Annotated in this window: 50 protein-coding genes, 1 tRNA gene, 2 rRNA genes and 1 pseudogene (1 of these 54 running past the window's edge); 42 read left to right on the forward strand and 12 right to left on the reverse strand. The window is 37.2% G+C overall.

Going from position 1 to position 57,671, the window contains the following annotated elements; translation table 11 throughout:
* The 7 genes from GWI97_RS07835 to GWI97_RS07865 all read left to right on the forward strand — a co-directional run.
* Positions 1-1,676: ribosomal RNA gene (locus GWI97_RS07835) — 23S ribosomal RNA — on the forward strand; the annotation flags it as partial.
* 116 nt (positions 1,677-1,792) lie between these two features.
* A 5S ribosomal RNA gene (gene rrf / locus GWI97_RS07840) occupies positions 1,793-1,908 on the forward strand.
* Positions 1,909-1,959: 51 nt separating this feature from the next.
* Positions 1,960-2,036, forward strand: a tRNA-Asp gene (locus GWI97_RS07845).
* Positions 2,037-2,253: 217 nt separating this feature from the next.
* Entirely contained in the window at positions 2,254-3,039 is a 786-nt protein-coding gene (locus tag GWI97_RS07850; RefSeq protein ID WP_036934818.1) for an endonuclease/exonuclease/phosphatase family protein, read from the forward strand.
* A 184-nt stretch (positions 3,040-3,223) separates the two neighbouring features.
* Positions 3,224-4,417, forward strand: coding sequence for an NAD(P)/FAD-dependent oxidoreductase (locus tag GWI97_RS07855; RefSeq protein ID WP_036934816.1), 1,194 nt, complete (start codon positions 3,224-3,226; stop codon positions 4,415-4,417).
* An 11-nt stretch (positions 4,418-4,428) separates the two neighbouring features.
* Positions 4,429-4,827, forward strand: coding sequence for a hypothetical protein (locus GWI97_RS07860; protein WP_036934814.1), 399 nt, complete (start codon positions 4,429-4,431; stop codon positions 4,825-4,827).
* 19 nt (positions 4,828-4,846) lie between these two features.
* Positions 4,847-6,028: a methionine gamma-lyase gene (locus GWI97_RS07865; protein WP_036934812.1), complete on the forward strand. Its 1,182-nt coding sequence runs from the start codon at positions 4,847-4,849 to the stop codon at positions 6,026-6,028.
* A gap of 88 nt (positions 6,029-6,116) precedes the next feature.
* Here the strand turns inward: GWI97_RS07865 and GWI97_RS07870 are convergent, their stop codons facing one another.
* Positions 6,117-7,484, reverse strand: a complete 1,368-nt coding sequence (locus tag GWI97_RS07870) for an amino acid permease (protein WP_036934811.1) — start codon at positions 7,482-7,484, stop codon at positions 6,117-6,119.
* A gap of 166 nt (positions 7,485-7,650) precedes the next feature.
* On the opposite strand from GWI97_RS07870, the gene queE reads away from it, so the two are divergent.
* On the forward strand, positions 7,651-8,322 hold the full coding sequence (queE, locus tag GWI97_RS07875; RefSeq protein ID WP_036934809.1) for a 7-carboxy-7-deazaguanine synthase QueE: 672 nt from the start codon (positions 7,651-7,653) through the stop codon (positions 8,320-8,322).
* Between the two features lie 79 nt (positions 8,323-8,401).
* On the opposite strand, the gene queD is transcribed toward queE, so the two are convergent.
* On the reverse strand, positions 8,402-8,767 hold the full coding sequence (queD, locus tag GWI97_RS07880; RefSeq protein WP_087803050.1) for a 6-carboxytetrahydropterin synthase QueD: 366 nt from the start codon (positions 8,765-8,767) through the stop codon (positions 8,402-8,404).
* 298 nt (positions 8,768-9,065) lie between these two features.
* Between queD and cysJ the strand changes: the two genes are divergently transcribed.
* From cysJ to GWI97_RS07965, 17 genes and pseudogenes are all read left to right on the forward strand, one after another.
* Positions 9,066-10,877: an NADPH-dependent assimilatory sulfite reductase flavoprotein subunit gene (cysJ, locus tag GWI97_RS07885; RefSeq protein ID WP_036934805.1), complete on the forward strand. Its 1,812-nt coding sequence runs from the start codon at positions 9,066-9,068 to the stop codon at positions 10,875-10,877.
* Positions 10,878-12,608, forward strand: coding sequence for an assimilatory sulfite reductase (NADPH) hemoprotein subunit (gene cysI, locus GWI97_RS07890; protein ID WP_036934803.1), 1,731 nt, complete (start codon positions 10,878-10,880; stop codon positions 12,606-12,608). It abuts the gene before it with no gap.
* On the forward strand, positions 12,605-13,336 hold the full coding sequence (locus GWI97_RS07895) for a phosphoadenylyl-sulfate reductase (protein WP_123822370.1): 732 nt from the start codon (positions 12,605-12,607) through the stop codon (positions 13,334-13,336). The genes cysI and GWI97_RS07895 overlap by 4 nt, the downstream gene beginning before the upstream one ends.
* A gap of 205 nt (positions 13,337-13,541) precedes the next feature.
* Complete coding sequence (gene cysG, locus GWI97_RS07900; protein ID WP_036934799.1) at positions 13,542-14,966, forward strand: siroheme synthase CysG; 1,425 nt, start codon at positions 13,542-13,544, stop codon at positions 14,964-14,966.
* A gap of 11 nt (positions 14,967-14,977) precedes the next feature.
* Positions 14,978-15,886, forward strand: coding sequence for a sulfate adenylyltransferase subunit CysD (cysD, locus tag GWI97_RS07905; protein WP_036934798.1), 909 nt, complete (start codon positions 14,978-14,980; stop codon positions 15,884-15,886).
* An 11-nt stretch (positions 15,887-15,897) separates the two neighbouring features.
* Positions 15,898-17,349 carry a sulfate adenylyltransferase subunit CysN gene (cysN, locus tag GWI97_RS07910; protein ID WP_036934797.1) on the forward strand — a complete coding sequence of 484 codons (1,452 nt, stop codon included), beginning with the start codon at positions 15,898-15,900 and terminating at the stop codon, positions 17,347-17,349.
* 2 nt (positions 17,350-17,351) lie between these two features.
* Entirely contained in the window at positions 17,352-17,957 is a 606-nt protein-coding gene (gene cysC, locus GWI97_RS07915; protein ID WP_052038449.1) for an adenylyl-sulfate kinase, read from the forward strand.
* Between the two features lie 332 nt (positions 17,958-18,289).
* On the forward strand, positions 18,290-18,580 hold the full coding sequence (ftsB, locus tag GWI97_RS07920; protein ID WP_036934791.1) for a cell division protein FtsB: 291 nt from the start codon (positions 18,290-18,292) through the stop codon (positions 18,578-18,580).
* 39 nt (positions 18,581-18,619) lie between these two features.
* Positions 18,620-19,369, forward strand: coding sequence for a 2-C-methyl-D-erythritol 4-phosphate cytidylyltransferase (ispD, locus tag GWI97_RS07925; RefSeq protein ID WP_036934790.1), 750 nt, complete (start codon positions 18,620-18,622; stop codon positions 19,367-19,369).
* 1 nt (position 19,370) lies between these two features.
* Positions 19,371-19,856, forward strand: a complete 486-nt coding sequence (ispF, locus tag GWI97_RS07930; RefSeq protein WP_036934789.1) for a 2-C-methyl-D-erythritol 2,4-cyclodiphosphate synthase — start codon at positions 19,371-19,373, stop codon at positions 19,854-19,856.
* Positions 19,853-20,905: a tRNA pseudouridine(13) synthase TruD gene (gene truD / locus GWI97_RS07935; protein WP_036934788.1), complete on the forward strand. Its 1,053-nt coding sequence runs from the start codon at positions 19,853-19,855 to the stop codon at positions 20,903-20,905. The genes ispF and truD overlap by 4 nt, the downstream gene beginning before the upstream one ends.
* Positions 20,883-21,647, forward strand: coding sequence for a 5'/3'-nucleotidase SurE (gene surE / locus GWI97_RS07940; protein ID WP_036934786.1), 765 nt, complete (start codon positions 20,883-20,885; stop codon positions 21,645-21,647). The genes truD and surE overlap by 23 nt, the downstream gene beginning before the upstream one ends.
* On the forward strand, positions 21,641-22,267 hold the full coding sequence (locus GWI97_RS07945; RefSeq protein WP_036934784.1) for a protein-L-isoaspartate(D-aspartate) O-methyltransferase: 627 nt from the start codon (positions 21,641-21,643) through the stop codon (positions 22,265-22,267). Before surE ends, GWI97_RS07945 begins: the two co-directional genes overlap by 7 nt.
* Before the next feature lie 153 nt (positions 22,268-22,420).
* Positions 22,421-23,533 (forward strand): murein hydrolase activator NlpD, encoded by a 1,113-nt coding sequence (gene nlpD, locus GWI97_RS07950; protein WP_036934782.1) that lies wholly within the window; start codon positions 22,421-22,423, stop codon positions 23,531-23,533.
* Between the two features lie 684 nt (positions 23,534-24,217).
* Positions 24,218-25,201 (forward strand): annotated as a pseudogene (gene rpoS / locus GWI97_RS07955) (RNA polymerase sigma factor RpoS).
* Between the two features lie 170 nt (positions 25,202-25,371).
* Positions 25,372-26,631, forward strand: a complete 1,260-nt coding sequence (locus tag GWI97_RS07960) for a hypothetical protein (protein WP_036934779.1) — start codon at positions 25,372-25,374, stop codon at positions 26,629-26,631.
* On the forward strand, positions 26,628-27,782 hold the full coding sequence (locus GWI97_RS07965; RefSeq protein ID WP_036934778.1) for a hypothetical protein: 1,155 nt from the start codon (positions 26,628-26,630) through the stop codon (positions 27,780-27,782). The genes GWI97_RS07960 and GWI97_RS07965 overlap by 4 nt, the downstream gene beginning before the upstream one ends.
* 114 nt (positions 27,783-27,896) lie before the next feature.
* Here GWI97_RS07965 and mutS read toward each other — a convergent pair whose 3' ends face one another.
* Positions 27,897-30,461 (reverse strand): DNA mismatch repair protein MutS, encoded by a 2,565-nt coding sequence (mutS, locus tag GWI97_RS07970; protein WP_036934776.1) that lies wholly within the window; start codon positions 30,459-30,461, stop codon positions 27,897-27,899.
* Positions 30,462-31,186: 725 nt separating this feature from the next.
* Between mutS and GWI97_RS07975 the strand changes: the two genes are divergently transcribed.
* Positions 31,187-31,534 (forward strand): hypothetical protein, encoded by a 348-nt coding sequence (locus GWI97_RS07975; protein WP_036934775.1) that lies wholly within the window; start codon positions 31,187-31,189, stop codon positions 31,532-31,534.
* A gap of 103 nt (positions 31,535-31,637) precedes the next feature.
* On the opposite strand, the gene GWI97_RS07980 is transcribed toward GWI97_RS07975, so the two are convergent.
* From GWI97_RS07980 to GWI97_RS07995, 4 genes are all read right to left on the reverse strand, one after another.
* The gene (locus GWI97_RS07980) at positions 31,638-32,567 is read right to left on the reverse strand and encodes a Dyp-type peroxidase (RefSeq protein WP_036934774.1); all 930 of its coding nucleotides are present in this window, start codon (positions 32,565-32,567) and stop codon (positions 31,638-31,640) included.
* Between the two features lie 186 nt (positions 32,568-32,753).
* On the reverse strand, positions 32,754-33,335 hold the full coding sequence (locus GWI97_RS07985) for a YebB family permuted papain-like enzyme (protein WP_036938862.1): 582 nt from the start codon (positions 33,333-33,335) through the stop codon (positions 32,754-32,756).
* Positions 33,336-33,511: 176 nt separating this feature from the next.
* Positions 33,512-34,336, reverse strand: a complete 825-nt coding sequence (locus tag GWI97_RS07990; RefSeq protein WP_036934773.1) for a VanW family protein — start codon at positions 34,334-34,336, stop codon at positions 33,512-33,514.
* Positions 34,337-34,458: 122 nt separating this feature from the next.
* A complete protein-coding gene (locus GWI97_RS07995; protein WP_036934772.1) occupies positions 34,459-35,373 on the reverse strand; it encodes a LysR family transcriptional regulator in 915 nt (304 codons plus the stop codon).
* Positions 35,374-35,482: 109 nt separating this feature from the next.
* Here GWI97_RS07995 and GWI97_RS08000 point away from each other — a divergent pair, with 109 nt between their 5' ends.
* The 10 genes from GWI97_RS08000 to GWI97_RS08045 all read left to right on the forward strand — a co-directional run bounded on the left by GWI97_RS08000 (position 35,483) and on the right by GWI97_RS08045 (position 44,751).
* Positions 35,483-36,976, forward strand: coding sequence for an SLC13 family permease (locus GWI97_RS08000; protein WP_161751898.1), 1,494 nt, complete (start codon positions 35,483-35,485; stop codon positions 36,974-36,976).
* Positions 36,977-36,998: 22 nt separating this feature from the next.
* Complete coding sequence (locus tag GWI97_RS08005; RefSeq protein ID WP_036934771.1) at positions 36,999-37,604, forward strand: histidine phosphatase family protein; 606 nt, start codon at positions 36,999-37,001, stop codon at positions 37,602-37,604.
* Between the two features lie 639 nt (positions 37,605-38,243).
* Positions 38,244-38,774 (forward strand): fimbrial protein, encoded by a 531-nt coding sequence (locus GWI97_RS08010; protein ID WP_036934770.1) that lies wholly within the window; start codon positions 38,244-38,246, stop codon positions 38,772-38,774.
* A gap of 65 nt (positions 38,775-38,839) precedes the next feature.
* Positions 38,840-39,508 carry a fimbrial biogenesis chaperone gene (locus tag GWI97_RS08015; RefSeq protein WP_036934768.1) on the forward strand — a complete coding sequence of 223 codons (669 nt, stop codon included), beginning with the start codon at positions 38,840-38,842 and terminating at the stop codon, positions 39,506-39,508.
* A 24-nt stretch (positions 39,509-39,532) separates the two neighbouring features.
* Positions 39,533-42,043, forward strand: a complete 2,511-nt coding sequence (locus GWI97_RS08020) for a fimbria/pilus outer membrane usher protein (protein WP_036934766.1) — start codon at positions 39,533-39,535, stop codon at positions 42,041-42,043.
* An 87-nt stretch (positions 42,044-42,130) separates the two neighbouring features.
* Positions 42,131-42,646, forward strand: a complete 516-nt coding sequence (locus GWI97_RS08025) for a fimbrial protein (RefSeq protein ID WP_036934764.1) — start codon at positions 42,131-42,133, stop codon at positions 42,644-42,646.
* A 12-nt stretch (positions 42,647-42,658) separates the two neighbouring features.
* Positions 42,659-43,150 carry a fimbrial protein gene (locus tag GWI97_RS08030; protein WP_036934762.1) on the forward strand — a complete coding sequence of 164 codons (492 nt, stop codon included), beginning with the start codon at positions 42,659-42,661 and terminating at the stop codon, positions 43,148-43,150.
* 25 nt (positions 43,151-43,175) lie between these two features.
* Positions 43,176-43,442 (forward strand): helix-turn-helix domain-containing protein, encoded by a 267-nt coding sequence (locus GWI97_RS08035; RefSeq protein ID WP_179951909.1) that lies wholly within the window; start codon positions 43,176-43,178, stop codon positions 43,440-43,442.
* Positions 43,443-43,450: 8 nt separating this feature from the next.
* Positions 43,451-44,425 carry a fimbrial protein gene (locus GWI97_RS08040; protein WP_123822368.1) on the forward strand — a complete coding sequence of 325 codons (975 nt, stop codon included), beginning with the start codon at positions 43,451-43,453 and terminating at the stop codon, positions 44,423-44,425.
* A gap of 29 nt (positions 44,426-44,454) precedes the next feature.
* Positions 44,455-44,751, forward strand: a complete 297-nt coding sequence (locus tag GWI97_RS08045) for a helix-turn-helix domain-containing protein (RefSeq protein WP_036934759.1) — start codon at positions 44,455-44,457, stop codon at positions 44,749-44,751.
* A gap of 96 nt (positions 44,752-44,847) precedes the next feature.
* On the opposite strand, the gene GWI97_RS08050 is transcribed toward GWI97_RS08045, so the two are convergent.
* Positions 44,848-46,320: an anion permease gene (locus GWI97_RS08050; RefSeq protein WP_036934758.1), complete on the reverse strand. Its 1,473-nt coding sequence runs from the start codon at positions 46,318-46,320 to the stop codon at positions 44,848-44,850.
* A 273-nt stretch (positions 46,321-46,593) separates the two neighbouring features.
* On the opposite strand from GWI97_RS08050, the gene GWI97_RS08055 reads away from it, so the two are divergent.
* The 6 genes from GWI97_RS08055 to GWI97_RS08080 all read left to right on the forward strand — a co-directional run bounded on the left by GWI97_RS08055 (position 46,594) and on the right by GWI97_RS08080 (position 53,733).
* Positions 46,594-47,160: a YceI family protein gene (locus GWI97_RS08055; protein ID WP_161751899.1), complete on the forward strand. Its 567-nt coding sequence runs from the start codon at positions 46,594-46,596 to the stop codon at positions 47,158-47,160.
* A 534-nt stretch (positions 47,161-47,694) separates the two neighbouring features.
* On the forward strand, positions 47,695-49,362 hold the full coding sequence (locus GWI97_RS08060) for an acyl-CoA synthetase FdrA (protein WP_103004950.1): 1,668 nt from the start codon (positions 47,695-47,697) through the stop codon (positions 49,360-49,362).
* Between the two features lie 12 nt (positions 49,363-49,374).
* Positions 49,375-50,640: a DUF1116 domain-containing protein gene (locus tag GWI97_RS08065; RefSeq protein ID WP_036934755.1), complete on the forward strand. Its 1,266-nt coding sequence runs from the start codon at positions 49,375-49,377 to the stop codon at positions 50,638-50,640.
* Positions 50,641-50,682: 42 nt separating this feature from the next.
* Positions 50,683-51,510: a DUF2877 domain-containing protein gene (locus tag GWI97_RS08070; RefSeq protein WP_036934753.1), complete on the forward strand. Its 828-nt coding sequence runs from the start codon at positions 50,683-50,685 to the stop codon at positions 51,508-51,510.
* A 47-nt stretch (positions 51,511-51,557) separates the two neighbouring features.
* Positions 51,558-52,463 (forward strand): carbamate kinase, encoded by a 906-nt coding sequence (locus GWI97_RS08075; protein ID WP_036934752.1) that lies wholly within the window; start codon positions 51,558-51,560, stop codon positions 52,461-52,463.
* Positions 52,464-52,488: 25 nt separating this feature from the next.
* A complete protein-coding gene (locus tag GWI97_RS08080; RefSeq protein ID WP_036934750.1) occupies positions 52,489-53,733 on the forward strand; it encodes an MFS transporter in 1,245 nt (414 codons plus the stop codon).
* A gap of 57 nt (positions 53,734-53,790) precedes the next feature.
* On the opposite strand, the gene allS is transcribed toward GWI97_RS08080, so the two are convergent.
* The 4 genes from allS to GWI97_RS08100 all read right to left on the reverse strand — a co-directional run.
* Positions 53,791-54,705 (reverse strand): HTH-type transcriptional activator AllS, encoded by a 915-nt coding sequence (gene allS, locus GWI97_RS08085; RefSeq protein WP_036934748.1) that lies wholly within the window; start codon positions 54,703-54,705, stop codon positions 53,791-53,793.
* Positions 54,706-55,066: 361 nt separating this feature from the next.
* Complete coding sequence (locus tag GWI97_RS08090; RefSeq protein WP_036934746.1) at positions 55,067-55,888, reverse strand: CPBP family intramembrane glutamic endopeptidase; 822 nt, start codon at positions 55,886-55,888, stop codon at positions 55,067-55,069.
* Between the two features lie 318 nt (positions 55,889-56,206).
* Complete coding sequence (locus GWI97_RS08095; protein WP_036934745.1) at positions 56,207-57,142, reverse strand: phosphatidate cytidylyltransferase; 936 nt, start codon at positions 57,140-57,142, stop codon at positions 56,207-56,209.
* Positions 57,129-57,671, reverse strand: the 3' portion of a protein-coding gene (locus GWI97_RS08100) for a lysophospholipid acyltransferase family protein (RefSeq protein ID WP_036934744.1). It continues 180 nt past the right edge of the window; only the last 543 of its 723 coding nucleotides appear in the window; the start codon falls outside the window, past its right edge; the stop codon is at positions 57,129-57,131. Before GWI97_RS08100 ends, GWI97_RS08095 begins: the two co-directional genes overlap by 14 nt.

The raw sequence follows: 57,671 nt of genomic DNA on the forward strand, positions 1-57,671 counted from the left end.
ATGCTGGAGGTATCAGAAGTGCGAATGCTGACATAAGTAACGATAATGCGGGTGAAAAACCCGCACGCCGGAAGACCAAGGGTTCCTGTCCAACGTTAATCGGGGCAGGGTGAGTCGACCCCTAAGGCGAGGCTGAAAAGCGTAGTCGATGGGAAACGGGTTAATATTCCCGTACTGGTGGTAACTGCGATGGGGGAACGGAGAAGGCTAGGTTGTCCGGGCGACGGTCGTCCCGGTTCAAGCATGTAGGCAGAGTGATTAGGCAAATCCGGTCACTTAATGCTGAGGTGTGATGACGAGCCACTAAGGTGGTGAAGCAATTGATGCCCTGCTTCCAGGAAAAGCCTCTAAGCTTCAGGTTACCAACAATCGTACCCCAAACCGACACAGGTGGTCAGGTAGAGAATACTCAGGCGCTTGAGAGAACTCGGGTGAAGGAACTAGGCAAAATGGTGCCGTAACTTCGGGAGAAGGCACGCTGGCGGTAAGTGAAGTCCCTTGCGGACGGAGCCGAAGCCAGTCGAAGATACCAGCTGGCTGCAACTGTTTATTAAAAACACAGCACTGTGCAAACACGAAAGTGGACGTATACGGTGTGACGCCTGCCCGGTGCTGGAAGGTTAATTGATGGGGTTATCCTTAGGGAGAAGCTCTTGATCGAAGCCCCAGTAAACGGCGGCCGTAACTATAACGGTCCTAAGGTAGCGAAATTCCTTGTCGGGTAAGTTCCGACCTGCACGAATGGCGTAATGATGGCCAGGCTGTCTCCACCCGAGACTCAGTGAAATTGAACTCGCTGTGAAGATGCAGTGTACCCGCGGCAAGACGGAAAGACCCCGTGAACCTTTACTATAGCTTGACACTGAACATTGAGCCTTGATGTGTAGGATAGGTGGGAGACTATGAAGTGTGGACGCCAGTCTGCATGGAGTCAACCTTGAAATACCACCCTTTAACGTTTGATGTTCTAACCTAGGCCCGTAATCCGGGTCGGGGACCGTGTCTGGTGGGTAGTTTGACTGGGGCGGTCTCCTCCTAAAGAGTAACGGAGGAGCACGAAGGTTGGCTAAGCATGGTCGGACATCATGCGGTTAGTGCAAAGGCATAAGCCAGCTTGACTGTGAGAGTGACGGCTCGAGCAGGTACGAAAGTAGGTCTTAGTGATCCGGTGGTTCTGAATGGAAGGGCCATCGCTCAACGGATAAAAGGTACTCCGGGGATAACAGGCTGATACCGCCCAAGAGTTCATATCGACGGCGGTGTTTGGCACCTCGATGTCGGCTCATCACATCCTGGGGCTGAAGTAGGTCCCAAGGGTATGGCTGTTCGCCATTTAAAGTGGTACGCGAGCTGGGTTTAGAACGTCGTGAGACAGTTCGGTCCCTATCTGCCGTGGGCGTTGGAAGATTGAGAGGGGTTGCTCCTAGTACGAGAGGACCGGAGTGAACGCACCACTGGTGTTCGGGTTGTCATGCCAATGGCATTGCCCGGTAGCTAAGTGCGGAAGAGATAACCGCTGAAAGCATCTAAGCGGGAAACTTGCCTCGAGATGAGTCTTCCCTGTCACCTTGAGTGACCTAAAGGAACGTTTAAGACTAAGACGTTGATAGGCTGGGTGTGTAAGCGTAGCGATACGTTGAGCTAACCAGTACTAATGAACCGTGAGGCTTAACCTGACAACACCGAAGGTGTTTTGTCTGAGAGACGAAGAGTAGATAAAGTAGGCTTGTTTAAGATTGATATTACTGGCGACTGACCGAAAGGAAAGAAGCGGGTAATAAAACCGAATTTGCTTGGTGGCCATAGCGCAGCGGTCCCACCTGATCCCATGCCGAACTCAGAAGTGAAACGTTGTAGCGCCGATGGTAGTGTGGGGTCTCCCCATGTGAGAGTAGGGAACTGCCAGGCATTAAATTAAAGCATTAGTGTTGTAAAACATTAAGTGCGAAAAGAATACGCGGAGCGGTAGTTCAGTTGGTTAGAATACCTGCCTGTCACGCAGGGGGTCGCGGGTTCGAGTCCCGTCCGTTCCGCCAACTATAAGAAACCTAAGTCTAACGACTTAGGTTTTTTTTTGCTTAAAACTTAAGAATAAACATACATTAAATTACTAAAGTTAAGTAAAAATAACTATTTTATATAAAAATAATTGCTTTAGTTGATTATAGTATCCTTTTAAAAGATGAGGGTAAGGCTAGGCTTTGGTATACTTAAGTTATAGCAAGAAATCTTGCTGCTTATCTGAGGTTGTTAATGGCGAAGAAACCGACTTATTCAGTACGTTTTGTGGCAGGTCAACCTGTAGAAAGGATTGAACCCAGCCCGCCTTTAAGTGAAAGAAAGGACACGTTACCTATTGGAATGCCTCTTTACACAGAAGGCACGCTAAAAATTGCAGTTTGGAATATCTATAAACAGCAACGACCTAATTGGCGTAACATGCTGGAAACGTTATCAACAGATACGCATTTGCTTTTACTGCAAGAAGCTCAAACGACACCAGAACTTGTTCGTTTTGCTGGAACTCACCACTTAATTGCAGATCAAGTTCCAGCTTTAGCCTTTCAACAGCATCCAGCAGGTGTGATGACATTATCAAGTTCACATCCTATCTATTGTTGTCCTCTCCGAGAAAAAGAGCCTTTCCTACGTTTATCTAAATCGGCATTAATTACGGTATATCCGCTGATCACGGGTGATCATTTAATGGTGATTAATGTACATGCAATTAATTTTAGTTTTGGTGTTGATGTGTATCAGCGCCAATTAAGTAATTTATCTGTTCATATTATGCACCATAAAGGCCCCATCATTTTGGCTGGTGATTTTAATGCATGGAGTCGGCCTAGAGTGAATGTATTAAAACGTTTTGCGAGAAGATTAAGGCTTAAAGAGGTTATTTTTGATAATGATTGGCGTACTAAAGCGTTTGGTAAGCCTTTAGATTATATTTTTTATCGGGGTTTATCGTTGAATAAAGCTGAAGTTTTAATCACAGATGCATCTGATCATCATCCCTTAATTGCGACATTCTATTAATAGGTTATGATAACATTGGTAAATATTATATAAATAATATTTAAATATTTTAGGATTATATCTATCATTTATTAATATAATTATGTTTTCCTTAACTAATTTATCTGTTTAATCTATTTGTTATATTAACGCCTTTTACTATACTTTTTTTGTCTATCTAACATTACTAGATATAGGAAATAAAATGCCAACAAAAAATATAGTTATTATTGGCGGTGGTACCGGCGGAACGATTCTTGCTAATATCCTGGCTAAAAAATTAAATGACGAAATATTTTCAAATAAAATTAAAATAACACTTATTTCAGATAATCCTCATCATTATTACAAACCTGCATTTATGTATATTGCATTTAATATTTTTTTTAAAGAAGAGTTAATGCGTTCAGAAAGAAGTTTATTAAGACCCGAAATTGAATTTATTATTGATAAAGCGGAACGCTTCGACTTTAATAATAAAGTTATTTATTGTGGTTCTAAGAAAAAATATAATTATGATTTTTTAGTTTTAGCAACTGGCTGTGTTCCTAGTCCTCATCGAATTGAAGGTTTAAAAGAAGCTGGAAATCATTTTTATCAATATGAAGCTGCTAGATCACTTGCTGATAAACTTGCGACAATTGAAAAAGGGCGTGTATTTATTACGGTGAGTTTCCCTGAAACGCCGAATGTGCCTCATCAATGCGGTATTGCACCTATGGAAACAACCTTGATGCTTGATGAACTGTTACGTCAACGTCGAGTGAGAAATAATATTGAAATTGTTTACACCTATCCTACGGTCGCTCAACTTTTAAGAAACTGTTTATTTATGCAACAAGAAGTTTGTGAAGTCCTTCCGGCGGTATTTTCTGAGCGGGATATTAAGGCTAAACGTGGATTCACATTAAGCCATGTAGACCCTGATAAGAAGATAGCTTATTCAAAAGAAGGTGAAGCAGAACCGTTTGATATCCTTATGAGTACGCCACCAATTACTGCTGTTGAAGCTATTCGTAATACTGGGTTAAGTGAACATAAAAACGGAGAAGGTTGGTTACCCACTGATCCCGAAACATTACAAGTTTATGGATTAAATCAAGTTTATGTTCTTGGTGATACTGTTGATTTACCGATTAGTAAAGCCGGTGGTAGCTGTCATAACCAAGCGGGAGTGATTGCGAATAATATTTGTGGTGAACTTCGCTATGGTTATCCTGCTGCCATTTACGATGGTCGAGTACAAGCTGTTGCACAAATGGGGTTATCAGCTGGAATGCCATTACAATATGACTATAAGCATGACGTAATACCGACACCACCGACGAAGTTGGGTGGATTGCTACGTAATAGTTATAACCGAGGTTTATATTGGGCGACAGTCAGAGGATTATTATAGGGGATACAATAATGAGTGAAAATAATTTAAGCCCAGAAGATATTCAAATATTATCGGATGAAGATAAACAACATTTTCAACATTTATTAGAAAAAGCACGACCATTATTAGCATTAAAGCGTTTTGATAATATCATTGACTTATTATCCTTAATTTCAGACTCAATAGATATTATGGATAATGCAACAGTTGAAAAATTGTCGGTTGCCTTTGAAGAAACATTGATTCCAGCATGGGAGTTGAGTGCTGCTTATAATATGGCAAAAAAAGAATCTATTTACCAAGATAAAAAATATACTTTAGGTTCAACTTTCTCATTATTAAAAAACCCAGATACCCTTAAAGGGATTTCAATTATTTTAAGAACGGTTCAAATTATTGGGGAAAACAATCAAAGAATAGAAAGTTAATTAGTAATAAGGATATATAATGACGCAAGGTAATAAAAATTTTAATACTCAAGCAATACATTATGGTTATTCTCCGCTAGATTTTCAGGGGGCATTAGTGCCTCCTGTTTTTCAAACGTCTACTTTTGTTTTTCCGACGGCTCAATATGGCGCAGATTGCTTTGCAGGAAGGCAAAAAGGGCATTTTTATTCACGGATCTCAAATCCTACTTTAGATTTATTAGAAAAGCGATTAGCGCAATTAGAAAATGGTGAGGCTGCCGTTGTTTTTTCTTCAGGAATGGGGGCGATTACTTCAACTTGCTGGTCGTTGCTTCAGCCCGGTGATGAATTAATTGCTGATATGACACTTTATGGCTGTACTTTTTCTTTTTTCAATCATGGGCTTGCTAAATTTGGCATTAAAATAAAGCACGTTGATTTAACTAACCTTGAAAACTTAAAAGGAGCAATGACAGAGAAAACGAAATTAATTTTCTTTGAAACGCCCGCAAATCCTAATATGCGAGTTAGTGATATAACAAAAATATCAAAAATTGCGCATCAGCACAGTATTTTAGTGATGGTCGATAGTACTTATTGCTCGCCTTATTTACAAAAACCTTTAGAACTTGGCGCAGATATTGTTGTGCATTCCATGACCAAGTATTTATCAGGACATGGTGATGTAACTGCGGGGGCTATTATTACCAAATACGCCTTAGCAGATAAAATACGTGTTGAAGGTTTAAAGGATATGACAGGGGCTTGTTTGTCTCCTCACGATGCCTCGTTAATATTACGAGGCATAAAAACGTTAGGCATAAGAATGGAGCTAATCTGCCAAAATGCGCAACGTATCGCACAATACCTTGAAGAGCATCCTAAAGTTGAAACTATTCATTATCCTGGACTGGCTTCTTTCCCTCAATATGAGCTAGCCAAACGTCAAATGCGGTTAGCGGGAGGTATGATAGCTATTGAGTTAAAAGGAGGCATTAAAGGAGGCAGAGCGTTTCTCAATCGCTTAAATCTTTTTAGTCGAGCTGTGAGCTTAGGCGATTGCGAGTCTTTAGCTCAACATCCAGCAACAATGACCCATGCTACTTATAGTGCAGAAGAACGACAAAGGCATGGCATTAGTGATGGTTTAGTTCGTTTATCAATTGGTTTGGAAGATGTGGATGATTTAATTGCAGATCTAGAACAAGCACTGGCTTAGTCGCTATTATGTTATAAAGAAAAAGGCTGTGAAATTATCCACAGCCTTTATTATTCAACTCAAATATTGGTTAATTCAGAAATATGGTTTATTTCTGGTTCATTCTTGGTTTGATACCCACATAGTAGCCGATGGTTAAAATAGCCACCCAGATCATACCCACAACTAATGCCATTCTGGTTGATTCAAAATAGCCTAAAATTGCGATAACAAACGCCATAAAGATGATAGTCAGCGCTGGTGCAACAGGCCAAAATGGCACAGGGAATTTCAGTGTTTTTATTTCATCGGTGCTCATCTTACGACGCATAGCGACTTGAGAAAGTAAAATCATTAACCAAACCCAAACTGTTGCAAATGTCGCAATAGAAGCGATTAAAACGAAGATCTGTTCTGGGATAAGGTAATTAAGCACGACGCCAAGTAAGAGTACGACAGACATGACTAATACCGTCATCCAAGGCACACCATTACGAGTAAGTTTCATAAAGGATTTAGGTGCTTGCCCTTCTTGAGCCATACCGTACATCATACGACCAGCCCCAAAGATATCACTGTTGATGGCTGAGATTGCGGCAGTGATAACCACAAGGTTTAAGATATTTGCCGCTGAATTTATTCCAAGATTTGAGAAAATCTGTACAAATGGGCTACCGTTATGGCCAATTTGTTGCCAAGGGAAAATACACATTAGAATGAATATCGTTAGAACATAGAATAATAAGATACGAAACGGTACGGCATTGATAGCTTTAGGAATGGTTTTCTCAGGATCTTTAGCTTCACTGGCAGTAATACCAATCACTTCAATCCCACCAAACGCAAACATCACAATGGCAAGCGAAGCGATGACCCCTTCAATACCATTAGGCATAAAGCCACCAAACTCCCATAAGTTAGAGATCCCAATAGGATGTTCAGTTTGTTGGCCAAAGCCATACATCATAATGACAACACCACCAATGATCATTGCGATAATAGCGGTGACTTTAACGATAGAAAGCCAAAATTCCATTTCACCAAATATCTTCACATGGCAAAGGTTTAAAGCGCCAATAAAACAGACTATCCCTAAAACCCATATCCATTGATCAACATCTGGGAACCAGAGTTTCATATAAAAACCGAATGCCGTGACGTCTGCTAGACAAACAATCAGCATTTCAAAAACATAGTTCCAACCAGTTAAGAAGCCAGCTAAAGGCCCCATGTAATGGCTTGCATATTGTGAGAAAGAGCCTGCAACTGGATGATGAACGGCCATTTCACCTAATGCACGCATAACCATAAATACTGCTGCACCACCAATAAGGTAAGCAAGTAACACTGCGGGACCTGCTTTTTCAATCGCCGCAGCTGAACCATAAAATAAACCTGTACCGATTGCAGAGCCTAGCGCCATGAAACGAATGTGCCGCCCTGATAATCCTCGTGAAAGTTGATTCTCTTTTTGCATCTAAAGTATTCCCATCTCTGTCCAACGGAGGAACTCTATCCTCTTTTTCAGTGTCTTCGCGCACGTTAGCTATTCAAAACAAACCATGTACCTTATCATAAAGCCTCTTACGGTGAGATAGTTATCTGTAATAATCATCAGCATTCATTGGATATCAGAGTTTCTTATGCAATACCCCATTAATGAAGTGTTTCAAACCTTACAGGGTGAAGGTGTTTTTACTGGCGTTCCTGCGCTTTTTGTTCGATTACAAGGTTGCCCAGTCGGCTGTAGTTGGTGTGATACGAAGCATACTTGGGAAAAAAAGGATGAAAAAAAAGTTCCTCTTGGTGATATCCCAATTAAAACGCAAGAAAGCGATACATGGGGCGAAGCCAGTGCTACTGAAATTTTATCACTTTTTCAGCAACAAGGTTATAGTGCAAAACATATTGTTATTACAGGTGGCGAGCCTTGCTTATATGATTTGCGTCCTTTAACTGAAAGACTAGAGCAAGCGGGTTTTGTTTGCCAAATAGAAACCAGTGGTACTCACGATATTCTATGTAGTGAGAAAACGTGGGTGACACTTTCCCCCAAAGTAGGTATGCGAGGCGGATTTCGTGTTTTACCGAATGCCATCAATCGGGCAAATGAGATAAAACACCCAGTAGGACGTGAAAAAGATATTGAAGTATTGGATGCCTTACTGACTTTACGCACTCAACAGCCAGCCCCAGTTATTGCTTTGCAACCCATTAGTTGTAAAGAGAGTGCAACCACATTATGTATTAAAACCTGTATTGAACGTAATTGGCGTTTCTCAATGCAAACGCATAAATATTTAAATATTGCGTGATCACATCGTTATTATGAAAAAAATCAGCCAATAATAGGCTGATTTTTTTAGGTGATAAGGGGGGAATGTTAATACCGATCTATTCACCGCGATAAATACATCCTGCTGTACACGTCTCTTTAACCATTACTGCCGATAACAACGGTAGTGTTGGCTTGACTTGTTGCCAAATCCATTTTGCGAGCACTTCGCTTGTCGGATTTTCAAGACCTTCAATTTCATTAAGATAGTAGTGATCAAGACGTTCAAGAGTAGGTTTAAATGCGGCTTTAACATCAGCAAAATCAATAAGCCAACCTGAATGAGGATCAATTTCACCTGTTAGTTCTAATCTAACAAGAAAAGAGTGTCCATGAAGGCGTCCACATTTGTGGCCTTCTGGAACATGTGGTAAGTGGTGGGCAGCTTCAAACTGAAAATCTTTAAAGATGGTGGTTGTCATCAAAACTCTCTTGACTTAATTAGTAAAAAAAAGACACAAATAGTACGAAGTCTATCAGTGTAGCTGATTTAGCTAATCACGCCTAATCTCCCTTAATCTTAATGGCTTGTTATGTTCCTTTTTGCTTATTAATTATATTGGTAAAGGAAACCGATAAATAAATTTAGCATTTAAGGTTATTAGATAGAGCCAACAGGTCTTTAATTCACCTTCTAGTCGTGGGATACCCTCTCAATATTAGAAATATTATCAAAGAACAATAAAGCACAGATAAGCGCTTTACTTTTTTAAGGCAGAATAAATGAGCAACCAACCTCCATTATTATCAATGCTTCCATTAACGCTGGAGCAATTGAATAAATTACAGGACGCAACAAAAGATCTCTCAACAGCGCAAATCGCGTGGTTATCAGGGTATTTATGGGGGCAATTGGATCATGCTACCGTACCCGCGCCAACAACGGTTGTTTCACCACAAGTGCCAGAGCAAGAGACAATAACATTAATCTCTGCTTCTCAGACGGGTAATGCACGCCATCTAGCAGAACAATTGCGAGATAACTTAGTTGCCCATAAATTGAATGTTGAGTTGCACTCTGCCAGTGAATATAAATTTAAGCAGATCCATAAAGCGACAACTTTAATTATTGTTGCCTCCACACAAGGTGAGGGTGAGCCTCCAGAAGAAGCGATCGCTTTTTATAAATATCTGCACTCTAAAAAAGCGTCTGAAATGAAGGAAACGTCTTATGCGGTATTGAGCTTAGGTGATTCTTCGTATGAGCATTTTTGCAAAGCAGGTAAAGATTTTGATGAGCGCATTGCCCAACTTGGCGCAACACGTTTATTGCCTCGGGTTGATGCTGATGTTGAATATCAAGCTGTTGCAGAGAAATGGATAAAGCAGATTACAGAGATTTTAAAAGCAAGGATCCCGACACAAAGTACGCAAGTATTACAACAAACACAATCGGGGACGACTGATACGATTGATGCTTCTCTTTACCATCGTGATGCTCCTTTTAGCGCCACATTACTCACTAATCAAAAAATTACGGGCAGAAATTCAGATAGAGATATTCGTCATATTGAAATCAGTCTTAAAGGTTCTGATTTGCATTATGAGCCTGGTGATGCGTTGGGCATTTGGTTTAATAATTCGCCTGAAAAAGTCGATGAACTTATTGCGTTATTGTGGCTAAGAGGGGATGAAACTGTCACGTTAAAATCTCAAACATTTACCTTAAAAGACGCCTTATTGCATCATTGTGAGCTGACTCAAAATAGCGCACCTATCGTCAAAGCCTATGCGCAACTGACGCGCCATGAAGATTTATTGTCACTGATTGCGGATAAAACAAAGCTTCAGCAATATGCACAAAAACACCCTATCAATGAAATGGTTCGCCAATATTGTGCTCAACCAACGGCACAAGACTTTGTGGATATTTTACGTCCATTAACACCTCGCCTTTATTCTATCGCTTCATCACAACAGGAAGTGGAAGACGAAGTACACCTTACGTTGGGTGTTGTGCGTTATGACGTAAATTCGCATGTTTATACTGGAGGCGCTTCTGGCTTTTTAGCTGACCGCTTAAAAGAAGGCGATACCGTCAATGTCTTTATCGAAAAGAATGTGCATTTTCGGTTACCCAACAATAACGATGCTCCCGTGATTATGATTGGCCCAGGTACAGGTATTGCGCCTTTTAGAGGCTTTATGCAACAGCGCGAAAATGACGGTGCAACAGGCAAAAACTGGTTATTTTTCGGTAACCCTCATTTTGTTGAAGATTTTCTCTATCAAGTGGAATGGCAACGTTATGTCAAAATCGGCCTGTTAACTCATATCGATTTAGCATGGTCACGAGATCAAGCACATAAAATTTATGTGCAAGATAAATTACGTGAACGTGGTAGTGAGATTTGGCAATGGTTACAACAAGGCGCTTATCTTTATGTCTGTGGTGATGCATCACATATGGCAAAAGATGTTGAGCAGGCGTTGTTAGATATTGTGATGGAGTATGGCAATAAAAATAGTGAAGAAGCAGAAGAATATTTAAGTGAGCTACGTCTAGAACGGCGTTATCAGAGGGATGTCTATTAAATGAAATTACATACTCAAGCGCCCTTAGTGGTTGAAGGGAAACTATCTGATAGTGAACGCATGAAAAAAGAGAGTCATTTTTTACGTGGCACTATTACAGAAGACTTACAAAATGGTTTAACAGGGGGCTTTGAAGGCGATAATTTTCTACTGATCCGCTTTCATGGCATGTATCAGCAAGACGACAGAGATATTCGTGCTGAGCGTGCTCAGCAAATGTTAGAACCTCGTCATGCGATGATGTTACGTTGTCGTTTACCTGGTGGCATTATCTCCCCTAAACAGTGGCTTAGCATTGATCAGTTTGCGACAGAAAATACGCTTTATGGCAGTATTCGAATTACTAATCGCCAAACTTTTCAATTTCATGGCATCTTAAAGGGCAATGTAAAACCTGCTCATCAAATGTTAGCTGCCACAGGGCTTGATTCTCTGGCAACCGCGAATGATGTTAATCGTAATGTCTTATGTACTTCAAACCCAGTGCAATCTTCATTGCATCAAGAAGCGTATGAGTGGGCAAAAAAAATATCAGAGCATTTATTACCTCGCACTCATGCATATGCTGAAATTTGGTTAGATAAAGAAAAGATAGCGACGACTGATGAAGAGCCTATTTTAGGGGAAACCTATTTGCCTCGAAAATTTAAAACTTCAGTGGTGATCCCGCCTCATAATGATGTTGATCTTCATGCAAATGATATGAATTTTATTGCAATTGCTGAAAATGGACGCCTTATTGGGTTTAATGTGCTGGTCGGGGGCGGTCTTGCGATGACACATGGCGATAAGAATACCTTTCCTCGCTTAGCCAGTGAATTTGGTTATATTCCTATTGAGAAAACACTAGCAATTGCAGAAGCCATTGTAACGACTCAACGTGATTGGGGAAATCGCACTGAGCGTAAAAATGCAAAAACGAAATACACATTAGAACGTGTGGGGATCGAGACATTTAAAAAGGAAGTTGAACGTCGTTCAGGCGTGATTTTTGATGCTATTCGACCTTATGAATTTACGCATCGAGGCGATCAAATGGGGTGGCTAAAAGGTGTTGATGATAAATGGCATCTTACTTTATTTATTGAAAGTGGCCGATTAATTGATAAACCTGATGCTCAGTTAAAAACTGGTGTGGCTGAAATTGCTAAAATTCATCAAGGTGATTTTCGCCTTACTGCCAATCAAAATTTAATTGTGGCAGGTGTACCTGAAAGTGAGAAAGCAAGTATTGAAGCTATTGCTCGCCAATATGGATTGATTGATGACAGGGTGACTCCACTGCGTGAACATGCGATGGCCTGTGTTTCGTTTCCAACTTGCCCATTAGCGATGGCTGAAGCTGAGCGCTTTTTACCTTCATTCACGGATACACTTGATCGTTTGATGACAAAACATGGTGTGAGTGATGAGCATATTGTTGTTCGTGTAACAGGATGCCCGAATGGCTGTGGCAGAGCTATGTTGGCAGAAGTTGGGCTGGTGGGAAAAGCCCCCGATCGTTATAACTTACATTTAGGCGGTAATCGTATAGGTACACGTATACCTAGAATGTATCGTGAAAATATTACCTCGCAAGAAATTATAGCAATACTTGATTCATTGATTGGTGAATGGGCTATTTCTCGCCATAACAATGAAGGATTTGGTGATTTCCTTATCCGTACGGATGTTGTTAAACCTGTACTTAATTCTGCCGTGGATTTTTATGAAGTGCAGGAGGCTGTATGAGTCTATTTCACCTTGATCAACTAAGGCTATTATCGATAGAAGAACAACAGCAAGCGTTAACTGAAATTAATCAACAACTTGAGCAACTCAGTGCTATTGAACGTGTTACTTGGGCTTTAGCTCATTTGCCTAAAGCTTATGTATTAAGCTCTAGTTTTGGTATTCAAGCGGCAGTCTGTTTGCATTTGATTACTCGGCAATATCCTGATATTCCAGTGATTTTGACCGATACAGGTTATTTGTTTCCTGAAACCTATCAATTTATTGATACGTTGACTCAGCAGTTACAACTTAACTTACATATCTATCGAGCTGAAATATCTTCATCTTGGCAAGAAGCGCGCTATGGCAAACTTTGGTTAGAAGGCATTGATGGTATTGAACGTTATAACCAGATAAACAAAGTAGAGCCGATGGAAAGGGCGTTAAAAGCATTACAGGCTCAAACATGGTTTGCAGGTCTTCGCCGACAACAATCTAAAAGCCGTGAGCATTTGCCAGTGCTTTCAATCGCAAAAGGGATCTTTAAGTTTTTACCAATAGTAGATTGGGATAATAAGCAGGTTTATCAATATCTTAAAGAGAACGGTTTACCTTATCACCCTTTATGGGAGCAAGGTTATCTCTCTGTAGGTGATACTCATACAACCCGAAAATGGGAAGAAGGTATGAGTGAAGAAGAGACTCGCTTTTTTGGCTTAAAACGTGAGTGTGGGTTACACGAATAACGTCATTATTTATCAATAAAATAGTTAGGGTAATAGTTCAATCTATTGCCCTATTTGTCGTTTTAAAAAAAATAACCCATTGAAATTGTTTTATTTTTCCTTATTCCTTTCTGTTCCATTACATAGCTTTTTGTCATTTCATAACCTCTAAAGCACCTTTTATAGTCGTTAGTTATAAAGTGAACAATGAAGAAGAGATACGTGTATGGATTACCTACCCTTATTTGTTGAATTAAAAGAACGCCCGGTGTTATTGGTGGGTGGTGGTCATGTTGCTGCGCGTAAAGCTTTGCTGTTATTAAGAGCAGGTGCTCGTTTAAGAGTGATAGCACCTCAGTTGTGTGATGAATTACATCTTGCTTATCAGCAAGACAAAATTGAATGGGTGTCAGCAAAATATCAATCTGAGCATCTATTAGGAATGATGCTGGTTATTGTGGCTACGGATGACAGTGTGCTTAATCAGCAAGTTTATCTTGATGCACAAGCACGACATATTTTTGTTAATGTCGTGGATTCACAACCTCAATGCTCATTTATTTTTCCTGCCATTATCGATAGAAATCCTATTTTGATTGCCATTTCATCGGCAGGAAAAGCACCTGTTTTAGTGCGAATGATCCGTGAAAAGTTAGAAGCCTTATTGCCAAGTTCATTAGGCGCAATGGCGACAATAGCAGGAAAATGGCGCAACAAAGTGAAACAGCACTTAGAGACTTTTCAAGCTCGTTGTCGTTTTTGGGAGCAAGCTTTCAGCGGTAAATTTGCTTCTTTAGTAGCAAGCGATCAATTAGCACAAGCAGAAGCCTTGCTTGAACAACAATTGAAACAAAAAGAGAGCCAACAAGGCGAACTTGCATTGGTTGGGGCTGGCCCCGGTGATGCAGGGTTATTAACACTGCGCGGTTTACAGGTTATTCAACAAGCTGAAGTTGTGCTCTACGACAGTTTAGTGAGTCCAGAGGTTTTAGAGCTTGTACGACGCGATGCTGACACTATTTGTGTGGGCAAAAGAGCGGGACATCACAGTGTTTCTCAAGAGGAAACAAATGCACTGATTGTGAAATATGCGCAATTAGGTAAACGTGTTGTTCGATTAAAAGGGGGAGATCCCTTTATTTTTGGGCGTGGTGGTGAAGAAATTGAAGTTGCTATCACGCATGGGATCTCTTTTCAAGTTGTACCGGGGATCACTGCAGCGAGCGGAGCGAGTGCCTATGCAGGGATCCCGTTAACCCACCGACAATATGCTCAAAGTGTCACCTTTATGACAGGGCATTGTAAAACGGATGGGAATGAACCGGATTGGGCATCGTTAGCGCAAGCTAATCACACTCTCGCTATTTATATGGGGACAGCAAAAGCAGAGCTTATTAGCCAGCGTTTAATCAAACTCGGACGTTCTCCATTAACGCCTATCGCGGTGATTAGTTGTGGCACTCGTCGTGATCAGCAAGTCTTCACGGGAAACCTAACACAATTAGCGCAGTTAGCTGAAAAAGCACCGACTCCCGCTTTATTAATTGTGGGAGAAGTCGCTGCACTACATCACCAACTTGCGTGGTTTGGTGATAGATATGCTTATCAATCCTTACCGTCACTCCATTCACCTTTGGTTCATTTTGCCTAAACGAGGTTGTTATGAATGAAACACAGTTAACGCATCTTCAGCAATTAGAAGCAGAAAGTATTTATATCCTGCGTGAAGTTGTCGCTGAATTTGCAAATCCCGTCATGCTTTATTCAATAGGCAAAGATTCCTCGGTGATGTTGCATTTAGCACGTAAGGCATTTTATCCCGCTAAATTACCGTTTCCATTATTGCATGTTGATACTGGTTGGAAATTTCGAGAAATGTATGAATTTCGAGATAAAACAGCTAAAGAATATGGGTTTGATCTTAAGGTTTATCGTAATCCACAAGGTGCAGAGCTTGGAATTAACCCGTTTATTCATGGTAGTGCAAAACATACGGATATCATGAAAACAGAAGGGTTAAAGCAAGCTTTAGACAAATATGGTTTTGATGCGGCATTTGGTGGCGCTCGCCGTGATGAAGAAAAGTCACGAGCCAAAGAACGTATTTATTCGTTTAGAGATAGATCTCATCGTTGGGATCCGAAAAATCAACGGCCTGAATTATGGAAAAACTATAACGGTCAAATTAATAAAGGTGAAAGCATTCGAGTATTTCCATTATCTAATTGGACTGAACTCGATATTTGGCAATATATCTATTTAGAAAATATCGATATTGTTCCTCTCTATTTTGCAAAAAATAGGCCTGTTATTGAACGTGATGGCACATTAATTATGGTTGATGATGACAGAATTGATCTTAAATCAGGAGAAGTTATCACTCAGCAACAGGTCCGATTTAGAACCCTAGGATGCTGGCCATTAACAGGAGCTATTCCCTCACAAGCAGAAACGCTACCCGCCATTATTGAGGAAATGCTGATTTCCACCAGCAGTGAACGACAAGGGCGTTTAATCGATAGTGATCAGTCCGCATCAATGGAACTGAAAAAACGCCAAGGTTACTTTTAATTGGAGGATATATGGGACTTGCAGCTGTGAAAACCAATCAACTTATTGCGGGTGAAATTGCACATTTGGGTGGGGTGGAAAGCTATCTTAAAATGCAACAACACAAAGGGTTATTACGATTTTTAACCTGTGGTGACGTTGATGATGGCAAAAGTACATTAATAGGACGTTTGCTTCATGATACAAGGCAGATCTACGAAGATCAGCTTTCTACATTACAAACTGAAAGTAAAAAAATTGGCACGCAAGGTGAAAAGCTTGATCTTGCTTTGCTGGTGGATGGATTAGCTGCGGAAAGGGAGCAAGGGATCACTATTGATGTTGCTTACCGTTATTTTTCAACGGCAAAACGCAAGTTTATTATTGCTGATACACCCGGACATGCACAATATACCCGTAATATGGCAACAGGTGCATCAACAAGTACACTTTCTATTCTGCTGATCGATGTTCGAAAAGGCGTACAAGAGCAAACGCGACGTCACAGTTTTATCAGCACCTTGTTAGGGATACGTCATCTGATTGTAGCGATTAATAAAATGGATCTTGTTGATCACCAGCAAGCTGTTTTTAATTCGATCCAACAAGATTATCTTAAATTTGCCGATCAACTACCTGCTGATCTAACCATTGAATTTGTTCCCATTTCTGCACTTGAGGGTGACAATGTTGTTTCACCTTCCTTGAATATGCCTTGGTATCAAGGAAAAACCTTGCTGTCACTTTTGGAAGATGCGCCAGTCAAATTAGGTTCATCTACGCAATTATTGCGTTTTCCTGTGCAATATGTAAATCGCCCAGATCTAGATTTTAGAGGATACAGTGGCACAATTTCTTCTGGTGTTCTTTACCAAGGGCAACAAATAAAAGTATTACCTTCAGGGCAATGTTCTACTATCAAGCGTATTGTTACTTTTGATGGTGATTTAACACAAGCGAGTGCTGGACAAGCAATTACACTTGTTTTAACGGATGAAATTGATATTAGTCGTGGTGATATCATCGTTGATAATAACGATACAACAGCCAATATTAGCACTCATGCATTGATGGATGTGGTGTGGATGTCAGAGCAATCTTTAGTACAAGGGCACATACTTGATATCAAAATTGCAGGCAAAAAGAGTCGAGCAAAAATAGAGAATATTCATTATCAAGTAGATGTGAATAAGCTTACCCAACAAGTGACAGATAACTTAAGTTTAAATGCAATTGGTCGTGTTGAAGTTTCATTTGAAGAGCCATTAGTGCTTGATAATTATCAAGAAAATGCCGATATGGGCGGACTTATTTTTATTGATAGGTTAAGCAATGTCACGGTAGGCGCTGGGCTTATCCGAGAAACTCGAAACGCTCCGACGCACACGACTACGCAATATGATGTTTTTGAAGTTGAACTTAATCAGCTTATCCGTCGTCATTTTCCTCATTGGGGAGCAAGAGATCTTCTTGGAGGAAAATAAAGATGATAAGCGAAGATATTGTCTGGCATTCTCATACAATTGGATTAAACGATCGTGAATCACAGCAAGCACACAAAGGATGTGTGCTTTGGTTTACTGGGCTATCAGGATCAGGTAAATCCACGCTTGCTGATGCATTAGAGCAAGCACTTTATCAACACTCTGATTCGCCAATTCGCACCTATTTATTAGATGGTGATAATTTACGTCATGGATTATGCTGTGATCTTGGGTTTAGCGAAGAAGATCGGCATGAAAACATCCGCCGTGTTGGTGAAGTGGCTAAATTAATGGTAGATGCCGGGCTGATTGTTTTAACTGCATTTATCTCTCCTTATCGAGAAGACAGACAAAAAGTTAGAGGACGCTTTGAGCAAGGTCGATTTATTGAAATCTTCGTTGATACTCCACTTCATATTTGCGAAGCTCGGGATCCTAAAGGGCTTTATCAAAAAGCAAGACGCGGTGAAATAAAGCAGTTTTCAGGTATAGATTCGCCTTATGAACAGCCTATTGAACCTGAATTACATTTAGACGGCACACGCCCTATCAATATTCTTATTCAGCATATCCTTACCTATCTACAGCAAAATCATATCTACCGTTAATTTTAAAGTGAAATACAATTATCTCTACACAAACACCTCATAAAAGGGGGGAATGTGTAGAGACGCGAGAGTGTTATTTGTATGAAATACATTTATCATCACGCGAGTGTAAAATATTATTAAGACTTTTCACCCAGAACTGATTTATTTATCAATTAACCTTATTGAGCCTTATCTTTATAAGAAAAAATTAAGCCTTAATCTGAATATTACAGAAATTACCCACGTTTATAGTGAGGAGAATAGGAATAATAATGTAATATATTCCAGCGCTTTTGTGGCGTCTGTGGTTGAGTTGTGGGATGATTAGCCCATTAATCTTGGGGGTGGTAATGGGGAAATTAACAGTCTTACTTCTGATTTTACTTGGCTGGCTACAATACTCATTGTGGTTAGGTAAAAATGGTATCCATGATTACAACAAAGTAAGTCAAGAAGTTGCCTCTGCATTGGCGCAAAATACGCAGTTAAAAGAGCGTAATGATCGTCTATTTGCAGAGATTGATGACCTCAATGGCGGGCAAGAAGCCTTAGAAGAGCGCGCTCGTAGTGAATTAGGGATGATTAAACCTAATGAGACTTTTTTCCGTATTGTGAATGATAAGTCTCAACCACGTCGTTAATTTATTGAATTAATAGTGTGTCCTGATACAAATACTATAATGAATATAACAAACTCAACTCTTCCTATTGTTGCCGTTATTCCGGCAGCTGGTATCGGAAGTCGAATGCAATCAATCTGTCCAAAACAATATTTGAAGATTGGTGGATTGACTATTCTTGAACATACCATTAAAGCTTTATTAAAACACCCACGCATAACGCAAATTATTGTGGCCATTAGCCCTGATGATCATTATTTTAAAACTTTATCTTTAGCGCAAGATGAAAGGATCATTACGGTTAACGGTGGCGGAGAGCGCGCAGACTCTGTATTATCGGGTTTAGAGTATGTCACTCAGCATTTTTCTGAAAAGACTTGGGCGCTTGTCCACGATGCAGCAAGGCCTTGCTTACATTTTGGCGATCTTGATCATCTTATTAAATTAATTGATGAAAATTTCTCGGATCCTCATTTTTGTGGTGGCATTCTCGCCACCCCTGTTCGTGATACGATGAAGCGTAGTCATCAACAAGACAACCATATTGAACAAACAGTAGAAAGAACAACATTATGGCATGCTTTAACGCCACAGTTCTTTCCTGCCTCATTATTAAAACAAAATATAGAAAATGCACTCTCACAAAAAGCGACTATTACTGATGAAGCATCAGCAATGGAATTTGCTGGATATGAGCCGTTATTAGTGAAAGGGCGTGCAGATAATATCAAAGTAACTCAGCCAGAAGATTTGGCACTTGCAGAGTTTTTTCTGTCACGCCAAATCACCAATATAAGGAACACACAATAAAATGAGAATTGGACACGGTTATGACGTACATAAATTCGGTGGTGAAGGTCCTATTATTATTGGCGGCGTCAGAGTTCCTTATGAGCAAGGATTGTTAGCCCACTCTGATGGCGATGTCGTATTACATGCAGTAACTGATGCTATTTTAGGCGCTATGGCAATGGGAGACATTGGCACATTGTTCCCTGATACTGATCTGGCATATAAAGGGGCAGATAGTCGGGTACTACTTCGTGACGCTTTTTCACGTGTAAGAGCAAAAGGTTACCGAATTGGTAATTTGGATGTCACAATTATTGCTCAAACACCAAAAATGTTACCTCATACACCACAAATGCGTGTCAATATTGCAGAAGATCTTCATTGTCATGTTGATGATATCAATGTGAAAGCGACAACAACCGAAAAACTTGGATTTGTGGGTAGAAAAGAAGGTATTGCCTGTGAAGCTGTTGTTTTATTAAAAAAAGAGTCATTACCTGAATGAGTGAATTACCAGAACTCCATTGGTTACATGGAAAACCACAAGCAACAGGTTTATTGAAATCAATTCCTGAAGATTTTATTGTCTGTGAAGATCTTGGTTTCACTCTTGATGGTGAAGGCGAGCATGTCATGGTGAAAGTGAGAAAAACAGGGTGCAACACCGTTGTTGTTGCTGAAAAGCTGGCAAAATTTGTGGGTATTCACCCTCGAGAGGCAAGCTATGCTGGGCTAAAAGATAAGAATGCTGTTACTGAACAGTGGTTTTGTCTGCGTATGCCAGGCAAAGAGATGCCCGATTTTAGTCAATTCGCTTTAGACGGTTGCGAAATTTTAGAAACGACTCGTCAACAACGTAAATTACGTATAGGAACACTAAAAGGTAATCACTTTACATTGGTGTTGCGAAACATTTCAGACCGTACCTTTGTCGATACTCGATTAGCACAAATTAAAACTAAAGGTATTCCTAACTATTTTGGTGCACAACGATTTGGCCGTAATGGTGAAAATTTACGCCAAGCGATGCGTTGGGCAATGGATGAAATTCGTGTTAAAGAGCGTGGTAAACGCAGTTTTTATCTTTCAGCAGCACGCAGTGCCATGTTCAATCATCTTGTCAGTAAAAGATTGGAATGTGATTTATATTCAAAAGTGATGATTGGTGATGCAATGCAACTTCATGGACGAGGCAGTTGGTTTGTTGTGGATGAAACTGAAATTACGCAAACACAAACTCGTTATGAAGAGCACGATGTTCATATTACTGCGCCTTTACCGGGTAAGGGTGATTTAGGGACGCAAGCAAAAGCATTGGATTTTGAAACTGAAAATTTGGCAGAATATGAAACATTATGGTCATTGGCTCGACAAGAGCGAGTTGACAATACAAGACGTGCTATCAATGTGTTACCAGAAAATCTGTCATGGCATTGGGTAGACGACACTACTGTTTCTCTGTCATTTTTTTTACCCGCAGGAAGCTTTGCAACTAGCGTTGTACGTGAATTAATTTTATTAGGGAAGGATGATGCTGAAAATATTGGTGAGTAATGACGATGGTGTGATGTCGAAAGGGATACAGACCCTCGCTAAAGCATTACGCCAGCGTTATGATGTACAAATTGTTGCACCTGATCGTAATCGTAGTGCTGCTTCTAACTCTTTAACTATTGACCGACCATTACGTAAGCAAGAGCTGGAAAATGGTGATATCGCTATTGTTGAAGGAACACCAACAGATTGTGTTTATCTTGGTGTAAACAATTTAGTGCGTCCTCGTCCTGATATTGTTGTTTCTGGTATTAACCATGGCCCTAATTTAGGTGATGATGTTATTTACTCTGGTACAGTGGCAGCCGCAACAGAAGGGCGCTTTTTAGGCTTACCAGCAATAGCTGTCTCATTAGATGGTGAAATACACTTTGAGACAGCGGCTCAAGTGACTTGTGAAGTACTGACAATGTTACAACAAGTACCTTTAAGAGCGGGAAATATTCTCAATATTAATGTGCCAGATATTCCACTGGATGAAATCAAAGGTTTCCGTATCACACGTTGTGGGAGTCGTCATGCTTCACAGCACGTTTATACCCACACTGATCCTAGAGGAAATAACCTTTATTGGATTGGGCCTCCAGGCGAAAAAAACGATGTAGGCCCTGATACAGATTTTGCCGCTGTTGACGAAGGTTATGTGTCGATTACACCCTTACATGTCGATTTAACAGCATACAAAGCACTTGATTTACTACAAAATTGGTTAAATAAAGCAGAGGTCAAAAAAACATGTTAAGTCGGTCAATGAAAGACTTACTGACAATGTTAAAACAGCATGGCATCAAGGATGAAAGCTTGCTGGAAGCAATGAGTAAAGTACCCAGAGAGCTCTTCATTGATGAAGCGCTCTCTCATAAGGCTTATGAGAATACGGCTTTGCCTATTGGTAATGGTCAAACTATTTCACAGCCTTATATTGTTGCTAAAATGACAACACTACTAGAATTACAAAGTACGGATTCTGTTTTAGAAATTGGAACAGGATCAGGGTATCAAACTGCCATTTTAGCAAATTTAGTTCATCATGTTAGCTCTGTTGAGCGTATAAAAATATTGCAATGGCAAGCTAAGCGGCGTTTTAAGCATCTTGATTTACATAATATTTCTACACGCCATGGTGATGGATGGGAAGGATGGTCATCAAAAGCCCCGTTTAATGCCATAATAGTGACAGCATGTGCAACAGAAGTACCACAACAATTATTGATGCAATTAGCCGATGGTGGCAGGATGATAATACCTGTAGGCGAACAGCAACAAATATTGAAGTTTATCCGACGTTTAGGTAATGATTTTCACTATCAATCTATAGAAGCGGTTAGATTTGTTCCTTTAATTTCGGGTGAGTTAGCATAACTTCCAGATAAATCTGACCGCTTTTTATTACAGCTTTTTAATAGCTTGTCGTAATCTGCACTAATATATGAAACATTTTCAAAAAATTGCAGTCTTTTTGTTTAACTCGACAAATTGCTAGACGCTAATGCCTTTTTAAAGGGAGAAGGAAGTATGAATTCAGAAAGCCCAATTAAGCATGTCCGCTGGGCAATCATGTGTTCGGTAATTGGATTTGCATTAACAGGCTGTGCAGATACACCTTATCGTCCTGCACCCATTACCTCTGTAAATGATAGCTCTTCAAATAATACGGCTTCGACCGCGCCTGTGATGACTAGTAGCAATGCAACACCGATTGAAAGAACAACTCCTTTACAATCGTCACCTCCTCCTTCCATTAAGGTGAATAGTACTGCATCGAATAGTGGCACATATCAGCCTCAAAATCAGCCTCGTGCACAAACATCAGTTGCATCTCAAAACGTGGGTACAGATGGTTCTGGCCGTATTGTATATAACCGCAATTATGACAGTATTCCTAAAGGGAATTACAGCGGTAATACCTACACAGTAAAACGAGGTGATACCATGTTCTATATCGCTTGGATAACAGATAGCGATGTAAAAGAGCTGGCTTCAATGAATAACATTCCTGAACCTTATAGTTTAAATGTGGGGCAAGTGCTGAATATAGGTAACCGTCAAGTCAATACGGGAACCAATACAAATATAAATAAATCCGTTATCGATCAACCAAGTAGTGCTGGTGTGCAAACAACACAAACGAAGCCGACTAATAACACCTCAATGGGGCCATTGATCACTAAGCCAGCAACGACAACACCGCCGAAGACGACGACTCCACCACCAACAACTAATACAAGTACTACAACGGCAACACCGACAGCCGTTTCAGGTAAGTGGATTTGGCCAGCACAAGGTAAGATCATCGAAAGCTATTCAAGTGCGCCAGGGGGAAATAAAGGTATCGATATTGCTGGTACTAAAGGTTCTCCAATTGTTGCAACTGCAGCGGGTAAAGTAGTTTATGCAGGTAGCGCATTACGTGGTTATGGTAATCTTGTTATCATTAAACATAATGATGAATATCTCAGTGCATATGCGCATAACGACACCATTTTGGTACGTGAGCAACAAAATGTGAATGCAGGTCAGCAGATTGCCACTATGGGGAGTTCAGGAACAAGCTCTGTCCGGCTACACTTTGAAATCCGTTATAAAGAAAAATCACTCAATCCAATGAGCTATTTACCTAAAAAATAAGTAAGTGATTTTTAACACGTATAGTGAATAATCCTAAAATTAAGCCCTCTTCTTTACAAAAGAAGAGGGCTTTTTGTTATCCGTAATTAATTAAAATATTGAAACAAAATACATTTTAACTAAGTAAAACTGCTTAATTAAAGATAAGTAAAAATGAGAGTTCTATATAAAATTATAGATAACGTTTAATTAGACGGTTGATTCTCAACCAATGAATGCGTATGCTAAAAATTGTTATATAAAAAATGAATAAAGATTCGCTGTTACTAAAGGATGAACTATAAAATAACCCCTTGTTTGTAAGGGTATTTTCTTTATTAGATTATCTTTTTAATAATAGTTAATAATATAAATTATTTGGTGTTATTTTATTATTCTGGATTTTTATTTGTTTTTTGAGATACAAATAGTTACAGCTAGCACATTAAATAGAGTAATTTTACGCATAGATAAATATACGTAAAATATAATAAAAAAACTGTTAATAACCTGTACTCAATAGCTAAGTTATATATTGAATAAAGAATGATAAAATTAACAGTAAAATAGATTATGTTATCTTTTATTTTGTAATTCGTTACAAGGGAAAATCAGTAACCCGTTGTGTCGTGACACAGCGATAAACTGGTAAACAGACACTAATCAAACGTCGTTTACCTAAATTATCAAGGGTAGGAGCAGCTGATGAGCCAAAGTACGCTAAGAGTAGACGAGTTATATACAGATGAAATTGAAGAGAACATGGAAGAGTTCGATGAAGTTGCTGCAAAAGAGGCAGAAAATGAGTCTGATGCTCAAGACGAAATTGAACTTATTGAAGGAGTCAACCAGCGTGCGCTCGATGCCACTCAGCTTTATTTAGGAGAAATTGGTTATTCTCCGTTGCTGACCGCTGAGGAAGAAGTTTTTTTTGCCCGTAGAGCGTTGCGTGGTGATATTCCTTCAAGACAACGAATGATAGAAAGTAATCTACGTTTAGTTGTTAAGATATCTCGTCGTTATACAAACCGAGGTCTTGCCCTGCTTGATTTGATTGAAGAAGGGAATTTAGGACTAATTCGCGCGGTTGAAAAATTCGATCCTGAAAAAGGTTTCCGCTTTTCAACTTATGCGACATGGTGGATACGTCAAACGATAGAACGTGCCATTATGAATCAAACTCGTACCATTCGCCTTCCTATTCATATCGTTAAAGAGCTGAATGTTTATTTAAGAACTGCGAGATAATTAGCACATAAGCTTGATCATGAGCCTAGTGTTGAGGAAATTGCACAAACACTTGATAAACCAGTTGAAGATGTGAGTAAGATGTTACGTTTAAACGAACGTATTACTTCTGTCGATACCCCAATTGGGGGCGATTCAGATAAGGCCTTACTTGATATCATCTCTGATGAAAATGAAGAAGGGCCTGAGGCGACAATTCAAAATAATAACCTCAAGGAAAATATCATAAAGTGGTTATTTGAATTGAATCCTAAGCAACGTGAAGTATTAGCACGTCGTTTTGGGTTATTAGGCTACGAAGCTGAAACTTTAGAAGATGTTGGTAGAGAGATTGGTCTGACAAGAGAAAGAGTTCGTCAAATCCAAGTGGAAGGATTACGTCGGCTAAAAGACATTCTGCAAAGTCAGGGGTTATGTATTGAAGCGCTTTTCAAAGCATAATTAGCCATCCTTGCTCTGTTTATAGCTTTAATTGACAAATTGTTATTACCAAAGCCGATTAGTGGATTTACTAATCGGCTTTTCTTTATCTTGTATTATGCGACTTAAAACGATAAAACAAGAACGCAGTCTTGCACCTTATTAGCCTGATGACAGTAATAAAGGAAGATATGAAAGATTATTTTTTAAACGTTAAATTAGAACGTTGCGATTTTAACCAAAGTAAAATCTCCCCGAATGGAATGGTGAGATTAATAGCATCAGGTAAAAACTTCTATCTTAATGAAGAGGATTTTTCTAATTCTCAAGATTTTCTTAAACGATTAAAACAAGGTGATGAGCTTAAAATCTGTGCTGAATTATTGAAGGATGGCAGTTTTTGGGTGCAATGGATTTATCATGATACTAAAGGAAGGCTTGAGCCTGAAAGAACATTCACGCTAACAGCAAAACAACAAAAATGGTTATTGCTTGCATTTATTCTGACGCTTGTTGGCGGTTATTGGAGCTATTTTTCGATCCTCTATCTTGAAGTGAATTTCTTTATCGTTGTTTCTATGGTTATTGCATGTGGTGCAGTGATGGCGGGGATCAGTTATATCGGAGAAAAAGCTTATCGCTATTTTCAGCGCACCAGACCCAAACATAGAAAGAGAATAAAGGCGTTAGATAAAGTTATCGCCAAGCAAGCCTTGATAGCGCCAGATGGCGAGCGCCTCATTATTACTGGAATAAAATCAGCACCATTACCTTCATTGCCTGTGATTAAAAAATCGTTTCCTCAAATAAAGCAAAGTAAAGTACAACGAGTTCGAGGAATAATACAAATTCATAGTAGTAATAGAATTAAAATGCATCACCGCAACGGCGAGACGGTGATAATGCAAGTATCCTGCCTGATTGATAATCATCCTTTCGTATTAAGTTATAGAGAGCGCTTATTTTATTCTGATCATAATCTGTTTCTTGCTGATGGTGATGATGTTGAACTGTTCTTTTGGCAAGCTGAAGATAAGCACTCAGGGCCTGTTGTTTTGGGGGTTTATAATCATACAGATAATGGTGCTTATACAATATCAGGACAAATATATATTGGTCACCAGCGTACATATCGTTTATCACTGTTAATAGTCGCATTAGTCAGTGTTTTTATTTTCTCAATGGTCGCAAGTTTCTCTATTTCTGATGTTTATGATAACGGCAATTATTGGGATAAATGGGATTGGTATTCTATTGGTGATAGCTTTTTAGGTATGGGAATTATCTATGGCTTAATCATGAGTGGCATTGCTTTTTTAACTGCCTTATTTTCAAATCTTTATATTTTGTTATCAGAAAAAGGTAATAGCAGTTATCAAACCTATTTTTTACTTCAGCAGCAATGTGTTGAAAGCAAACAACCCCTGTATATTACGGAGTTGCGCCAATGAATCCTTTTTTCCGTAAGCCTTTTATCATTATCACAAGTTTATTTATTTTAAGCTTACTGCTTTTTTATGGCGTGCTTTTTCATGGATTCGCCTCTAAATGGCAATGGAAAAATGAAAGCTCTTCTGAGTTATCTTCATACCCTTATTCTCACTATGATTGGCGTAATACTTTTTATGCTTCTAGCGGAATATTAATTAAAACTGAATCTGATCGTGGCCGATATGATGTAGATATTTATGGCAGACTTCACCGCCAAGATAACCAGAGAAAATATACGCTGTATTTTTCTGATAAAGAAGGCTTGCGCTTTGTATCACAAGGTCAAGGTAGCTTTTATAACGCATATTGTGTTGCCGATAAATGTGTTTTATTTACAGAGCAGGGACGGCAAACTATAGATTTAACAGAGTTTACAGTAGCAGACTTAATTCCTTGGCAAGAGGCTAACAATGGTTATTATCGTTTTCCTTTAGCGATTATTGGGGGAAAATTATTATATTCAGAGTCTACATCGCAATTAGTGTTAGTTGACAATAAAACGATAACGACAAGTTTAGATGAAGGGGAGAGTTGGGAATATTCAGTTAATACAGAAGATCTGGTGAAGCAATATTACGCTGAAGATTTCGGTGAGTTTACACAATTTCATTACGCTTTATCAGATGATTCCCTCATTATTTTTTATAACCACCATTACACAACAAATACCTTAGAAATCACACTAAATTTAGTGAATAAAGAAGTGACAAAAACACGCTGGCTTCCTTTGCGTGTTAAAGAAGTTGCCCAAAATGCTAATGGTGATATTTATCTTATTACTCAACATGCTTATCGAGATCTCTATTCTGTTGTTCGACGTCAATCTGATGGCAATTTAAACACTTTTTATGAAAGTGGTTATAAATATATAAATGATTTAATGGTAAGTAATGACAGTTTAATTCTAAATAAAGGTTATAACGATGATAAGGTCACACTAGTTTTTTCATTAAAAACAAATGGCTATACAATTTATGAGAAAATTACTGACGATATGATATTTAATCCTGCTTTATCATCATTTGTTCGCTTATTTGACAATTATGGTGATGAAGACACTTTATTGTTATTGGGTGAGCGACTGAAATATAGCCATGCTTCAATTAATTAATGTTGTATTTATCTTTGATTATCTTCATTTGAAAAATTAGAAAGTAAGCCATAAAAAAGCTCTGTGAATTCAAACAGAGCTTTTTTGCTGTCGGTATTTAGTATTTATGATGGTTTATTTTGACATCTCTTTTAATCGATAAAGTTGTTCTAACGCTTGTCGTGGCGTTAGAGTATCAGGATCGATTTTATCCAAAGCTAATTCAATCGCTGATGGTTCAGCTTCTGTTAATAGCATCAGTTGTGATGTTTCAACGTGACCTGATCCAGAGTGACCTGATAGCATTTCAAGCTCTTTTAACTTTTGTTTAGCTCGGCGAATAACTTCTTTGGGGACACCTGCTAATGCAGCTACAGCTAAGCCATAACTTTTACTTGCGGCACCTTCTTGAACGCTGTGCATAAAGGCAATAGTGTCACCATGTTCGACCGCATCTAAGTGAATATTTGCTGTACCTTCTAATTTTTCAGGTAATGTGGTTAATTCAAAATAGTGTGTCGCGAAGAGTGTCATTGCTTTTATACGATTTGCTAAATTCTCAGCACAAGCCCAGGCTAAGGATAATCCGTCATAAGTTGATGTACCCCGACCAATTTCATCCATTAACACCAAGCTATTTTCAGTCGCGTTGTGCAAAATGTTAGCTGTTTCGGTCATTTCCACCATAAAGGTAGAGCGACCAGAAGCAAGATCATCAGAAGCCCCTACACGGGTAAAGATCCGATCAATTGGACCAATTAATGCTTTTTCTGCAGGAACAAAGCTACCTATGTAGGCAAGTAAAGTAATTAATGCAGCTTGGCGCATATAAGTACTTTTTCCGCCCATATTCGGCCCTGTAATGATCAGTAAACGGCGCTGAGGCGCCAATTGTAATGGGTTAGAAATAAAAGGTTCACTAAGAACTTGTTCAACAACAGGGTGGCGTCCCCCTGTAATTTGGATACCGGCTTTCTCCGTTAATTCAGGGCGAATGTAATTTAATGATTCAGCGCGCTCTGCAAGGTTAGAGAGGACGTCTGTTTCTGCTAAAGCTTCTGCGCTGATTTGTAATGCTGTAAGGTGTGGCAATAATTTTTCAAAAATCTCTTCATAGAGCATTTTTTCAATTGCCAACGCCTTACCTTTTGAGGTTAGGACTTTATCTTCGTACTCTTTTAACTCAGGGATGATATAGCGTTCAGCATTCTTCAATGTTTGACGACGAACATAGTGCATTGGCACTAAATTGCTTTGCCCGCGACTGACTTGAATGTAATAGCCATGTACACCATTAAAACCCACTTTTAATGTATCAATGCCCCATTTTTCACGTTCACGAATTTCAAGTTTATCAAGATAATCACTTGCACCATCGGCTAATGCTCGCCATTCATCTAATTCGGCATTATAACCAGAGGCAATAACACCTCCGTCACGGACTAATACCGGGGGCGTTTCCACAATGGCATTTTCAAGTAATTCACATAATTCATCAAACTGGCTAATACGCTTTTGTAATTCTTTAATGTAAGGCATATCAGCTTGTTCAAGCACTTGATGAATATCGTGATATTGCTGAAAAGCATGGCGCATACGAGAGAGATCACGAGGGCGTGCAGAACGTAATGCTAAACGTGCTAATACACGTTCTAAATCGCCGATTTGGCGTAAAAAAGGCTGTAACTCAAAATAGAAAGGCTGTAATGCACTAATGGCATCCTGACGTTTAATCAGTTGTTCACGTTGGCGTAATGGCGTGTGTATCCAACGTTTTAGCATACGGCTTCCCATAGGGGTAACACAAAGGTCAAGTACAGATGCCAGTGTGTTATCAGTCCCACCTGCAAGATTTTGTGTTAATTCAAGATTGCGACGAGTAGCCGCATCTAAAATAATCGAATCTTGAGGACGTTCCATGGTAATACTACGAATATGAGGTAAAGACGTCCGTTGTGTATCTTTTACATATTGCAATAAACATCCCGCGGCGCAGAGTGCGAGATGTGCATTTTCAACACCAAACCCCGTTAAATCACGAGTACCAAATTGTAGATTAAGCTGTTGTTTTGCTGTTTCAAGTTCAAATTCCCAAATAGGACGGCGACGCAGTCCTTGTTGACGCTCAATCAATGCCATTGATTCAAAGGTTTCTGGGTAGAGTAATTCTGCTGGGTGGGTACGTTGTAGCTCGGCGATCATGCTTTCACTATCTGGCATTTCAGTGACACGAAAACGCCCTGAAGTGATGTCTAACGTTGCATAACCAAATGCACCATTTTTATCTTGCCAAATAGCAGCTAACAGATTGTCTTGACGCTCTTCAAGTAAGGCCTCATCAGTAACGGTACCTGGTGTTACAATACGAATAACCTTGCGCTCAACGGGGCCTTTGCTTGTTGCGGGATCGCCAATTTGTTCACAAATAGCGACGGATTCCCCCAATTGCACTAATTTAGCGAGATAATTTTCAACGGCATGATGAGGGACTCCCGCCATAGGGATAGGTTGGCCTGCGGACTGACCTCGCTTTGTTAATGAAATATCTAATAAACGAGAGGCTTTTTTAGCATCATCAAAAAACAGTTCATAAAAGTCACCCATACGATAGAACAGTAAGATTTCAGGATGCTCTGCTTTTATCTTCAGATACTGCTGCATCATTGGTGTGTGGGAGTCTAAGTGTCGAATGTCAGTCATGTTGTTGTCTGTCTTAAGGTATTGAATTTTGAGTTATTTGTGAAAATTTGTTATTGCACGGAATGTCGTTTTATTTCACAAGCATGGTTCGATCATATCACAAGGTACAGTCCGTTGTTTTAATGATATAAATATCTTTTTAAGCCAAAAGCCAAATAGTTTTATTCACTAGGATAGGTAATTTTGATGATAAAGGAAACAGCGTATTAATTGGCGCTGAAGCGAACATTACCTTCTACAGCGTATTGCAAAAATGGGATATAACTATCAAAGGAATACCTCCTCGTCTATTATCACCATCACGTAAAACTATTTATACATTAAGGTGGGCTTTATCAGCAAATACACAATTATATTTAATACAACAACGAATAATGATAGCAGCGTGATTTACCGGTTTGTTGATGATTATTTAGGAAACAGGACAAATTAGTACTCAATAAAGTAGTCACTATTATATTCATGCAGTAGGTAATAAAGAACGCAAGAGAACATGGAATATTCGCGCTGACATTATTGGTGTGATTAATCAACAAGCAATAGAAGCTCATTCATATTGGTATTAAAGTTTATAGGTTTGACTTAATAAGTATCTTAACGCCAAAATATTAATGTCTATCGTTATCTTATTCTAACTATTATTACTCTATATTGTTGCGATATAATTATTAGGTAAAATACTGAAAAATTTATTTTATCTTGTGAGCAAGGAAGAAATAATCAGTATGAAAACTCGAATTGTAAAATTAGCTTTATTAGGTGTATTAGCATTTCCGTTAGTAGGATGTAGTGATGCAACACCTAACTGTAATAGCACTGAAGCTAAAAATTTAGTGATTGATATTACAAAAGATGAATTACGTGATCAAAAAATGGCTGCGTTGATTGATCAAGTTAAGATCAAAGTAGAAAGCGTACGTACTCGTGAGCATGATGAAAAAAGAGATACTTACTCATGTGCAGCTGAACTTTCTTTTGAGGGCAAAGGTGGTAAAAATTCGATCCCAATTACCTATACCATTGAAAGTACTGATGACGGCAAAGAATTTTATGTTAATGTATTTGGTTTGTAATTGTGCCTGAAATAAAGCCATCATAGATGGCTTTTTATGTTTAGTGAGTAAAATATCTGGCTAATTCTTTATAAATTAAGAGAATTTTGATTTATTTCTTATGTTAGGTTAAATCATCTAAAAATTCGGCTGATGGAACAAAGAATAATGTGCCTGTTACAGGGGTACTGAATTTAAGTAATTTATCCGTATGACCTTCAGGTGTGCCTGTAAACATATTTTCTAGCATACGATTGGTTGTCGAAAAATAGCGAGCATAGCCAATAAAATAAGTACCATATTCATTTTTTGATGGGTTAGAAAAAGGCATATTGGCTCTGACAATTTTTAAATCTTCGCCGTTTTCATCTTGAATATTGGTGACAACATTATGAGAACCTGGCTCTTTTTCTTCATCGGTTAATTCCACATCATTGAATTTATGTCTACCAATGACTTTTTCTTGTTCGATGAGGGGTTGCTTTTCCCATTCTTCCATATCGTGAATATATTTTTGTACAAAAGCGTAACTGCCACCGCTGAATTCAGGATCTTCATCACCAATTACAGCATAAGAAACACGCTCATCTTCATATTCAGGGTTTTCAGTTCCATCGACAAAACCAATTATAGAACGCCCATCAAAATATCTAAATCCATGCACTTCATCGACAGGTGTAACAATATTCTTTAGCTTTTGGCTGATGATAGACGCTAATTCGTAACAAGCAGAAACTTTGAGAGCTCGAATATGGAAAAAGAGATCACCAGGTGTAGAAACAGCGGTATAAGTCTCACCTTTGATTTCTTTAAACGTATTCAGCTCTTTTGGCTTGGATTGATTAGGGAATAATGCTGTCCATGCATTTGCACCAAATCCTATTACACAACTGGTTTCTAATTCAGGAAAGCGCGTTCTCATACTACGTATAAGACCAGAAAAATTATTACAAAAATCGATCAGAATCCTGCGGCTTTCAGGTAAAAGGGTGAGATTAAAAACTAAAAAATAAGCATTCTCGCAGGGTGATTTCGTGACATCTTGGTATTTCATAATGATCCCTAAATGACGAACAATGAATGAATAGTAATTAAGTCATATTTAAAAAATATTATTTTTTAGTTTTACACCAAAACGCTCTCTATTACAAAGAGAGGGGCTTTTTGTTTTGATTTTTATGAATAAACAGTATCGAAAAGGCGATTAGTTTCTCTGTTTTTATAATGCTAATAAACTATATTAATTAATATTTTCATGGCGTTGATAAACTAAAGAGAGAGCAGGATGTTGCCATAAACTTGCTGGTGTGACAGTGGTTCTCTCCCATGGTATTAGTCCAATAAACCATAGTTTCCAAAATTGTAATTTAGCATTAGGATTTTTACTTAATAATTTTTGGAAGGTTTCGATTTCTCCGATACGAATAGAAAGTGCTGATTTATAAATGTCGAAAATAAATTTAGAGCAAAACTGGCGGGGAGAGTCGTATTTAAAACCCGTGTGATAAAGCTTATTTAACTTTTTGGGAACTTGTGCGATAAGTGTATTTTTTTGTTCATCAGATAATTGTGTCGTTAAACGGCGTATTGCATAGCACTTATCTGATGAGCGATTAATAAAACGTGTTAATGACGTTGTTGTTGAGAGTGGAATACGGCTTTCTGCCACTAAATAATCTTCCCCATTATGGTCTATGATAATGCCAACATGATTACTCCAGCATAAAGAAGCGGAGGAAATTTGACGAAATAAAAAGGTACCAATACAGGTAAATACGATATCACCAACTTCTAATCTTTGTGGATAATCAATTTTTAACATCATTATATTACCTATTTAATAGAAGTAATAATTATCATTCTTTGACTCTAATAAATAGATAGGATTTCTATTTGATAACTCAATGACTTTAAAATAAAAGTGACTTCTAATTTAATGTAACCTTAATTTTTAGAAGGATGTTATTCATAATTAGAGTATTAAAAATAATGACTTGATTAATTTAATTGTTCATCTGGAATATTATATTTTACGACAACACTATTTTTATAAAGTAATTCAGACGTCAGTAACTTAGGGAAAGCACCCACATTATTTTTAGTATAAATGTCTCGCCAGATTTCATTGCAGCGATATACGTGCTCTCCTTTTTTGATAAAAGCAGAGGATTTTTCGTAGAGATGGTAACGGTATTTCCTCACTTCATCACAAAGGAGTTCACCTTCTAACTGATGTTCAGCGACATGTAATCTAATTTGATAATCATAAGGTGTTGGATTATATAAAACTAAATCCACATAATTATAGAAGATAGCCGCACCGGATCCGAAAGGAAGAACTCTTCCTTCATCAGGGAAGGGATCAAAACTGTGATTAGCTTTTTCAATTACTTTTAATTCAGAATGTAGTGCTAACCAATGAATTAAATTACTTGCCTGACAAATTCCTCCACCAACACCTTTTTTGGCTTCACCGTAAGAAAGTTGCATACCATCAATAAAACCTCGTTTATAACTCGGTTTTCCAACTAAATAACAAAAAGAGAAATATTCACCAGGGCGGATGATGACACCATCAAGCGCTTTTTCAACTAGTTTAAGATTTTTTATCTTATTGTATTGTAATTGAAGATCAGTATCGCCACGACGGCTAATTAATTTAGATGTGTGTTTGATATAACGGAAAGGAAGCCGTTGTTCTTGTTGAACATTTTTGCTGTATTTTCGTCCAGAAAACCGCCAGCTCAGCGAACGAAATAAACGTCGCTGAGCCACTCTCAACATATAAAGAATAGGGTGATAAGATGAAAGTGTTTTGCGCATAAAATCCTTTTAAATGATGTTACAGAAAGGAGGAAAATAGAGGGTGTATCATAACGATTTAACAAAAATATTGATACGCGAATATCCCTAAAATAGAGTAAATAAGAGATTAGATAATCAATTTACTTATTGATATCTTTAGTTAAAATTTTGGCTTGAGATTGTAAGACAGATAAAAAATTCTTAGTGGCAGGAGAGATATATTTTTCTTTATGATGAAAATAACGAATGCCCCGACTAAATTGAATATCATCAAAAGGAATCTCACATAAAAGGCCTGATTCTAATTCTTGCAAAATAGATAAGCGAGATAAAACGGAAATTCCTAATCCATGAATAACACCTTGCTTGATCCCTTCTAAACTATTTATTTCCATTACATTTTTAATCTCTTTATTATTTTCTTTGATCCTATCTAATAAAAAATCACGAGTGGCAGAGTGCTCTGGTTTGATCAGAAAAACTTCGGATGCAATATCAGAAAATCTACAATGTTTCTTTTGAGCTAACCAATGTTTTGGAGAGCAAATAAGTACGAGAGGATCGATAAGAAAGGTATCAAGATGATATTCAGTCGGATCTAAATAGATATGATCTGACATGATTAAAAACTCTAATTCTTGAGTATCAAGTTTATGGATAAGTTGTGTTGAACTTGAAATATCCATGCTGAGTTTGACGTCTGGATACTGTTTTCTAAATTGCGCCATAATTTGTGGTAATAGGTAAACACCAACAAAATGGCTAGCACCAAACTTAATTTCACCTTTAGAGGGATCATCAAATTGTCGCATATGCTCGGCAGAGGATTTAACTAGATTAATAATCTGGGTTGCGTATTGTTGATACACCTTACCTTGCGGCGTTAAATAAAGCCGGTTGTTGATCCTTTCAAACAATGTTGTTTGTAACTCTTCTTCTAATTTTCGAATTTTAATACTCACACTGGGCTGAGTGCAAAATAGGCGCTCTGCGGTTTCGGTAACATTAAAACCGTCTGCGAGTAAGAGGAAGGCATCAAGTTGGCTTAAATTCATAGCAAGACCATAAATTATTTTTATAGTTATAATATAATAATACAATTATCTTTATACCTCAATATTTCTATACTGAACTTCCCACCCTACATATTAAGAGGAATCGGTTATGGAAAAGACTGCGAAGCGAGATGATATCGCTAAACCAGCGCCATCATCACCAAAAAAAAATGGTAAGAAAATCACATTAAAAACAATAGGAATACCTTTAGCTTTATTGGCATTACTGGCTTTGTTTTTTATGCCAACGCCTGATGGATTAAGTATTGAAGGACAAAAAGCGATTGCTATTTTCTGTGCTGCATTAATTCTATGGGTCTGTGGCTCTTTACCCATTTATTTAACATCAATGCTAGTGATTGTGTTACTGCCAATGACTGGCACGGTAACAAAAGAAAAAGTCGTTTTTGGTACATTAGGTTATGACGTTATTTGGTTAATGGTCTCCGCATTTGTTTTAACCTCAGCCATGATCAAATCAAATATTGCTAGACGCTTTGCGTTATGGATGATCACCAACTTTGGTCAAACACCTAAAAAAGCGCTCTTTGTTCTTGTATTAATAAATTTTTGTATTGTGTTTTTTGTTCCTTCAACAACGGCAAGGGCAACGTTAATGGTGCCTATTTGTATGATTTTGCTTGAAGTGCATAAGGCTATTCCAGGGAAAAGTAATTATGGAAAATTAATGATGTTACAGGGAGTTCAGGCTGATGCTTTAGCGACATCGGGTGTCATGACAGGAACTGCTGCTAATATTATTGCGGTTGGATTTATCAATTCACAAGCGGGAGGATCTATTGGTTATATTGATTGGTTAATTGCATCCTTCCCATTAGCTTTAATAGGGATGACTCTTTCATTCTTTGTCGGATTAAAGCTTTTCTCTTTTAAAGGCGAAGTTGATTTTGAAGGTTCTTTGAAAAAATTAAAAAAAGAGCGTTCAGAACTTGGCTTTTTAACACTTAATGAGAAAAAAGCTATGTATATCTTCTTGATGACAGTCTTTTTATGGGCAACAGAAAGTTATCATCAGGATGTCGTAGGGTTTAAAATTAGTGTCTATATGACGGCTGTTATTGCCGCTATTCTTTGTTTAATGCCCCGTATAGGTTTATTAACTTGGAATGAAGCCAATATCAAATGGGATCTAATGATATTTGCAGCAGGGGCTTATGCGGCAGGTAATACTTTAGAGTCAACGCAAGGAGCACAATGGTTAATCGGTAAAATGGTTTATGGACTTGGGCTCGAAAATATGAGTACTACCATGGTCTATATTGTGGTTGTCTTTATCTGTATGTACAGCCATTTGATTTTTACCAGTAAGACGGTGAAAACAACCATTTTAATTCCAGCTATTATTGCACTTGCTAAAACATTAGGTATGGATCCCGTTACATTAGCATTAGCAGCATCATTTACACTGACTTATACCATTACTTTACCACCTCACTCAAAAGTAAATACCATCTATTTTTCAACAGGTTATTTTAGTGTATTAGAGCAAATGAAATACGGGTTAATTACGTGTTTTATTGGAGCATCAGTAATTTCTATCGCGATATTTACTTGGTTCCAAATTCTTGGATATGGCTTATAACCCATTAAATTAAGGAATAATAATGAGACTAATTTTATTAAGACATGGTGAAACCTTATGGAATATGGAATCGCGCTTACAAGGACATGCTAACTCGTGTTTATCGCCAAAAGGTATTAATCAAGCAATAGCGATAAAAGAGAGTATTAAATTATTATCACCCGCTCGGATTATTACGTCAGATTTAGGCCGAACAGTTCAAACAGCCGAAATTGTTGGTCATCCAGAAGCTGTAAAAGAACCGTTATTGCGTGAATTAAATATGGGAGAATGGACAGGGCAACGAAAACCAGAACTCATAAGGCATCAGGCTGATAAATATAAAAATTGGCGAGCTGGGACATATACGCCACCTAAAGGTGAAAATTGGTTTGATTTTTGCGATCGTATCGGTACCACCTTACAAAGGTGGGTACATAAAGAGGATAGTGATTTATTAGCTGTCGTGCATAGTGGTGTTATTCGAGCAGCTTGCAAAGTATTTTTAAATCTATCACCTGAATTCTTATTACCGGCAACACCAGGTACAATAACAATATTAAATTTTGACTCTAATGCGAGTAAGGCACCCAAATTAGAAGCTTATAACATTGGCTCTTATATGCCAGATAAGAATGTCGCTGATTAAATATTAATAAGAATTGATTATCAAATTAATTGTAGTGTTTTAATTTTATAAATATATTTAAGTGAATTACTCAGATATTAAATCAGAGCAAGGGGAACCTTGCTCTTTTTTTATGTAAAAAATTTGAATCATATATTTTATATACAATATTTTTTTATTCTTTTGACGTTCAAGTTGTAACTGATAAGTTAAATCAAATTTTGTTCAAAAATAATACGTTAAGGTTTTAAAGTAATCAAAATTGAATGAAAAATATCATATATTATTAAGCAAAAATAATATTTTTTTAATTCACACTATATGAGTTACAAAATAAAATAAAAAATTCTTTATTAATAAAAAATAGTGTTTAACTTTTATTTTGATTTAACAATGTTGTATCAAGATATGAAAATTTTAAATAATTAAAAATAAAGTTCATTAGTTAACTAATAAAGAGTTTATCTAGTTTTAAATCCTGATTTAAATCAAAATATTGAATATTATACCGCTATAACCAAAACTTGTTTATTGTAAAAAACAATTAGATAATACTCATATATTGAGTTAATTGCTTATTTGATGTTGATGAGTGGATTAATCAATATATTAAAATAATATTAATAAATATATTAAGAATGACCTATTGGAGAAAAATAAATGAAGAAAAGTTTACTTGCAATGTTTATTGCTAGTAGTTCTATTTTTGTAGTTAATAATGCATTAGCTGCAGATGGCACTATTGATTTTACAGGTGAAATTATAGATAACGCTTGTGAATTAGCTGCGGGTTCTGATGCATTAAAGGTGAATTTAGGTAAGGTATCTAAAACAGCATTACCAAGTACAGGTAGTACCGCTGCAGCAACAAAGTTTACAATTAAATTAATTAATTGTCCTGCTACAGTGAGTAGTGCTGCTGTAAAATTTGATGCGGAATCTTATTCTGGTGACGATAGTGTTATCGCTTTGAAAAAAGAAACAGGTGTAGCTTCAGGTGTGGGTATTCAAATTACAGATGATACAAATACGGTCGTTCCATTATTTACTGCTTCTAAAGTTTATCCATTAAAAACTGGTGCTGGTGTAGTAAATAATTTGGATTTCCGTGCTCGTTATATCGCAAAATCCGATACTGTAACTGCAGGTCCTGCAAATGGTAATGCAACATTTACTATTAATTATAATTAATATTATCTAAAAAATAAAAAGGTTTAAAGGGAATTGAACCTTTTTACTCTATTGATGGTGAAGATATGAAGTTTATTATCTATTCTTTTATTTGTTTGTTTGTTTTTTTTAATACAGCAAATGCTGGTGTTGTTATTGGTGGTACTCGCGTTATTTATGATGAAGGGAAAAAAGACGTCAGTATTAGTGTGGAAAATCCTGATAATATTCCCTATTTAATTCAATCTTGGGTTGATGATATTAATGAGAAAAAACAATCAAACTTTGTTATAACGCCTCCATTATTCAGATTAAATGGTAGTAATACAAATGCATTAAGAATATTTTTAACTGAAAATAATTTGCCTAGTGATAGAGAATCACTATTTTGGTTAAATATAAAAACAATTCCAGCGACAGAGAGAACAGAAAATTCTTTACAAATTGCATTTAAGACTCAGATGAAATTAATTTTTAGACCTAAAGAGCTAAAAAATGTCAACTTTGTAGAAGAGCAGAAAAAGTTAGAGTGGTCAAAAGTGGGAAATAAAATAAATGTAAAAAACCCAACCCCTTATTTTTTTAATTTTCAAATGATTAAGTTTAACAATAAGGCTGTTGAGGATGTTTCTTATGTCGCCCCTTACTCAGTAAAATCATTTGATATTAATAGTGAAGAGGTACATGGCACTATCAATTGGGAAGTTATTAATGATTATGGTGCGATTACTGATTTATCAGAGATAAAAATATAATCTTCTATAAACTTAGGTTTTAATATGAAAATGAATAAGATATGTATTAGCCTATTTTTATATTTAGGCTATACAGCCTCGTTATATGCAAATAGTTCTAATTTAGATAATGTTTATTTTGATCCTGATTTTTTAGAATTACCCAATAAAAGTACGATTGACTTATCTCACTTTGAAAATAATGAACAATTAGCGGGTACGTATTATGTTGATGTTTATGTTAATACTGATTTAATTTCTACTGAAAATATTAAATTTGAAAAGAAAGATAATGGTAATTTAATACCTTGTTTATCAGTAAATGATCTTACTAAATTTGGCATTAAAACTGAAGATTACTCTGGTTTAAATAAAGAAGAAAATAGTTGTGTAAATTTATCAGTGATCCCTAATGCAAAAAGTAATTTTGAGTTTAACTCTCAACGTTTGTATTTAAGTATTCCTCAAATAGCATTAAATAAAAAACCTAGAGGGTTTGTTGAACTGAGTAATATAGATAATGGTATTACAGCGCTATTATTAAATTACAGTTATAGTGGTTCAAAAAATTATGATCGTAAAAGTAATGGGTCAGACACAACATCAAATTACATTAATTTAAGACCAGGAATAAATATAGGCCCTTGGCGTTTGAGAAATTATACCACCTGGTCTAATAGTGATGAAAAATCGAGCAAGTGGGATACTGTTTATACTTATTTATCGCGAAGCATTAACCGAATTAAAAGCCAATTAATTTTAGGGGATGGTGTATCACCTTCATCTGTTTTTGACAGTGTGCCTTTTAGAGGGGGACAGCTTTCTACAGATGATGATATGTATCCTGAGAGTTTACGTGGATACGCACCTGTTGTGCGCGGTATCGCACGTAGTAATGCTCAGATAACGATTAGGCAAAATGGTTATACGATTTATCAAACAGAAGTCGCCGCAGGGCCTTTTGAGATTAATGATTTATATCCCACAGGGAGTAGTGGAGATTTATACGTCACAATAAAAGAATCTAATGGGAGTGAACAGCATCAAATCGTACCATTTGCTTCTTTGCCTGTTTTACAGCGTGAAGGTTATTTATCTTATAGCATCACAGGAGGTGAGTATCGCGCTTATGACAGCGATATTGAAAAACAGAAATTTGGCCAATTTACATTAATTTATGGTTTACCTTATGGAACAACAGTCTATGGGGGAAGCCAGCTGAGCAATAACTATCAATCATATTCTATTGGTGCGGGAAAAAATTTAGGGGCATTTGGTGCAATATCCATTGATGTTATACAGGCAAATTCAACATTAAATAATGGTAACACATCACATGGACAGTCTTATCGTTTTAGATATAACAAAAACCTAAATACGACAGGAACAAATATTGCGTTAGCAGGGTATCGCTATTCGACTGACGGATATTATAGTTTATCGGAGGTTTTTGATGAATATCGGAATGGCGCCAATGCGCCAGAAATTGAACGCCGTCGTAATCGTGCGGAAATTACGATTAATCAAAATCTGGGTGAGCGGTACGGCTCTCTTTCTGTAGGGTATGTAAGAGAAGATTATTGGAATAGCGATAGAAAAACGCAGTCAGCGACGCTGGGTTATAACAATAGTTGGCAAGGGATTAGTTATGGTTTGAATTATACCTATAATAAAAATACAAATACTTATTCTTATAAATCAAGTAACTATTCTAAAAGTGAGAATGAGCATCAATTAGCGCTTTCAGTAAGTGTGCCGTTTAGTGTCTTTGACGATACTTTTTATTATAACTTTAATACAAATAATAGTAGTCAGAGTTCGAGTACGGGAAGTGTGGGATTATCCGCATCTCAATTAAATAATCGATTAAATTGGAGTCTACAACAAGCATTTACGAATCAAGATCAAGGATCTTCTGGTAATTTAAACGCATCGTATAAGGGTAAATACGGTGAAGTGACTGGAGGCAGTGGATATAGTAAGGATAACTATAATTTATATTATGGCATTAATGGTAGTTTAGTTGCTCATTCAGGGGGGGTAGTTTTGGGTCAACAACTTGGTGAAACTGCTGCTATTGTTGATATTCCTGATGCAGGTAATGTGACAATTTTAAATCAATCTGGGGTAGAAACTAACAGTTATGGTTATGCTTTAGTGCCTTATATTACTCCATATCGTAAAAATGCAATTGATATTGATACTACAGCATTACCGGAAAATACAGAAATGGCATTAACGAGTCAGACCGTTTCCCCTAGTCGTGGTGCATTAGTAAAAGCAAAATTCTCTGCGAATGTCGGATATCGTGCATTAATTACGTTAACACTAGAAAATGATGAGTTAATTCCTTTTGGAGCGCAGGTGATTTTTAAAGATAATCCTCAATTGAATAGCATTGTAGGTAATGATGGTGAAGTTTATTTATCTGGATTAAGTGGAAAAGGTGAGTTTATTGTTAAGTATAATGATAAACAATGTAGTGCAAATTATAATTTATTAAATGATTCTCATTATTTAGGTCTCTATAAGACTACCGTAGTTTGTCATAAATAAATAACATAAATATTTTATTCATCCAATTATAGTATTACAGCTAATTAAAATATAGCTGTCGATATCTGCTACGTGTAGGAAATAAGAATGGAAAAGATAATTAATCAGTTATTTTTAATAAACGCTCTAATAATAAGCCCTATATCTTGGGCTTCAGACAGTGTTAATTTAAATTTTACTGGCAATATTAGGATCGCTACATGCAATGTTTCGAGTGGCGATAATATAAATGTTGATTTGAAAAATATACCAGCAGCTAATTTTGAAAAGGCAAATTCAGCTTCTAGCTGGAATATGTTTAATATAGAGTTTCAAAACTGCTCCACGGCAATTAATCAAATAAAGCTTACGTTTTCAGGTATATCTGATGTGGCTGACTCGAGTAGTTTATACAAAAATCAAGGAAGTGCTGAAAATATCGCAGTGCAATTAGAGAATTGGACGGGTACGATAAAACTAGGGAATCAACAATCGCTATTCCTTACATTAAATGGGCAGACTAGCATTAAATTGGGATTACGAACACGAGCGTTTAGTCCATCAGGAAAGGGATCGCCAGGCACAATATCAGCAAAAGTGACTGCAAATATTATCTATTTATAAAAGAGAAATAATATGAAAGCGATAATTTTTTTACTTCTATTTTTTTCATCTTTTACAATGGCGAGTACTGTAAATATTAATATTTATGGAACAGTGACAGTATCGCCTTGTGAGATTGAGAATAAGAACTATTTAATTGACTTTAAGAAAGTAAATATTAGAGAGTTACAAAATAATCAGAACACAGATTGGATCGATTTTTCAATAAAATTAAAAAATTGTCCAGTAAGTACAAAAAAAGCAACGATAACGATAGCTGGTACTGCTGATCCTAATAATGGAAATTATTTTATCAATAATGGAACTGCAAAAAATATCGCATTAAATTTAATAGAAAATAAAAATAAAACGATAGTAAAAAATGGAACTAAATTAGAGGCAATAATTAATAGCCAAACCAAAATGGCTGAATATCTTTTAGCAGCAAGATTAATTAAAACCGGCAATGGAATGAGTACAGGAACATTTAAAAGTCATCTTGAATTTACATTAATTTATAATTAAAAACTACTTAACCTAGGAGTAGAAAGTGATTAATCGCTATCCTGTATCAAAAGTAATAGGTAGGAAAATTACTTATTATAGGAAAATGAAGGGGATTTCGTTAGATGAATTGGCATCACTCATTGGAGTTAGCCAACAGCAACAATCAAGATATGAACGGGGGATTAATAGAATTAGTCTGGATAGACTTAATCAATATGCAGAGATATTTAATATCCATATAAAAGACTTTTTTATTTTAGATGAAAAAGATAATTGTGAAATTAAAACTATTCTTTTAAAAAAAGAATGAGGCTAAAAATGGGAAATATAATAATTAAGCCATTATTATTAAGTGGAGTGTTAATTTATTCTACTTACTCTACTGCTGCATGCATACAGAATCCTAATTATAAAAATATTATTGTTAATGTACCCAATCGAGTTTTTAATATTCAATATGACGATCTGACGACAAGAACACTTGATACAATTAAACTTTCGTATCTTCCACCCTACACAGCATCATATGAAGGGGATAATGGTCTCTGTGGAAATGCTATTATTACTGGGCGTTTTATTAATGGATGGACACCTAATTCTAATAAGATAGCAGCAACCAATATCCCTGGTATTGGAATAAGAGTAAAAATGACTAATATTGGTCATATAAATACTAGTTTCCTCAAAGATAATGAAAGACAAAAATATATAATTAATAACCCAACTTGGGTTGTTGAGATTATAAAAACAGGCAGAGTAACTCAATCGAATACATTAATGGGAGGGAATTTAGCACGTATGGAGCAAAATAATACATTGCCTAATACTAGTCGATGGATTTTATCAACATTGAGAATACCAATTGGTTCAATAAAAGTAAATTCACTAAAGTGTACAACAAAATCAAACAATTATAATATTAATTTGGGAACATGGTATGACACTCAGTTTAAAAATATCGGCGATGTTAGCCAAAATGTTAATATTCCAATTACGTTAAGTTGTGCCGCGGGAACCAATATTAAAGCAACGGTGACAAGTAGTGCCGGATATATTGATGCAAACACAGGAAAATTAAATTTATCGGGCTCTAACCGTGCAACAGGTATTGGCATTCAAATAGTCAATAGTAATAATACCCCAATAAAATTAAATACAAAACTTAATTTACAAAACAATGTTTCTTCTGGTGATTATATTTTTAATTGGAAAGCGCGTTATATCAAGACGAGTAATAAGATAACAGCAGGCACTGCAAATTCAGTAGCAACAGTAAATATTTTATATGAATAATATATTTTATTTATTTTGAGGATGTTTTTATGAATAAGAAAATATCAAGATTAGTTGGAAAAAAGATCCGAAAATTGAGAGAAATGTATTGTATGACTGGAGATGAGCTCGGTGCATTACTTGGCGTTAGTCAGCAACATCAATCTCGTTATGAAAATGGAGATACTAATATTCATGCTGAAACACTGTATCGTTTGTCTTATCTTTTTGATGTTGAACCGGAATATTTTTTAAGTGATTTGCTTATTGAAGATAATAAGCTTGATAAAGATAAAGTCGATAATAAAAAAAATCACTATATGGCTGAAGTATTATTCATACAATAAATTTATTAATAATGCCTAAGATGATTTATCATTTGGATAAATGGTGTAATCATGAGTACTTAGGCATTAATGCTCCTATAGTGTAGATATTTATTCTTACCAATATCCTAACAGTTTCCACCATACACTACCCAACGTTATCCAAACGATAAGATTAACAACACTCATCACAAAGCCAGTTTTCCACCATTCGCCCAATGTGGCGTAACCTGAACCAAAAATAATGGGCGCAGTACCTGTACCATAATGGGTTAATGACATCATTAATGAAGATGAGAATGCCAAAATAAGCCCTAATAACATTGGTGGTGCGCCAAGTGCTAAACCTGCGGCATAAAACGCGGCAAACATTGCGGTAATATGCGCGGTGGTACTGGCAAAAAAGTAGTGAGAATAAACATAAATTAGTACCAGTAATATCATGCCACTGACCCAACTTATTCCCATACTATCAATACTTGCCCCTACGCTGAGTGACAACCATTTAATCAATCCTAATTTTCCTAAGAAGGATGCCATCATTACTAAGGCAGAGAACCAAACAACGGTATCCCATGCACCTTTGTTTTTTAAAATATCATCCCAATTTAAAACACCTGTACATAATAAAATCGATAAGCCAATAAATGCGGCTGTTGTGGCATTAACACTGAACGCATCACCAAATAACAATGCAGGTACACCCGCCCACATAATTAATAATAAGGCGAAGACTGCAAGGGTTATTTTCTCAGGTAATGAAATAGGCCCTAATTGCGCTAAACGCTCTTTAGCAAAATGGGGGGCATTTGGGGTACTGGTTATTTCTGGCTTATAAAGCAGATAAATAACGATAGGCATTAATATTAATGAAACGATAGCGGGTACAAAAGCCGCAATTGCCCACATAGACCAACTAAGCTCATGTGTAGGATCAGTTTCACTGATAATTAAACTCACAATTAGTGGGTTAGGAGCTGTTGCCGTAATAAACATGGCAGAAGTAATTGGATTTATATTGTAGTTCACTAAAGAGAGGTAACGACCTATTTTTCCACTTGTGCCATCTTCTGCTTTAGAGTTAAAACTGTCTGAAATAGAACGCATAATTGGGTGAATAATCCCACCACCACGTGCGGTATTACTTGGAGTTACAGGGGCTAATATTGTTTCAGCAATAGCCAATGAATAGGCTATTCCAATGGTTCTTTTGCCAAATAGTGAAATAAAATAATAACCAATTCTAGCACCGAGTCCGGTTTTATTTAGGCTCATTGAAACCATAATGGAAATACCAATTAACCAAATAAGATCATTGGAAAATCCACTTAATGCATCACCGATAGCGGCTTTAGTTGAATTAGGATTAGTAACACCTGTAACAGCGACTAATGCGATAGCAATAATAGAAACAGCACCGATAGGAAGTGCTTTACCAATAATGGCGGCGATAGTACCAACAAAAAGGGCTAATAAATGCCAAGCATTGGGATCAACGCCTTCTGGAATGGGAATAAAAAACCAGATAACCAGGGTGATAGAGATGGCGATTAATGTCGGTATGGGTCTTAATGGAGTCAATTTGTTCATCAGGTTATTCCATTAGGTTGCAGGTTAAATAAATAATCGGAAGTAAAAGGTAAAGCTAATAAGTATTTTTATTAAATACGATGTTATTAACATATTATTAAATATTCATTGATTGATGTCATAAAAATAAAATTATTTATTAACTTATTTTTAAAAATAAATTTTTTATGTAACCTAGTGTTATTAAAATACAATGTGATTATGTATCTTTATGTTTTTATAAAATATTTTCTTTATGGGTATTACTCTATAAAAATAGATTAGGGAATTATAATGAAATTTATTTTACCTGCCGTATTATCTTCATTATTACTTGTGCCAGCAGTACAAGCCAATGAATATAAACTTGAACCAACGCATACTAAGGCAATGTTTTATATTGACCATTTTGATACTTCAACTAACAGTGGTGGTTTCTATGAAATTGAAGGTGATTTAACATACTCACCAGAAAAGAATATAGGAAAAATAAACGTTTCTATTCCAGTTAAAACACTAAATACGGGATTAACGGCATTTGATAATCATGTGAAAAGTGTAGATATCTTAGATGCAGATAAATACCCAACAATTCAGTTTTCTTCAGCAAAATGGTATTTCTCGGATAATAAACCCACATCCATTGAAGGGTTATTAACGATGAAAGGAAAAACATTGCCAGTTAAATTAACAACAACCAAATTTAATTGTTATGAAAGTCCTGTATTTAATGCGCCAGTCTGTGGTGGTGATTTTGAAACAACCATTAAACGTTCAGATTGGAGCGTGGATTTTTTGGTCAAAGAAGGGATGGCTGATAATATGACATTAAAAATTCAAGTTGAAGCTATTAAGCAATAAATTAAGCCATATTTTATAGAAAAGACCTTATTAAATATGAGGCTTTTTTGTTTTTTTATAATAATAAATATAATTTAAGTTAAAGTGTTAAATTCTAAAAATATGGATGAAAAGAGGTTTATTTTTAATTCTTGATAATAATGATTTATTGCTGTATGTTATAAAATTGTTGCTTCGTTTTTATTTCCTCTTGTTTTTTATAGCTTTTATTGCGCTAGTTTTGTTTCCTATCCGTTAAATTCTACTTTTTATTTTTGATTTTATTTTTAGAATAATAAAATTTCCTCATAATAATTTATTTAATAAATATCGTCATATTAAATAAAAATTTTTTACAATAAATAAGTGTGACTTCAATCACTCTACATTTCAATATTTCTTCAGTATGTTTATATGCAGAGATTCAAAATTAATAAATCAGACATTTATTTATATTGCTTAATAGTTTAAGCAAATAGGCTTCTTATTATCAAAAAAACGAAATGCAAATAGATATGTGTTGTTACATATATTAAATGCGTTAAGGATATCATAATGATCCATGCTTTTATTAAAAAAGGGAGCTTTCAGGATTCCGTTAGCCTGATGATTATTTCCCGAAAATTAAGTGAAGCCCCTGAAGTGGAAGAAATTTCCGTCATGATGGGAACACCAGCGAATAAATCTCTTCTTGATGTCACCGGTTTTTGGCATGACATGTTTAACGAAGCAACGCCGAATGACATTTGTGTTTCGATTAAAGCGGAATCAGACGATCCTGCGATTATCGACATGATTTCTACTGCGTTAGAAGAAGCACTAGCAGAAATTGCAAGCGGTCAAAAAGGCGGTAACAAATTAACGACAGTACGTAGCTGGCGTACCGCTAAACAAAAAAGCACTAATGCCAATATGTTACTTATCTCTATTGCTGGTGAATATGCCGCGGAATTGGCTGACACGGGCTTAGATGATGGTTGTAACGTCATGCTGTTCTCTGACAACGTTTCTATTACAGATGAAAAAGCACTAAAAGAAAAAGCTGCAGCAAAAGGTTTGATTGTGATGGGGCCTGACTGTGGTACGGCAAATATTGCAGGCGCACCTCTTGCTTTCGCTAACATTGCACCTAAAGGCTCTATTGGTATTGTTGGCGCATCAGGTACGGGTATTCAAGAAATTACCTCTCAAATCGTTTTACAACGCCAAGGTATTTCTCATTCAATTGGTTTAGGTGGACGTGATTTAACCGAGGAAATTGGTGGTATCAGTGCTGTAACTGCTATCAATATGCTAGCGGCAGATCCTAATACGCGTGTTATTGCTTTTGTTTCTAAGCCACCCGCGCCTGCTGTTCGTCAAAAAATTATTGCTGAAATGAAACGCCATAATAAACCGATTGTGGCGCAATTCTTAGGCACAACACCTGAGAAATTCCAAGACGACAATATTTATTTTACTCGCACGTTAGATGAAACGGCGCGCATTGCAGCTGAATTAGCGCGTGTTGAAGATATCGCGGCTGAGTTACCAAAAGTTACAGGTAAGAAAATCATTGGTCTTTATGCCGGTGGTACGCTAGCGGCTGAGTGCGCCATGTTGTTATCCGAAAAACTTAATGTTGAAGTCGATAATGAACATAAGCAAGGCACAATGCTAGATGCTGATGGTCATAAAATCATCGATATGGGTGATGATTTTTATACACAGGGTAAACCACACCCAATGATTGACCCATCTACACGTAACAAATTTATCAGTGAGCTAAGCAATAAAACAGAGGCTGGCGTGTTACTGGTTGATTTTGTTATTGGTTATGGTGCAACTCAAGATCCTGCCGGCGCGTTAATTCAAGAAATCAAAAAACTGAATGAAAAACGTGGCGAAACCAATCCATTAATCACCATCGCAACCATTACTGGTACTGAAGATGATCCGCAAAACCGTAGCGAACAGCAAAAACAGCTAAAAGAAGCGGGCATTATTGTCATGGATACGTTGCCAGAAGCGGTTTTATTAGCAAAAGAATTAATCCAGCCACATCCAGCAGAAGCACATGCTGAAGTGTCACCACTGCTTAACGGGATCTCTGTGATCAACGCTGGTCTACGTAGTTTTGCAGACGATCTGCAATCAAGTGGGACTCCTGTTGTGCATTATCAGTGGGCACCTGTCGCAGGTGGCAATAAAAAACTGGCTGAAATATTAAAGAAATTGAAATAAGGAATTGCAGATATGTATTCAACTATCGAACAAGCGAATGAAGCAGTTATCGAACGTATCCGTGAAGCCCGTCCTCACTGGTGTGATGTTAATTTAGCTAAAGAAGTTGTACCAACTTTAGAGACAGGTAAAAAATTACTTCATGCAGGCCCTCCTGTAACTTGGGAGGAAATGAGTGGCCCTGTTCGCGGTGCATGTATTGGTGCTTCTTTATTTGAAGGCTGGGCAGAAACTGAAGAACAAGCATTAGTGATGTTAGAGGCGGGGGAAATTGAGTTTATTCCTTGCCATAACGTAAATGCAGTAGGCCCTATGGGAGGGATTACTTCTGCTCATATGCCAATGTTAGTCATCAAAAACCACATTCATGGTAACTATGCTTACTGCAATATGAACGAAGGTATCGGTAAAGTGATGCGCTTTGGTGCTTACGGCCCAGATGTGCAAGAGCGCCTACATTGGATGAAAAATAGCTTAGCGCCAGTATTAAAAGCAGCGATTGCTACTTTTGAAAATGGTATCGATTTGACTGCAATTATGGGGCAAGCCATTACGATGGGGGATGAATTCCACCAACGTAATATTGCAGCTTCAGCCCTGTTACTGCGTCAATTGGCACCAGTATTAAGCACATTAGATTTTGAAGATGCTGAAATCACAAAAGTGACTAAATTCCTGAGCATTACAGACCAATTCTTCCTGAACTTAGCAATGGCTTATTGTAAAGCTGCGATGGATGCAGGTGCTCAAATCAAACAAGGCACTATCGTTACCGTTATGACCCGTAATGGTAGCAACTTTGGTATCAAAATCAGTGGAATGGGCGACCAATGGTTTACGGCTCCAGTGAATACACCACAAGGTCTGTTCTTCTCTGGTTTTAGTCAAGCAGATGCAAACCCAGATATCGGTGACAGTGCAATTACTGAAACTTTTGGTATTGGTGGCGCAGCCATGGTTGCAGCACCGGGTGTGACTCGTTTTGTTGGTGCATCAGGAGGTATGGATGCCGCGCGAGAAGTGACTGAAGAAATGGCTGAGATCTACCTTGCGCGTAACATGATGTTGCAAATTCCAACTTGGGATTTCCAAGGTGCGTGTTTAGGTTTAGATGCTCGTCGCGTTGTTGAAACGGGGATTACGCCACTGATTAATACGGGGATTGCGCATAAAGATCCGGGTGTCGGTCAGATAGGCGCAGGAACGGTACGCGCACCTTTAGGTTGTTTTGAGAAAGCGATTGTTGCACTGGCAGAAGAGTTAGGTATCGATGCTTAATCGTGCGTTGTAACGATAAATCACAGCAATAAAGGGGGCATTATGCAAATTCAAGCACTTCAAACCAGCCAACATATTACTGACTTTGAAAGTGAGATTAAATGTGTGGGCATTTATGATCATGCTTTGAATTTCATTTGCCCTCAACAACGTTTAATCACTTTTCATCGTGAAGGAAGAGGATTAAGCCCGATGGGATGGTTACTGAAACAAGATGATTTTGACTATTTTGCAAAACAGTGTCATCCCTCGGTCATGATGAGTCTAAAAGATCATCAAGCAATACTCGCCAATAAACTTACTCTACTAGCAGGTCAAGGTGAGAATTTGCGTTTACAAGATAAAGCGGAATTAGATTTGCGTTGGTTAGAAAGTTTTTTTTCTCTGCTTTCACCCTCAATTACAACAGGGTTATATGGACCATTGAAAAATTATCGCCAAATCGCGCAGCTCAGTGAAATTAAATTATTAATTAAGCTATTTCATAATCAGTTAGTGGGCAATGCTGTTAACTGGGCTATTTTTACAGGGAAAGGCCCCGGATTAACGCCAAGTTCAGATGATATGCTAGTAGGAATGTTATTTGCACATTATTTAGCAGAGCCAGAAAAAAAACTTAATTATTTTTTTAATAGCACTCCTCCTTTATCTGAATTGACCACCGTTGTCAGTAAGCATTATTTGGAATATGCCACCCAGGGAATATTTTCTACCTATCTCATTCAACTAGGTAAAAAAATAAAGAATAAAGAGATTATTTTTAAGGATATGTTGGAAATACTCTCTATTGGTCATCATTCCGGTGCAGATACATTACTGGGATTATGGATTGGTTACCAAACTAAAAAACAACAACAGCATATTGGTTAATTTTTTTTAATAAAAGAATTTATATAAACATTCGGATACGGATAATTATGAAAACAATTGTTATTGCTTTAGGCGGAAATGCATTATTGCAACGCGGAGAAATTTTATCTGCTGAAAATCAATATAAAAATATTGAATTAATGTCAGAGACAATTAATAAATTAGCAAAAGAGTACCGTGTTGTATTAGTACACGGCAATGGGCCTCAAGTTGGATTGCTTGCACTACAAAACCTGGCATATCAAGATGTTCCTGCATATCCGTTGGATATTCTAGTGGCTGAAAGCCAAGGTATGATTGGTTATATGATGATGCAAAAAATTAATCAAAATAATCCAGAACAAGCAATTACAACGGTAATGACGCGTGTTTCTGTTGATATTAATGATGAAGCATTTAACGATCCAAGTAAATTTATTGGCCCTATTTATGATGAGGCAGATAAAGAAGAATTGATTGCGAAGTATCAATGGACATTTAAACAAGACGGTAAACATTACCGCCGTGTTGTACCGTCACCAACACCGAAAAAAATTATTGATATCGAAGCGGTAAGACTTTTATTAGATAAAGGTCATGTTGTTATTTGTGGTGGTGGTGGTGGTATTCCAGTTAACAACACAAATAATGAATTTATTGGTAGTGAAGCTGTTATTGATAAAGATTTAACAGCGGCTTTAATTTCTCGTGAATTAAATGCAGAGCACTTTGTTATTTTAACAGAGGCTGATGCTATTTATAAAAATTGGGGTACACCAGAACAAGCCGCAATTCGTGAAGCAACACCAGAAGAACTTGCACCAATGGCTGTCGCTGATGGCGCAATGGGACCAAAAATTATGGCGGTGAGTGATTTTGTTAATGCAACTGGGCAACAAGCACATATTGGTGCATTACAAAATATTCAACAAGTTATTGAAGGTCAGTCTGGCACTTTAATTTATAAGTCTTAATAAAAATGCTTTCAGGAGCGTCATTATGAACGATGCACAAGTGAATGAGAAAGGCAAAGTCCCTTATTGGGTCAAACTGACCATTATCTTCTTCTTTGGTTGGATTGCACTTTATGGTAGCCGCGCCATTGTCGGCCCATTAATGGTAAATATTGGTGCTGAGTTTGATCTTACTAAAGCTCAACTTGGTTCTATCATGAGTATTTTCTTTATCGGATATACTGCACTCAATATTCCATCAGGCATGATTGGTGACTATTTAGGTAAGAAAAAAGTATTAGTAACAGGGGTTGTGCTCTTTGGTGGATTTACCATTATTGCGGGGATGATGCCAACTTACGTGACCTTTATGTTTGCATGGGTCATGGTGGGGATCTTCCAAGGTTTCTATTATGGTCCTCAATATGGTTTATCTTCAGAAGCGATACCGAAACATCGTATCACGTTAGGTAGTGCAATTATCAATAGTGGTATGGCATTTGGTCTGTCTATTGGTTATTACATCTCAAGTATTTCTGTTGGTGAGATGGGAATGAGTTGGCGTGCGCCATTCTACATTATTGGTGTTCCTATTATCATCATCGGTTTGGTGATGCTATGGATCATTAAAGATAAACCAAAAGCACAGCCTGCAACAGAAGCGGGTGCACCAAAACAGAAAGTTAAGCTGACATTTAAAGATTTATTCGGCAACCGTAACATTAACCTTGCATATGTTACCATCTTCTGTTCAATCTATGGCTTCTTCGTATTAGTAACTTGGTTGCCGTACTACTTAGAAACTGAGCGTGGAATTACAGGGACACAAATTTCAACTATCGCATCATTAATGCCGTGGTTTGCTATTCCTGGTTCACTTCTTTTTAGCTGGGTTTCAGATAAAATTGGTCGTCGCAAACCTGTATTACTGGTCATGTTACCTCTGTCATTAGTCGCTATTCTTGCTGTGCCAATGTCAGAGTCAATGCCTGTGTTAATTGGTGCTCTGATCCTTTATGGTATTGTGGGTAAAATTAGTACAAACCCGGTTCTTGTTGCTGTTGTTGCTGATAACTCACCACGACACGCACTAGGTACATCGTTTGGTGTTTATAACTGTATTGGTATGCTAGGTTCTGTCTTTGCACCGACATTAACTGGTTTCTTATCAGATAAAACAGGTAGCATGGACTCTGGTTTCTACTTTGCCGCTATTCTGATTTGTATTGGTATTGTGGCAAGCCTCTTTATTAAAGAAAGCAACAACAATAATGAAGAAGTAAAAGCGTAATTTAGTATTAGATCATTTTTGAATAAATAATAAAAGGGCAAACTTCGGTTTGCCTTTTTAATTTAAAGGATCGTAAAACGATTGTACGCTGGGATGATTCTGCTTGAACAATTCCACTAAATAACTTACCACAGCGCCTTTTTTATCTTCACACCATGCTAAAGAAAGTGGTGAATTATGGCGACGGTTTTTTACTTCTTTAGCAATTAGCTGTCCACTATCAATAAGCGGTTTGCATAAACTTAATGGTAAAAATCCGATACCGACGCCTTTTAAATGACAAGCTAATTTTGTGTGTAAATCAGGTACACGGATTTCATGCTGACCTGATAAGCGCCATGCTGTGCGTTTAGAAAGATGTCGGGAAGTATCTTCTACATTAACTGCGGAATACATTCGCATTTGATCATCACTTAATACCCCACTGATATTGGCTAAAGGATGATTAGGTGCGACAACAAATTGCCATTGAATTTCGCCCATGGCACAAATATTAATATTATTCTTAAGGGATTCATTACCAGTAACCCCGATAGCAAAATGATAATCCTCGTTAATAAGCGCATCCCAAACGCCCATATAAACTTGGCGAGTAATATGAAATTGTGTTGAAGGGAAACGTTGATGAAGGCAAGCCAGCATACTGGCAACAGCAGTGCGATCATAAAGCAGATTATTAATAACAATATTCACTTGGTGTTCGACACCTGCATTCATTTGTTGAAGCTCAACAGGCATCGATTCTAACCATACAATCCATTGGCGGCATTTTTCTAGTAAGTATTCACCCGCTGGCGTTAAGGTCACGGTTCTTGTTGTACGATTAAAAAGTTGAGTACCAATATTTTCTTCTAATGTTTTAATACGGTAACTAATGGCCGCTGATGTTTTATGAAGCACATCGGCCGCTTTCGTAAAACTTTGGCAATCGGCGACCTGTATAAAAGTACGGATCATTTCTTGGTCTAACATATTTTTTGTCCTGGTGGTGAAAAAGGTAAAATTTCAGCAGATAATGCTGAACTAAACAAAGCTTACCTATTTTTTCTAAGGTCTATACTGCAAAGTAAGACAATTTCTTATCGTGTTAATGGATGTTATTATTTTTGGCTTGTTGTTGTGTGCCGTATGAAATTTTGATTATTTATAGATAAGCGATAAAGCATACTAACAAAATTTTCACCAGATGATGGGAGCAAATAAGAATATCTATATTCCATTTGTGTGATTGCTTTCACGTTTCACTCATCCTTTTACCGATGGCCTTAAGATATCAGTAAAAGGTGGTGAAAGTCAGGACAAAAAATCCTTCAATAAGATGTAGAAAAGGAGATTAAGCTACTTTAAATGGGTAAGTAAAAAAGAGTAGATGAGTCAGATTAAGCGTAAAATGAAACGCAGTTGAAACCCAAATCCGACCACTCCACATCCAAGCCAAGCCATAAATAACCCCCGCGAGAGATGCGAAGATAACCAACAGTACCCCTCCAGCAAAGTGTGCAAAGCCAAAAATAATGGCTGCTATTAACAGAGCAACATAAGGAGGAAGGTAACGTGATAAGGTTTGTTGAATAACACCTCTAAATAATGCTTCTTCAGCAAGAGAGACAAAAAAGAGGTTTGCCAGAATAAATGCAGGTAACCAGTGTGGTAAGTGAAGCTCAATAGCTAACCCCCCTAATTTTACGGCAACGAGTAATAATACAGGGATTGCAATAAGCAACATTAACCATTGCAATTTATTCGCTTCTTTTAATGGATTACAGACAAAAAGGGTAGGAATAAAAATGAGAAAAATAAAAGGCAACAATGCTTTATCCGCATTGAAGTAAAACGAAAAAGGGACGCTTTTTATTCCTATAGGGGTATGTGAAAGGTAACGTAAATTGTTAAAACCAGGAATAAGGTGAAAAGCTAAACCACTGGCAATAATAATAAGAGCAAGAATGATAATTGCCCGAAGCAGTGGTTGTGTTTTATAACGGGAATAGGCAAGAGCTAGTAACAGAATACTAAAGATAATTGGTAAAGTTTGCCATGCAATAATGCCTGTTATAAATGCGCTAAGTGTTGTAACTGCAAGTGTAATAAGTGCAAGTGTGCGATTAAAACCCAAAAATGACAAAGATAAAGCAAGAAGTAACCAAGTGATCATAATTATAAAGGATCTAAAATGAAAAGGGGCGCTAGGGTAAAAGATAGCAGTCTTCTAGGCTATCATTATAAATAAAAAAGTAGAGAAATCAGACCTCTTTAATTGCTATAATTTTATTTAATCTATTGATTTATATGTAATATAAATAATATTGATTTTTGTTCTAAAATTAAAACAAATGTTTAATTTATATAATGATAATCAATGATTGATATTAAATGGGTATGGAGAAAAAAGAGAATATCAAATGCCGATAGCTTTAATATCGGCATTTTAGTCTATATTGGGCTAGTTTATTTTTGATTAAACCAAGTAGAACTAAACGTAAAAATAGCGAATGACATGGAAGAAAATAGGCGCTGCAAAACAGAGGGAATCCATTCTATCCATCATACCACCATGACCTTCTATCATTGTGCCAAAATCTTTTACGCCACTGTCCCTTTTTATTGCCGACATACATAAGCCACCTGCAAAACCCGCCAATGTAATCGCTAAAGAGAGTAAAAAGGCTGCCCACCATGAAAAAGGTGTTGCCCACCACAACATCATTCCGATTAGGCTGGCGGAAATAATGCCACCGAAAAAACCTTCAATGGTTTTATTTGGACTTAATTTAGGCACGATAGGATGTTTGCCAAATAATTTACCAAAGACATATTGAAGTACATCAGAAACTTGTACCACTATCATTAAAAAGAGCAGTAAGTTGATATTACGGCCTTCAAAACCTTCGATTGGTAACATTAACAGTGCGGGGGCATAACTTAGGCAATAAATTGCTATCATCACACTCCATTGCACTTTTGCCATACGCTCTAAGAAATGGCGGGTATCACCGGAAAGCGCCATACGTGTTGGGATTAATAAAAAAGCGTAAACAGGGATAAATACAGCCATTAAATTATACCACTGCACGCCAACAAGAACGTATTGGATAGGCAAGATCACGAAGAAGCACCAAAATAATGCTTCATGATCGCCTCGGTGTGTTGGGGTTAATGTAATGAGTTCACGAAGAGCAAGCCATGAAATAATTGTAAACAGTATGACAGAGCCAATTACACCAATACCGATTGCAACGCCTGCAATAATACACATTACCCACCAAGCGTTGATCCTTGAATTAAGGTTAGTAATTGTTGAGGTAGGGCCTTTAATTGCTGCGAGAATAGCCCCAATGATGCTGGCAACAATTAAGAAAGAGAAGAGTCCGATAAATATCCAGAGGACTTCATTATTAATACGTTCCATTGTGTAACTCCTCTAATGCACTTTTTGCTCTTATCAGAAACTCTTGTTTACTTTCATTTTCATGAGTGGATGCTATGGGGGCACCAAAAATGGCACTGCAAATAACAGGAACAACTAAGTGAGAACCTTTCGGGAGTACTCGATTTAAGTTTTCAAGATAAATAGGGACTAATTGAACATTGGGATTTTTACGAGAAAGATGCCAAAGACCTGCTTTAAAATCTTGAATAGATTCGCCATTGCCCCTTGTGCCTTCAGGGAAAATAATTAGGGATTCACCTTGATCTAAAATATCTTGCATGATAGCCAATGCATTGACTTTATTCGACGTTGATGATGTGTTTCTGTCCATTATTTGGTTAGGTATCTTTTCATCTTGGCTATTTTCTTCTGTGAAATTCATTTTAGTCGCATGACGAGGAATAAGGATCGCTCTAAAAATACGGCGAGATAAATAACGTCGTAGGCGATTTTTATTCCAGTAATCTTCAGCTGCAACGGGATGTACATAAGGGCGAATATTGGGTGT

The sequence above is a fragment of the Proteus sp. G2300 genome (assembly GCF_009915965.1).
In the GTDB taxonomy this organism is placed as follows: domain Bacteria; phylum Pseudomonadota; class Gammaproteobacteria; order Enterobacterales; family Enterobacteriaceae; genus Proteus; species Proteus vulgaris.

What these genes read in the sequence shown, in the direction of transcription:
- GWI97_RS08090 (WP_036934746.1), bottom strand. Translation starts at nt 55,888, where the DNA reads ATGATCACTTGGTTACTTCTTGCTTTATCTTTGTCATTTTTGGGTTTT.
- GWI97_RS08095 (WP_036934745.1), bottom strand. Translation starts at nt 57,142, where the DNA reads ATGGAACGTATTAATAATGAAGTCCTCTGGATATTTATCGGACTCTTC.
- cysI (WP_036934803.1), top strand. Translation starts at nt 10,878, where the DNA reads ATGAAATTACATACTCAAGCGCCCTTAGTGGTTGAAGGGAAACTATCT.
- GWI97_RS07855 (WP_036934816.1), top strand. Translation starts at nt 3,224, where the DNA reads ATGCCAACAAAAAATATAGTTATTATTGGCGGTGGTACCGGCGGAACG.
- GWI97_RS07850 (WP_036934818.1), top strand. Translation starts at nt 2,254, where the DNA reads ATGGCGAAGAAACCGACTTATTCAGTACGTTTTGTGGCAGGTCAACCT.
- GWI97_RS07865 (WP_036934812.1), top strand. Translation starts at nt 4,847, where the DNA reads ATGACGCAAGGTAATAAAAATTTTAATACTCAAGCAATACATTATGGT.
- GWI97_RS07945 (WP_036934784.1), top strand. Translation starts at nt 21,641, where the DNA reads ATGTTAAGTCGGTCAATGAAAGACTTACTGACAATGTTAAAACAGCAT.
- GWI97_RS08005 (WP_036934771.1), top strand. Translation starts at nt 36,999, where the DNA reads ATGAGACTAATTTTATTAAGACATGGTGAAACCTTATGGAATATGGAA.
- GWI97_RS08020 (WP_036934766.1), top strand. Translation starts at nt 39,533, where the DNA reads ATGAAAATGAATAAGATATGTATTAGCCTATTTTTATATTTAGGCTAT.
- GWI97_RS08040 (WP_123822368.1), top strand. Translation starts at nt 43,451, where the DNA reads ATGGGAAATATAATAATTAAGCCATTATTATTAAGTGGAGTGTTAATT.
- GWI97_RS07960 (WP_036934779.1), top strand. Translation starts at nt 25,372, where the DNA reads ATGAAAGATTATTTTTTAAACGTTAAATTAGAACGTTGCGATTTTAAC.
- GWI97_RS07980 (WP_036934774.1), bottom strand. Translation starts at nt 32,567, where the DNA reads ATGAAATACCAAGATGTCACGAAATCACCCTGCGAGAATGCTTATTTT.
- mutS (WP_036934776.1), bottom strand. Translation starts at nt 30,461, where the DNA reads ATGACTGACATTCGACACTTAGACTCCCACACACCAATGATGCAGCAG.
- cysG (WP_036934799.1), top strand. Translation starts at nt 13,542, where the DNA reads ATGGATTACCTACCCTTATTTGTTGAATTAAAAGAACGCCCGGTGTTA.
- GWI97_RS08070 (WP_036934753.1), top strand. Translation starts at nt 50,683, where the DNA reads ATGCAAATTCAAGCACTTCAAACCAGCCAACATATTACTGACTTTGAA.
- GWI97_RS07870 (WP_036934811.1), bottom strand. Translation starts at nt 7,484, where the DNA reads ATGCAAAAAGAGAATCAACTTTCACGAGGATTATCAGGGCGGCACATT.
- GWI97_RS08045 (WP_036934759.1), top strand. Translation starts at nt 44,455, where the DNA reads ATGAATAAGAAAATATCAAGATTAGTTGGAAAAAAGATCCGAAAATTG.
- GWI97_RS07985 (WP_036938862.1), bottom strand. Translation starts at nt 33,335, where the DNA reads ATGTTAAAAATTGATTATCCACAAAGATTAGAAGTTGGTGATATCGTA.
- GWI97_RS07995 (WP_036934772.1), bottom strand. Translation starts at nt 35,373, where the DNA reads ATGAATTTAAGCCAACTTGATGCCTTCCTCTTACTCGCAGACGGTTTT.
- cysD (WP_036934798.1), top strand. Translation starts at nt 14,978, where the DNA reads ATGAATGAAACACAGTTAACGCATCTTCAGCAATTAGAAGCAGAAAGT.
- queE (WP_036934809.1), top strand. Translation starts at nt 7,651, where the DNA reads ATGCAATACCCCATTAATGAAGTGTTTCAAACCTTACAGGGTGAAGGT.
- GWI97_RS08065 (WP_036934755.1), top strand. Translation starts at nt 49,375, where the DNA reads ATGTATTCAACTATCGAACAAGCGAATGAAGCAGTTATCGAACGTATC.
- GWI97_RS08030 (WP_036934762.1), top strand. Translation starts at nt 42,659, where the DNA reads ATGAAAGCGATAATTTTTTTACTTCTATTTTTTTCATCTTTTACAATG.
- allS (WP_036934748.1), bottom strand. Translation starts at nt 54,705, where the DNA reads ATGTTAGACCAAGAAATGATCCGTACTTTTATACAGGTCGCCGATTGC.
- GWI97_RS08075 (WP_036934752.1), top strand. Translation starts at nt 51,558, where the DNA reads ATGAAAACAATTGTTATTGCTTTAGGCGGAAATGCATTATTGCAACGC.
- GWI97_RS08015 (WP_036934768.1), top strand. Translation starts at nt 38,840, where the DNA reads ATGAAGTTTATTATCTATTCTTTTATTTGTTTGTTTGTTTTTTTTAAT.
- cysN (WP_036934797.1), top strand. Translation starts at nt 15,898, where the DNA reads ATGGGACTTGCAGCTGTGAAAACCAATCAACTTATTGCGGGTGAAATT.
- ftsB (WP_036934791.1), top strand. Translation starts at nt 18,290, where the DNA reads ATGGGGAAATTAACAGTCTTACTTCTGATTTTACTTGGCTGGCTACAA.
- GWI97_RS08025 (WP_036934764.1), top strand. Translation starts at nt 42,131, where the DNA reads ATGGAAAAGATAATTAATCAGTTATTTTTAATAAACGCTCTAATAATA.
- GWI97_RS08000 (WP_161751898.1), top strand. Translation starts at nt 35,483, where the DNA reads ATGGAAAAGACTGCGAAGCGAGATGATATCGCTAAACCAGCGCCATCA.
- surE (WP_036934786.1), top strand. Translation starts at nt 20,883, where the DNA reads ATGCTGAAAATATTGGTGAGTAATGACGATGGTGTGATGTCGAAAGGG.
- truD (WP_036934788.1), top strand. Translation starts at nt 19,853, where the DNA reads ATGAGTGAATTACCAGAACTCCATTGGTTACATGGAAAACCACAAGCA.
- GWI97_RS07975 (WP_036934775.1), top strand. Translation starts at nt 31,187, where the DNA reads ATGAAAACTCGAATTGTAAAATTAGCTTTATTAGGTGTATTAGCATTT.
- ispD (WP_036934790.1), top strand. Translation starts at nt 18,620, where the DNA reads ATGAATATAACAAACTCAACTCTTCCTATTGTTGCCGTTATTCCGGCA.
- GWI97_RS07895 (WP_123822370.1), top strand. Translation starts at nt 12,605, where the DNA reads ATGAGTCTATTTCACCTTGATCAACTAAGGCTATTATCGATAGAAGAA.
- cysC (WP_052038449.1), top strand. Translation starts at nt 17,352, where the DNA reads ATGATAAGCGAAGATATTGTCTGGCATTCTCATACAATTGGATTAAAC.
- GWI97_RS08050 (WP_036934758.1), bottom strand. Translation starts at nt 46,320, where the DNA reads ATGAACAAATTGACTCCATTAAGACCCATACCGACATTAATCGCCATC.
- GWI97_RS07990 (WP_036934773.1), bottom strand. Translation starts at nt 34,336, where the DNA reads ATGCGCAAAACACTTTCATCTTATCACCCTATTCTTTATATGTTGAGA.
- ispF (WP_036934789.1), top strand. Translation starts at nt 19,371, where the DNA reads ATGAGAATTGGACACGGTTATGACGTACATAAATTCGGTGGTGAAGGT.
- GWI97_RS08060 (WP_103004950.1), top strand. Translation starts at nt 47,695, where the DNA reads ATGATCCATGCTTTTATTAAAAAAGGGAGCTTTCAGGATTCCGTTAGC.
- GWI97_RS07965 (WP_036934778.1), top strand. Translation starts at nt 26,628, where the DNA reads ATGAATCCTTTTTTCCGTAAGCCTTTTATCATTATCACAAGTTTATTT.
- GWI97_RS08010 (WP_036934770.1), top strand. Translation starts at nt 38,244, where the DNA reads ATGAAGAAAAGTTTACTTGCAATGTTTATTGCTAGTAGTTCTATTTTT.
- GWI97_RS07860 (WP_036934814.1), top strand. Translation starts at nt 4,429, where the DNA reads ATGAGTGAAAATAATTTAAGCCCAGAAGATATTCAAATATTATCGGAT.
- cysJ (WP_036934805.1), top strand. Translation starts at nt 9,066, where the DNA reads ATGAGCAACCAACCTCCATTATTATCAATGCTTCCATTAACGCTGGAG.
- GWI97_RS08055 (WP_161751899.1), top strand. Translation starts at nt 46,594, where the DNA reads ATGAAATTTATTTTACCTGCCGTATTATCTTCATTATTACTTGTGCCA.
- nlpD (WP_036934782.1), top strand. Translation starts at nt 22,421, where the DNA reads ATGAATTCAGAAAGCCCAATTAAGCATGTCCGCTGGGCAATCATGTGT.
- GWI97_RS08080 (WP_036934750.1), top strand. Translation starts at nt 52,489, where the DNA reads ATGAACGATGCACAAGTGAATGAGAAAGGCAAAGTCCCTTATTGGGTC.